This window comes from Burkholderia sp. D-99 (assembly GCF_011605345.1).
Lineage (GTDB): Bacteria > Pseudomonadota > Gammaproteobacteria > Burkholderiales > Burkholderiaceae > Burkholderia.
In genome coordinates, this window is the sequence record NZ_JAAOXM010000004.1 from 114,860 (window position 1) to 172,530 (window position 57,671).

46 protein-coding genes and 1 pseudogene (1 of these 47 cut by a window edge) are annotated in these 57,671 nt (G+C 65.1%); 16 read left to right on the forward strand and 31 right to left on the reverse strand.

Features of this window, described 5'->3' with window-relative positions:
* Nucleotides 1-123, reverse strand: partial view of a hypothetical protein gene (locus HAV18_RS39665; protein WP_208102009.1) — the 5' portion only. The gene continues 42 nt to the left of window position 1, outside the view; only the first 123 of its 165 coding nucleotides appear in the window; its start codon is at nucleotides 121-123; its stop codon lies off the left edge, out of view.
* Between the two features lie 219 nt (nucleotides 124-342).
* Between HAV18_RS39665 and HAV18_RS39960 the strand changes: the two are divergent.
* A pseudogene (locus tag HAV18_RS39960) lies at nucleotides 343-432 on the forward strand (oxidoreductase); the annotation flags it as partial.
* 44 nt (nucleotides 433-476) lie between these two features.
* A complete protein-coding gene (locus HAV18_RS39965; RefSeq protein WP_347814769.1) occupies nucleotides 477-671 on the forward strand; it encodes an aldehyde dehydrogenase family protein in 195 nt (64 codons plus the stop codon).
* Between the two features lie 143 nt (nucleotides 672-814).
* Here HAV18_RS39965 and HAV18_RS17815 read toward each other — a convergent pair whose 3' ends face one another.
* A complete protein-coding gene (locus HAV18_RS17815; RefSeq protein ID WP_166958788.1) occupies nucleotides 815-1,123 on the reverse strand; it encodes an H-NS histone family protein in 309 nt (102 codons plus the stop codon).
* Between the two features lie 106 nt (nucleotides 1,124-1,229).
* Entirely contained in the window at nucleotides 1,230-1,463 is a 234-nt protein-coding gene (locus HAV18_RS17820) for a flagellar transcriptional regulator FlhD (RefSeq protein ID WP_166958080.1), read from the reverse strand.
* A gap of 358 nt (nucleotides 1,464-1,821) precedes the next feature.
* Here HAV18_RS17820 and galU point away from each other — a divergent pair, with 358 nt between their 5' ends.
* From galU to HAV18_RS17840, 4 genes are all read left to right on the forward strand, one after another.
* Entirely contained in the window at nucleotides 1,822-2,706 is an 885-nt protein-coding gene (gene galU, locus HAV18_RS17825) for a UTP--glucose-1-phosphate uridylyltransferase GalU (RefSeq protein WP_166958082.1), read from the forward strand.
* A gap of 25 nt (nucleotides 2,707-2,731) precedes the next feature.
* On the forward strand, nucleotides 2,732-3,319 hold the full coding sequence (locus HAV18_RS17830; RefSeq protein WP_166958084.1) for a phosphatase PAP2 family protein: 588 nt from the start codon (nucleotides 2,732-2,734) through the stop codon (nucleotides 3,317-3,319).
* A gap of 332 nt (nucleotides 3,320-3,651) precedes the next feature.
* Nucleotides 3,652-4,845: a hypothetical protein gene (locus HAV18_RS17835; RefSeq protein WP_166958086.1), complete on the forward strand. Its 1,194-nt coding sequence runs from the start codon at nucleotides 3,652-3,654 to the stop codon at nucleotides 4,843-4,845.
* Nucleotides 4,842-6,044 (forward strand): sialidase family protein, encoded by a 1,203-nt coding sequence (locus HAV18_RS17840; RefSeq protein ID WP_243771687.1) that lies wholly within the window; start codon nucleotides 4,842-4,844, stop codon nucleotides 6,042-6,044. The genes HAV18_RS17835 and HAV18_RS17840 overlap by 4 nt, the downstream gene beginning before the upstream one ends.
* 63 nt (nucleotides 6,045-6,107) lie before the next feature.
* Here HAV18_RS17840 and HAV18_RS17845 read toward each other — a convergent pair whose 3' ends face one another.
* From HAV18_RS17845 to HAV18_RS17910, 14 genes are all read right to left on the reverse strand, one after another.
* Nucleotides 6,108-7,040: an SIS domain-containing protein gene (locus HAV18_RS17845; protein WP_166958088.1), complete on the reverse strand. Its 933-nt coding sequence runs from the start codon at nucleotides 7,038-7,040 to the stop codon at nucleotides 6,108-6,110.
* Nucleotides 7,021-7,836, reverse strand: coding sequence for a 3-deoxy-manno-octulosonate cytidylyltransferase (gene kdsB, locus HAV18_RS17850; protein ID WP_166958090.1), 816 nt, complete (start codon nucleotides 7,834-7,836; stop codon nucleotides 7,021-7,023). The genes HAV18_RS17845 and kdsB overlap by 20 nt, the downstream gene beginning before the upstream one ends.
* Nucleotides 7,820-8,371 carry an HAD family hydrolase gene (locus HAV18_RS17855; protein WP_166958092.1) on the reverse strand — a complete coding sequence of 184 codons (552 nt, stop codon included), beginning with the start codon at nucleotides 8,369-8,371 and terminating at the stop codon, nucleotides 7,820-7,822. Before HAV18_RS17855 ends, kdsB begins: the two co-directional genes overlap by 17 nt.
* Complete coding sequence (kdsA, locus tag HAV18_RS17860; protein ID WP_166958094.1) at nucleotides 8,368-9,213, reverse strand: 3-deoxy-8-phosphooctulonate synthase; 846 nt, start codon at nucleotides 9,211-9,213, stop codon at nucleotides 8,368-8,370. Before kdsA ends, HAV18_RS17855 begins: the two co-directional genes overlap by 4 nt.
* Before the next feature lie 94 nt (nucleotides 9,214-9,307).
* Nucleotides 9,308-10,390, reverse strand: a complete 1,083-nt coding sequence (locus HAV18_RS17865) for a glycosyltransferase (protein WP_166958096.1) — start codon at nucleotides 10,388-10,390, stop codon at nucleotides 9,308-9,310.
* A 54-nt stretch (nucleotides 10,391-10,444) separates the two neighbouring features.
* A complete protein-coding gene (locus HAV18_RS17870) occupies nucleotides 10,445-11,419 on the reverse strand; it encodes a glycosyltransferase (protein ID WP_166958098.1) in 975 nt (324 codons plus the stop codon).
* Nucleotides 11,416-11,946, reverse strand: a complete 531-nt coding sequence (locus HAV18_RS17875) for a serine O-acetyltransferase (protein ID WP_166958100.1) — start codon at nucleotides 11,944-11,946, stop codon at nucleotides 11,416-11,418. Before HAV18_RS17875 ends, HAV18_RS17870 begins: the two co-directional genes overlap by 4 nt.
* A 1-nt stretch (nucleotide 11,947) precedes the next feature.
* Nucleotides 11,948-13,147 (reverse strand): capsular biosynthesis protein, encoded by a 1,200-nt coding sequence (locus HAV18_RS17880; protein ID WP_166958102.1) that lies wholly within the window; start codon nucleotides 13,145-13,147, stop codon nucleotides 11,948-11,950.
* Between the two features lie 28 nt (nucleotides 13,148-13,175).
* Nucleotides 13,176-14,408: an oligosaccharide flippase family protein gene (locus HAV18_RS17885; RefSeq protein ID WP_166958104.1), complete on the reverse strand. Its 1,233-nt coding sequence runs from the start codon at nucleotides 14,406-14,408 to the stop codon at nucleotides 13,176-13,178.
* Nucleotides 14,409-14,471: 63 nt separating this feature from the next.
* Nucleotides 14,472-16,709, reverse strand: a complete 2,238-nt coding sequence (locus tag HAV18_RS17890) for a polysaccharide biosynthesis tyrosine autokinase (RefSeq protein ID WP_166958106.1) — start codon at nucleotides 16,707-16,709, stop codon at nucleotides 14,472-14,474.
* Between the two features lie 53 nt (nucleotides 16,710-16,762).
* Nucleotides 16,763-17,197 (reverse strand): low molecular weight protein-tyrosine-phosphatase, encoded by a 435-nt coding sequence (locus HAV18_RS17895; protein ID WP_166958108.1) that lies wholly within the window; start codon nucleotides 17,195-17,197, stop codon nucleotides 16,763-16,765.
* Nucleotides 17,194-18,369 carry a polysaccharide biosynthesis/export family protein gene (locus HAV18_RS17900; RefSeq protein ID WP_166958110.1) on the reverse strand — a complete coding sequence of 392 codons (1,176 nt, stop codon included), beginning with the start codon at nucleotides 18,367-18,369 and terminating at the stop codon, nucleotides 17,194-17,196. The genes HAV18_RS17895 and HAV18_RS17900 overlap by 4 nt, the downstream gene beginning before the upstream one ends.
* A gap of 170 nt (nucleotides 18,370-18,539) precedes the next feature.
* A complete protein-coding gene (locus tag HAV18_RS17905; RefSeq protein ID WP_166958112.1) occupies nucleotides 18,540-19,616 on the reverse strand; it encodes a sugar transferase in 1,077 nt (358 codons plus the stop codon).
* 828 nt (nucleotides 19,617-20,444) lie between these two features.
* Nucleotides 20,445-21,389 (reverse strand): helix-turn-helix domain-containing protein, encoded by a 945-nt coding sequence (locus tag HAV18_RS17910; protein ID WP_243771688.1) that lies wholly within the window; start codon nucleotides 21,387-21,389, stop codon nucleotides 20,445-20,447.
* A gap of 1,222 nt (nucleotides 21,390-22,611) precedes the next feature.
* On the opposite strand from HAV18_RS17910, the gene HAV18_RS17915 reads away from it, so the two are divergent.
* Nucleotides 22,612-23,361, forward strand: a complete 750-nt coding sequence (locus tag HAV18_RS17915; protein WP_166958116.1) for a hypothetical protein — start codon at nucleotides 22,612-22,614, stop codon at nucleotides 23,359-23,361.
* Nucleotides 23,362-23,581: 220 nt separating this feature from the next.
* On the opposite strand, the gene asd is transcribed toward HAV18_RS17915, so the two are convergent.
* Nucleotides 23,582-24,709 carry an aspartate-semialdehyde dehydrogenase gene (asd, locus tag HAV18_RS17920; RefSeq protein WP_166958118.1) on the reverse strand — a complete coding sequence of 376 codons (1,128 nt, stop codon included), beginning with the start codon at nucleotides 24,707-24,709 and terminating at the stop codon, nucleotides 23,582-23,584.
* A 961-nt stretch (nucleotides 24,710-25,670) separates the two neighbouring features.
* On the opposite strand from asd, the gene HAV18_RS17925 reads away from it, so the two are divergent.
* Entirely contained in the window at nucleotides 25,671-27,815 is a 2,145-nt protein-coding gene (locus tag HAV18_RS17925; protein WP_166958120.1) for an FAD-dependent oxidoreductase, read from the forward strand.
* Between the two features lie 117 nt (nucleotides 27,816-27,932).
* Here HAV18_RS17925 and HAV18_RS39970 read toward each other — a convergent pair whose 3' ends face one another.
* Nucleotides 27,933-28,271 (reverse strand): hypothetical protein, encoded by a 339-nt coding sequence (locus HAV18_RS39970; protein ID WP_243771689.1) that lies wholly within the window; start codon nucleotides 28,269-28,271, stop codon nucleotides 27,933-27,935.
* A gap of 183 nt (nucleotides 28,272-28,454) precedes the next feature.
* On the opposite strand from HAV18_RS39970, the gene HAV18_RS17935 reads away from it, so the two are divergent.
* From HAV18_RS17935 to HAV18_RS17950, 5 genes are all read left to right on the forward strand, one after another.
* Nucleotides 28,455-29,153, forward strand: a complete 699-nt coding sequence (locus tag HAV18_RS17935; RefSeq protein WP_166958122.1) for a hypothetical protein — start codon at nucleotides 28,455-28,457, stop codon at nucleotides 29,151-29,153.
* A 288-nt stretch (nucleotides 29,154-29,441) separates the two neighbouring features.
* Nucleotides 29,442-31,181, forward strand: a complete 1,740-nt coding sequence (locus HAV18_RS17940; RefSeq protein ID WP_243771690.1) for a radical SAM protein — start codon at nucleotides 29,442-29,444, stop codon at nucleotides 31,179-31,181.
* Nucleotides 31,182-31,185: 4 nt separating this feature from the next.
* Nucleotides 31,186-31,467, forward strand: coding sequence for a hypothetical protein (locus tag HAV18_RS39975; protein ID WP_243771691.1), 282 nt, complete (start codon nucleotides 31,186-31,188; stop codon nucleotides 31,465-31,467).
* A 136-nt stretch (nucleotides 31,468-31,603) separates the two neighbouring features.
* Nucleotides 31,604-31,885, forward strand: a complete 282-nt coding sequence (locus HAV18_RS17945; RefSeq protein WP_166958124.1) for a hypothetical protein — start codon at nucleotides 31,604-31,606, stop codon at nucleotides 31,883-31,885.
* 33 nt (nucleotides 31,886-31,918) lie between these two features.
* Complete coding sequence (locus HAV18_RS17950) at nucleotides 31,919-32,458, forward strand: DUF4303 domain-containing protein (RefSeq protein WP_347814772.1); 540 nt, start codon at nucleotides 31,919-31,921, stop codon at nucleotides 32,456-32,458.
* 185 nt (nucleotides 32,459-32,643) lie between these two features.
* Here the strand turns inward: HAV18_RS17950 and HAV18_RS17955 are convergent, their stop codons facing one another.
* From HAV18_RS17955 to HAV18_RS17975, 5 genes are all read right to left on the reverse strand, one after another.
* Nucleotides 32,644-34,974 carry a bifunctional diguanylate cyclase/phosphodiesterase gene (locus HAV18_RS17955; RefSeq protein ID WP_166958127.1) on the reverse strand — a complete coding sequence of 777 codons (2,331 nt, stop codon included), beginning with the start codon at nucleotides 34,972-34,974 and terminating at the stop codon, nucleotides 32,644-32,646.
* Nucleotides 34,975-35,027: 53 nt separating this feature from the next.
* Nucleotides 35,028-37,130, reverse strand: coding sequence for a bifunctional diguanylate cyclase/phosphodiesterase (locus HAV18_RS17960; RefSeq protein ID WP_166958129.1), 2,103 nt, complete (start codon nucleotides 37,128-37,130; stop codon nucleotides 35,028-35,030).
* Nucleotides 37,131-37,175: 45 nt separating this feature from the next.
* Nucleotides 37,176-37,424, reverse strand: a complete 249-nt coding sequence (locus HAV18_RS17965; protein ID WP_166958131.1) for a hypothetical protein — start codon at nucleotides 37,422-37,424, stop codon at nucleotides 37,176-37,178.
* A 362-nt stretch (nucleotides 37,425-37,786) separates the two neighbouring features.
* Entirely contained in the window at nucleotides 37,787-39,484 is a 1,698-nt protein-coding gene (locus HAV18_RS17970; protein WP_166958133.1) for a M4 family metallopeptidase, read from the reverse strand.
* A 649-nt stretch (nucleotides 39,485-40,133) separates the two neighbouring features.
* Nucleotides 40,134-41,354 carry an MFS transporter gene (locus tag HAV18_RS17975; RefSeq protein ID WP_243771692.1) on the reverse strand — a complete coding sequence of 407 codons (1,221 nt, stop codon included), beginning with the start codon at nucleotides 41,352-41,354 and terminating at the stop codon, nucleotides 40,134-40,136.
* A gap of 410 nt (nucleotides 41,355-41,764) precedes the next feature.
* On the opposite strand from HAV18_RS17975, the gene HAV18_RS17980 reads away from it, so the two are divergent.
* On the forward strand, nucleotides 41,765-42,295 hold the full coding sequence (locus tag HAV18_RS17980; RefSeq protein WP_208102012.1) for a toxin: 531 nt from the start codon (nucleotides 41,765-41,767) through the stop codon (nucleotides 42,293-42,295).
* Nucleotides 42,296-42,392: 97 nt separating this feature from the next.
* Here the strand turns inward: HAV18_RS17980 and HAV18_RS17985 are convergent, their stop codons facing one another.
* The 5 genes from HAV18_RS17985 to HAV18_RS18005 form a co-directional block, all read right to left on the reverse strand.
* Entirely contained in the window at nucleotides 42,393-43,142 is a 750-nt protein-coding gene (locus tag HAV18_RS17985; RefSeq protein ID WP_166958137.1) for an SDR family oxidoreductase, read from the reverse strand.
* A gap of 239 nt (nucleotides 43,143-43,381) precedes the next feature.
* Nucleotides 43,382-43,789 carry a VOC family protein gene (locus HAV18_RS17990; protein WP_208102013.1) on the reverse strand — a complete coding sequence of 136 codons (408 nt, stop codon included), beginning with the start codon at nucleotides 43,787-43,789 and terminating at the stop codon, nucleotides 43,382-43,384.
* 209 nt (nucleotides 43,790-43,998) lie between these two features.
* On the reverse strand, nucleotides 43,999-44,520 hold the full coding sequence (locus HAV18_RS17995) for a hypothetical protein (RefSeq protein WP_166958139.1): 522 nt from the start codon (nucleotides 44,518-44,520) through the stop codon (nucleotides 43,999-44,001).
* A 57-nt stretch (nucleotides 44,521-44,577) separates the two neighbouring features.
* Entirely contained in the window at nucleotides 44,578-45,468 is an 891-nt protein-coding gene (locus HAV18_RS18000) for a hypothetical protein (RefSeq protein WP_166958141.1), read from the reverse strand.
* 861 nt (nucleotides 45,469-46,329) lie between these two features.
* Nucleotides 46,330-50,664, reverse strand: a complete 4,335-nt coding sequence (locus HAV18_RS18005; protein WP_166958143.1) for a YadA-like family protein — start codon at nucleotides 50,662-50,664, stop codon at nucleotides 46,330-46,332.
* A 1,140-nt stretch (nucleotides 50,665-51,804) separates the two neighbouring features.
* Between HAV18_RS18005 and HAV18_RS18010 the strand changes: the two genes are divergently transcribed.
* A complete protein-coding gene (locus HAV18_RS18010) occupies nucleotides 51,805-52,611 on the forward strand; it encodes a response regulator (RefSeq protein ID WP_166958145.1) in 807 nt (268 codons plus the stop codon).
* A 22-nt stretch (nucleotides 52,612-52,633) separates the two neighbouring features.
* On the opposite strand, the gene HAV18_RS18015 is transcribed toward HAV18_RS18010, so the two are convergent.
* Complete coding sequence (locus HAV18_RS18015) at nucleotides 52,634-54,826, reverse strand: TonB-dependent siderophore receptor (RefSeq protein WP_166958147.1); 2,193 nt, start codon at nucleotides 54,824-54,826, stop codon at nucleotides 52,634-52,636.
* 472 nt (nucleotides 54,827-55,298) lie between these two features.
* On the opposite strand from HAV18_RS18015, the gene HAV18_RS18020 reads away from it, so the two are divergent.
* Complete coding sequence (locus HAV18_RS18020; protein ID WP_243771693.1) at nucleotides 55,299-56,246, forward strand: mannuronate-specific alginate lyase; 948 nt, start codon at nucleotides 55,299-55,301, stop codon at nucleotides 56,244-56,246.
* 55 nt (nucleotides 56,247-56,301) lie between these two features.
* Here HAV18_RS18020 and HAV18_RS18025 read toward each other — a convergent pair whose 3' ends face one another.
* Nucleotides 56,302-57,327, reverse strand: coding sequence for an AraC family transcriptional regulator (locus tag HAV18_RS18025; RefSeq protein WP_166958151.1), 1,026 nt, complete (start codon nucleotides 57,325-57,327; stop codon nucleotides 56,302-56,304).
* Between the last annotated feature and the right edge of the window lie 344 nt (nucleotides 57,328-57,671).

A 57,671-nucleotide genomic window follows, 5' to 3' on the forward strand; every position in this document is an offset into this window, starting at 1 on the left:
GTCGCCGGCACCCGCGTTGTTCGATACGATCGCCAACGCCCATGCGGCCATTCCGGGTCTCGATGACTTCTTCCATCTCTCGTCATTCATTTTCATCTGCATCATCCCGCTGATCTGGATCACGCTCTTAAGATCGGCACGCGACGCGTTGCGCCTCTGTAGCAGTCGCGAATATCGCCCCCCCTCGACACGCTTCCCGGTAGATCCCCGCACGAACCGGACGCTGCGGATCACGCGATCCCGTCCGGCTTCACGCGATGGCGTGCCAAACAACCGATCGCCACGAGACAGCGAACCCGCGACGGCTCGCTGCCGACAGAATCCACACCACCAGGAGACATCATGCAGATTACGCTGAACGACAAAGTAGCCGTCGTGACCGGCGCCGCGCAGGGCATCGGCCATGCGATCGCGAAGCAGCTCGCGCAGTGCGGCGCCGAGGTCGTCGTGAACGACGTCGACGAGCAACGGATCGCGTGTCCGGCCGCATCGACGCGGGCATGGTGTGGGTCAATACCTACTCGTTCCTGCGCTGGTCGACGCCGTACGGCGGCTTCAAGGCCAGCGGCTGGGGGCGCGAAAACGGAATCGGTGCGCTCGATCCGTATCTGGAAACCCGGACGACGGTGATCAGCACGACGGGGCAGTTCCCGAATCTTTACGGGGATTGAGCGAACTGCGCGCCGCAAGCCGGGCGCGACCATGATCCCTTCACGCTGCGCCCCCCCGGCAACGATCAACGACCGGGGGAGCACCGTCCAGACGATTCATGACTTGCCTTCCTATCGTCGCGCCCCGGGTCGCCACTCCACCCTCAACCGGCGTTGCGCTCGATCAGGAACCGGTCGCGACGGCCGCCTTTGATCCAGCCGGGCTCGCGCCCGCGCCCGCTCCATGTCGCGCCGGTCTTCGGATCGCGATAGCGCGGCGCCGATGCGCTCGTTCGCGACGTCGGTTTCGCCGCGCCGCCGCGGCGGCCGAAGATCTGTCCTGCGGTCAGCCCATATTCGGCGACCCGCGTGCGAATCTCCTGTATGACCGCCTCGAGTTCGGCGAGCCGGGCTTCCTCGACGCGCTTCATCAATTCATCGGCTTGCGCCTTCAATTCGCGATAACCGGACATACAACTCCTCCACATTCTCTTGGTGTAAAAAAACGAACGGCCGAGACGATGCGATCTCGTGAAAAGGCGCAACTGGAACATCCATTCAGGAAAACCGGAAAACGAATCACGCGCGGCCTGGCGCGTTATCGGCACGAAATTCACAAACCAGCTCGCCGCCGTCCGCGAGTTCATCGATCTGATCCAGCGTCAACGCGTCAATCGATGCGGCAACTTCATCCGAGATACCCAATTGCCGCTTGCCCTGTTCGTAATCGATACGCAATATGCGTTGTGCGAGCACGAGATACGCGCGGTTGAATTCCGCGATTGCATCGAAGATATCGCCTTGTCCGGTCATGACCGCTCCTGAGCCGACGGCGATCCTCGCATGCCGCACGCGCGGCACCGTGACCGGCCGTCCAGTAATGGATTCCTGAATCTATGTCAGGTGATCGACGTCATGCCGACAATTCCTAGACCGCATCCGACATATTCGAAATCGGGAATTGCAATTCATCATTCGTCATTCATCCCTGTCGGATTCAGCCTAGATTCGGTCGCTACTCGAAACGGGAACGCCCATACGATTGTCGAACGGCGCGCGGGTCCCGCCGCGCGAGCGATATGGCACCGGCGAACGATGATTGCATGCGCGTATCGTCGCCCTCCCTCGGCATTGTTGATGCCTGATCCTGAACGGATGGAAATCGAAAATCATGTTGAAAGTGACGAAAGCCGTATTTCCCGTTGCCGGTCTCGGCACGCGATTTCTGCCGGCGACCAAAGCCAGCCCGAAAGAAATGCTGCCGGTGGTGGACAAGCCGCTGATCCAGTATGCGGTCGAGGAAGCGATCGACGCGGGCATCACCGAAATGATTTTCGTGACCGGCCGCAGCAAGCGCGCAATCGAAGATCACTTCGACAAATCCTATGAGATCGAGGCCGAGCTCGAAGCGCGCGGCAAGGAAAAGCTGCTGTCGCTGGTTCGCAGCATCAAGCCGAGCCACGTCGACTTTTTCTACGTACGCCAGGCCGAAGCGCTGGGGCTCGGCCATGCCGTGCTGTGCGCGGAGAAGCTGGTCGGCGACGAGCCGTTCGCGGTGATCCTCGCCGACGACCTGCTCGACGGCCCGACGCCCGTGCTGCGCCAGATGATCGACGTGTTCGATCACTATCACGCGTCGGTGATCGGCGTGGAGGAAATCGCGCCCGAGGCATCGAAGTCGTACGGCGTGATCGAAGGCAAGCGTTGGGAAGACAACCTGTTCAAATTGTCCGGCATCGTCGAGAAGCCGGAGCCGGCGAAGGCGCCGTCGAATTTCGGCGTGGTGGGCCGTTACGTGCTGAAGCCGAAAGTGTTCGAGCATCTGCGCGCGCTGCGGCCCGGTGCCGGCGGCGAACTGCAGCTGACGGACGCGATCCAGTCGCTGCTCTCGGATGAACAGGTGCTCGCCCATCGCTACGACGGCACGCGTTTCGATTGCGGCAGCAAGCTCGGGTATCTGAAGGCGACGGTCGAGTTTGCGCTGCGGCACCCTGAAGTGGCCGCGGATTTCGAAAGCTATCTGGCGACGCGCATGTCGGCGCTGCTGGTCGCCTGAGCGGGCGGCCGTCACGAACCCGGTCATGTGGGCCGCCGTCAGCGATCTCGGCGACGCGGCGATGACGCTGCCGCTGGCCGTCGTGTGCATCGCCTGGCTCACGCGCTCGACGGCCGGACGGCGTCACGCGGCCTCATGGGCGCTGATGCTCGCGGCCGGCATGGCGCTCGTTGGCGCCACCAAGATGCTGTACGCCGGCTGCGGGATCCAGATTCGCCCGATCAATTTCCGCGTGATCAGCGGGCACACGATGCTCGCGTCGGCAGTCTGGCCGATGGCATGCATGCTGGTGCTGAGCAGCGGCGTGCAACCGCGGGCGAGTACGTCGCTGTCGCTCGGGCTCGGGCTCGGCGCGCTGATCGGCGTCGCACGCGTGTTCGACGACGCGCACACGCCGTCGGAAGTCGTCGCCGGCTGGCTCGTCGGCTCGGCGGTCGCGCTGGCGTTCGTGTGGCGGCATGGTGCGCCGCGCATCGACGCGCGGTATCGCGCGCTCGTCGCCGGCTCACTGCTGGCCGTGTCGGCGATCGCATATGGCCGTCATGCGCCGATTCAGGCGGCGATCGAGCTGTATTCGCCGTTTTTTTGCGGGCGATTCGCGTTTCAGCCGTGACGGGCGCGGCCGAGCGTCGCAAAGCGGCGCCATGCCGTACCGTGTGGCCGAACCTGACGAGCCGCCCGGTGCATGACCGGCCACGCCGGAAAACGACAGAATCCCGCACGAATCGGACAACGCGCCTCGCCCGTCCGTCCAACCCTCTATGCTTGATCGCCGGAACCGCTTCGTCCCGGACGACGGGCAACGGACGCGTGTTCCGCGTGCGCACTGGCGTGCAAGGCTGCCCTCCCCGACAGGCATCTTGCCGCGCGTCGCACGACATCGCGCCGCGCGGCGCCGGCACCGCCGGCACGCAGCGAATCCGGAGCCTCCGATCGGGCACTTGCATGTCGACCTTGCTCTTTTCAGCCAGCGTACTGTTCTTCTCGCTCAACGCGTTCAGCGTGCGGGCGACCTTCGCCGCGTATGTCCTGCTCTGCGCGCTCGCCTTTCTGCGCGCGCCGACGCTGATGAACCGGCAGCGGCACCTGTTTCCGGTGTGCACGTACTGGCTCATCAGCACCTGCCTCGCGTTCATCCTGTCCGCGTTCGGCGATTTCTACGTGAACTTCTTCATCAAGTTCGTGCTGATCCAGACGTACATCGCGCTGAGCTACTGGATGTTCGCCGGCGGCGTGCTCACGCGGGCATCGCTCGACACCGCGTGCAAGACGCTCATCTACGTGCACGCCGCGTTCTTCACGTTCCAGCTCGTCTTTTACCTCGGAACCGGCACCTTCATCGACTTCGACAGCTATGTGCGCGAAGCCGACTCCGAAGCGCTCTACGCGACCAAGGCGCTGACCGACAGCCTGATTTCGATCCGCGCGCTGGGCCTGTATTCCGAACCGTCGTTCTATGCGATGACGGTCGTCCCAAGCGCGGTGGTCCTGCTGCTGTCGAAGCGACGCATCACGCTCGCGCCCGTCGTCGGGTTCGCAACCGCGCTGCTCAGCTTCTCGGTTGCGTCGATGGCCGTCTGCGCGGCGCTGTGCGGGCTGCACGTGATCACAGGGCACGGGCGGCTGCGCACCCGGATCGCCGTCGTTGTCGTCGCGCTCGCGTGCGTGCCCTGGCTCTATAGCGTGTACGACCAGCGGGTGAACCAGTCGGTCGACTACGATGCGGTCGGCAGCCGGACGCTCGTGCTGACCGAGCTGACCGAGCGCGATGTCGTCGCGGGCGTGTTCGGCGACGGCCTGTTCTGGGACGAGCGCAACAACGTCGGGAAAACGCACCTGCGCGGCTACCAGGTGCGCGACAGCTCGTTCTACATCTACCTCGTGTTCGCCGCGGGCCTCGCCGGCTCCGTCGTGTTCTTCGGTACGCTCGTCATGCTGTTCCGCCGCAAGGGCCGGCGCAAGTACCTGCTCTATCTGCTGCCGATCCTGCTGTTCAAGTACCACGTGCTCTATGGCATGCTCTGGCTCACCATCCTGCTGTTCGTCGTGCTGGCCGACCAGGGCGCGCCGTACCGGCGCGCGGTTGCCCGTCCCATCCCGAACGCGTCCGGCGTCAAGCCGCTCGCGCACCTGACATGAGATCACTTCGACATGCATCGACGTTCCGCGCGCTGAAACGCTCGCTGATCGCGGCGCTGTGCCTGGGCTGCGTGGCGACGGCAGTCTACGCGCAAGCCGTCCCTGCGCCGCCCGGCGAGGTGATCGCGCACAGCCGGGCCGCCACGCGCGTGTATCTCGGCTCGCCGTCGCTGGCCGTGCTGCCGAACGGCGACTATGTCGCGAGCTTCGACACGTTCGGCGCCGCGTCGGCGCAGAACCGGGTGTCCGTGTTCACGTCGCATGACAAGGGCACGACCTGGTCGAGGCTCGGCGACGTGCCGGACCAGTACTGGTCGTCGCTGTTCGTGCTGAACGGGGCGCTGTACCTGATGGGCACCAACCGCTCGATGGGCACGCCGTCGATTCGCCGATCCGACGACGGCGGCGAAACCTGGACCACGCCGGCGGACGCATCCACCGGGCTGCTGCCGTATGCGGGGCGCTTCATCACCGGGCCGGTGCCGGTCCTCGTCGATCGCGGACGCGTATGGCGCGCCTATGAAAGCGTCGAGGACGGCGACCTGCGCGCGCTGGTGCTGTCCGCGCCCGTCGATCGCGACCTGCTCGATGCACGCAACTGGCGCGTGTCCGCGCACCTGCCGTCGGACAAGCGCTGGCTCGACGGCAAGTTCCAGTCGTGGGAAGAAGGCAACGTGGTCGGCCGGCAAGGCGCCGCGCCCGCCGTCATGCTGCGCGTGAACACCGCGAACGGCCCGGAGAAGGCCGCGCTGGTGGCGACGAGCGACGACGGCCGCACGCTGTCGTTCGACCCGGCACGCGATTTCGTCGACCTGCCGGGCGCCGGCAAGAAGTTCACGATTCGCTTCGACCCGCAGTCGAAGCAGTACTGGACGATCGCGAATGCGGTGCCGAAGAGCGCCGGGCGGATGAACCTCGAACGGGTTCGCAACACGCTGGTGTTGCTGTCGTCGCCCGATCTTCGGCAGTGGACCGCGCGGCGCGTCGTGTTGCAGCACGCCGATACGAAACGGCACGGCTTCCAGTACGTCGACTGGCAATTCGACGGTAGCGACCTCGTCGCGGTGCTGCGTGTCGCGTTCGACGACCCGGAAGGCGGCGCACAAAGCCAGCACGACTCGAATTTCATCACGTTCCTGCGCGTGCGCCGCTTCCGCCAGGACGCTGCATCCGGCGCGCTGACGCAAAGCCTGCAATAGCGCACGCCGGTGGGTCGGCACATCTCCCGCGCGTCGCTCGACGCCGCGGGAGAGGCCCATTCGTCATTTCTTGAACACGCCGACGACGTCGCCGCCGTCGACCACCAGCAGCGCGCCGATCCGCTGCTGCTGCATCAGCAGCAACGCATCCTCGACCCGTGTGCCGGGCCGCACCGTCGACGGCTCGATCGACATCATGTCGGCGGCCGTGCGCCGCAGTACGCCGTCGCCATGCCGCTCGATCGCGCGGCGGATGTCGCCGTCGGTCACGATGCCCCAGCCGGCGTCACGCCTCACGATCGCGAGTCCGAGCCGCCCGCGCGTCATCGCGTCCAGCACGTCGAGCGTCGCCGTGTGCTCCGTCACGAACGGCAGGTTGCCGCGCGCCATTTCGTCGTCGACCGTCGACAGCAGCCGGCGGCCGAGCGAGCCGCCCGGATGGAAACGCGCAAAGTGTTCCGGCTGGAAGCCGCGCGCCCGCATCAGCGTGATCGCCAGCGCATCGCCCATCGCGAGCGTCGCCGTCGTCGACGCGGTCGGCGCGAGCTGCAGCGGGCACGCCTCGCGTTCGACGCCGATGTTCAGATGGGCCCGCGCGGCGCTCGCGAGCGTCGACGCCGGATTGCCGGTCAGTGCGATCAGGTCGTTGCCGTTGCCGCGCAGGAACGGAATCAGCTTGATCACCTCGTCCGTTTCTCCCGAATTCGAAATCGCGAGAAACGTGTCGCCCGGCGTCACCATGCCGAGGTCGCCGTGATAGGCCTCGCCCGGATGCATGAAGAAGGCCGGCGTGCCCGTGCTCGAGAGCGTCGCCGCGATTTTCCTGCCGATGATGCCGGACTTGCCCATGCCGCACACGACGACCCGGCCGCTCGACGCCAGGACGATCTCGACCGCATCCTCGAAATTCGCGTCGAGCCGCGCGGCCACGCGGGTCAATGCGCGCGACTCGATCTCGAAGACCTGCCGGGCGGATTCAATATGGTTCTGTCGCATCGTGGGTTTGCCGTTTGAGAAGGGAGACGACACGGGCGACGTCGTCGGGCGTATCGATGCCGGCGGGCGGCGTGTCGGGCCAGCGCATCACGTCGATCGGGATGCCGAGCCACAGCGCCCGCAACTGCTCGAGCCTTTCCAGGTGCTCGAGTTCGCACGGTGCGGCGCTCGCCAACGCCTGCAACGTGGCATTCGCGTAGCCGTAAAGACCGATATGACGCAGGAACACGCCGCCGTTCGAACCATTCGAACCGCCCGCCCCCGCCGGCCGCCCGTCGCGGCAAAACGGGATCGCCGCGCGCGAGAAGTACAGCGCACGGCTGCGGCGGTCGACGACGAGCTTGACGATCGCCGGCTCGTCGAGCAGCGCGGCCTCGCCGACCGGGCAGGCAACCGTCGCGACACCGAGATCCGGTGCCGCACCGCAGAAGCCGGCGAATGCCTTCAGCAGTGCCGTCGGCACAAGCGGTTCGTCACCCTGCACGTTGAGCACCGCATCGGTGTCGGGCCAGCCGGACACACGCGCGACTTCCGCCGCGCGGTCGGTGCCGGACGCATGACCGGTATCGGTCATCGCGAACCGGATGCCGCGCGCATCGAGCACATCGGCGATGCGTGCGTCGTCGATCGCGACGACGATGTCGGTATCGGGTAGCGCGCGGCGCACGCGCGCGTGCACGCGGACGATCATCGGCTCGCCGTCCAGATCGACGAGCGGCTTGCCCGGCAACCGCGCCGAACCGTACCGTGCCGGAATCACGACGCGCACAGGGCGCCTGCTATTGAACGACGTCATGGCCGCTCCATTGTTCGAGCAACGGCCGGTACGCGTCGTCGAGCGACAGCCCGGCCTCCATCAACAGATGCTCGGCCACTTCGCGCGCGACGCCGCGGCCGCCGGCCGTGCGCGCGACATGGTCGACGCGCGCGAGCACGAGCCGATGCGCATCGGCCGGCGCATACGACACGCCGACGCGTTCGATGACCGCGAGATCGTTCACGTCGTCGCCGACATACGCGACCTCGTGATCGTCCACCTTTTGCCGCGCCTTGATGTCCGCATAACCGGCGCCCTTGTCGTCGCAGCCGCTCACGAGCACGTCGACGCCGAGCTGCGCCGCGCGCCACGTCAACGCGCCGCTGTGCTTGCCCGACAGGATGCCGGTGCGGATGCCGTGCGCGCGCAGCAGCGCGACCGCGACGCCGTCGTGCGCGTGAAAGCTCTTCATGCACTCGCCTTCGTGCGTCACGTGCAGCAAGCCGTCGGTCAGCACGCCGTCGACGTCGAACAGCACCAGGCGCACGGGCCCGCGATACGTCGCGCCGCTCACCGGATATCGAGCGGCGGCAGCCGCTTGACCAGGTCGTCCACCGCCTTCACCTGCTGCAGGAACGCGTCGAGCAACGCGAGCGGCAGCGCGCTCGGGCCGTCGCAGCGCGCGCGGTCGGGGTCGGGATGCGCTTCGAGGAACAGCCCGGCCAGCCCGACCGCCATCCCGGCGCGCGCAAGATCGAGCACCTGGCGCCGCCGGCCACCCGATGCGGCGCCGCCCGGATCGCGCATCTGCAGGCTGTGCGTGACGTCGAAGATCACCGGGCAGTCGCCCGTCGCGTCGCGCATCTGGCGGAAGCCGAGCATGTCGACGACGAGATTGTCATAACCGAACGACGAGCCGCGCTCGCACAGGATCACGCGGTCGTTGCCGGCTTCGCGGCACTTCGACACGACGTGCTCGATCTGCGTCGGGCTCATGAACTGCGGCTTCTTGATGTTGAGCGCGTTGCCGGTCTGCGCGATCGCGACCACGAGGTCGGTCTGGCGCGCGAGGAACGCCGGCACCTGCAGCACGTCGACGACCTTCGACACCGGCCCGGCCTGCCACGTTTCATGCACGTCGGTGATCACGGGCACGCCGAACCGGCGCTTGACCTCGTCGAAGATCCGCAGCCCCTCGTCGAATCCGACGCCGCGATACGAGTGAATCGACGAGCGGTTGGCCTTGTCGAACGACGCCTTGAACACCAGCGGAATGCCGAGACGGCGCGTGACCTCGACGAACGTGCCGCAGACGTCGAGCGTGAAGTCCAGGCTTTCGAGCACGTTGAGGCCGCCGAACAGGACGAACGGCAAGTCGTTGCCGACGGTGACGTCCGGGGTGAGGGTTACATTCATACAGTTCTCCACGAAATTGGGGCGGCGTTGGGCGCGTCGCGTCGCGGCGAATGCCGTGCGATTCGCGCCAGTCGGGCGCAGCCGGATGCCGGTGTCAGCGGGCTGCCCATGCAGCATAGAGCGGCGCAAGCTCGCCGAACAGGCGCTCCTCGCCGAAGCGCCGACGCGCCTCGCGGCTCGCCCGCCGGGCCAGTTCCCGGCGCAGCGCGTCGTCGGCGGCGAGGCGCTCAAGCCACGCGACCGCGTCGGCCGCCGTCGCGTAGATCACGCCGGTCTGCAGATGGCGCACGACATCCACATTGCCGGCGCACCCGGACACGACGACGGGCCGCCCGGCCAGCATCGCCTCGATGACCGACACCGGCATGCCTTCCCACGACGACGTCGACAGGTACACGTCAGTGGATGCGAGGCGCCGCGCGACCTCGTCGTGCGGCAACCATCCGGTCACCTCGACGCCCGCCTCGGCCAGCCGCAGCTTCGATGCATCGTCGCCGTCGCCGATCCAGACGAAACGCACGCCGCGCGCACGCAAGCCGTGCGCGATCTGCGCGAACAGCGCCGGATTCTTTTGCGCGCGAATGCCACCGACGGTCACGACGCACAGGGGGCCGTCCGTCGGCCGCCCTTCATCTCCCGCCCGTGCCGAGGACGGCCTCTCGACTACCGCGTTCTCGACCACCACCACCGGCTGGCGAAGCCAGGCGCGGATCGCGCGGCCCTCGCTTTCCGAGCATGCGACGTAAAGGCATTTCCGCACGCACGCGATCCATTCGAGACCGACGAATGCCAGCCGCTTCACGCCGGAGATATCGCGGCGCATGAACGAGATGCAATGCGGGCTGTAGAAGAACGCCGCGTTCGGCAACGCGAACAGCGTCGACAGCCGCCCGAGAAAGCCGGCGAACGACGAATGCAGATGCACGACGTCCGGGCCGATCTCGGTGAGCGTCGCGCGCAGCCGGCTCACGGTCCGCAGCAGGCCCGCGCCTTTCATCTGGACGTGGCGCAGCGACACGCGCGTGTCGAACATCGCGGCAAGACCGGGCGGCGTGTCCGGCCGCACCGAGTAGACGACGTGAACATCGTGGCCTTCGCGAGCCAGGCGGTTCGCGATCAGGCACACCATCGACAACGTGCCCGTGGCGCTGGATTCGACCATGTGGACGATCTTCATCGGAATCCGTTCCATGAGGGATGAGCCGTCGCGCACCGACGGCGAATGACGTCGTCAGACACCGGGACGGCGCCCCGCGACCGCATCGATATACGCGAGCACGCCCGAACGCTCGATCACGCGCCCCCATTCGAGCGACTGCATCGCCGCCGGGTCGGGACGGGTCGCCCGGATCCGCGACAGCGGAAACAGGTCGTCGAAGATCGTCGCACCGGTGACGTGGCACTGGATGCCGAGTTCGTGCGCGGTGCGCACATTCGACGGCGCGTCGTTGCAGATGATTTTCTTGCCGAGCGACGCGTATTCGAGCAGCTTCGTCGGTGTCTGGAAGCAATGCGGCCGGTGATACGGAAAGAAGCACACCGCGTATTCACTGTCGCGGACGATCCGGAGCGCGGCCGGCTGCGGCACGCGGCCGACGAAGCGGATGCCCGGCGTGCCGGCGAACGCCGCGTGGATCTCGGGCTCCGGGTGGCCGACCAGCACGAGCGTGTCCGAATCGTCGCGGCGCGCGTCGCGATAGGCGGCCAGCACCTTGTGAAAACCGCGCTCGCGGCTCATCTCGCCGATGTAGCAGAACCTGCCGGACGGCATCGGCGCGACATGGTCGCTACCCGGCGCGACATGGTCGCTACCCGCGTCGGCCGGATCGAAGATCCAGTCCGGCACGCCCATCGGCAACAGCAACGCGCGCACGCCGTCGCGAAACGCCATCGCGTCGCACATCTGCTCGTTCTGGAAGATCCGCAAGTCGGGCCGGACGTTCAGCATGCGCTTCACGCCGTCCTTGACGGCCGCGAGCCGGCCGACCGACAGCGACCGATAGTCGTGAATCACGAACCGCGCGGGCGGCAGCGCGCGATAGAAACCCATGATGCACCACAGGATGCAGATGTCCCGATCGGGAAAGCGCGCGTACGCATCGAGATCGCCATCGAACACCTCGAACCCGTGCGTCCTCAAACGGCTGCGGTAGGCGGCGATCTCGGGGTAGTTCGCCTTGCCGGGATGCAGTATGAACACTTTCATGTCGGTTCCTGTTCGTTGTCGAGAATGCGCGCGGGAACGCCGACTGCCACGCAGCGGTCGGGCACGTCGCGCAACACCACCGCGCCCGCGCCGATCCGTGCGCCGTCGCCGACCCGCACCACGCCGAGCACGACGCTGTGGGCGCCGAACTCCACGTGATCGCCGATCGTCGGCACGCCGCCGAGCGTGCCGTCCTTCCGGATGGTGTTGCCGATCGTCACGCCGTGCCGCAGCGTGCAGTAGTCGCCGATCACCGCGTAGCCGTTGATCACGAGGCCGGTGCCGTGATAGAGCGCGAGCCCCTTGCCGATCCTCGTCTTCACCGGAATCTCGATGCCCATCAGCCAGTCGCACAGCACGATGTAGAGCAGGATCAGCGGTGCGCCGGCCAGCAGCGTGAACCGGCTCCGGCACGCGAGGTAATGCACGACGCGGTAGAAAATCACCACGCTGCGCGTCTTCACGAACGCATTGCGGCGGCAGTCTTCGGCGATGGCCTCGGCGGTCTGTCTCAACGTGATGCCCATCTCAGTGCCGTCTCGCGAATACGCGCCGGGCCGCATCGGCGGGAATGCGCGCGGCGCCGAAGTAGTCGATACCGTCGACCAGGAACGAATGGATGTACTTCAGCAGCCGCTCGCGATCGAACTCCTTGTAGAAGCAGCGGCCCAGCGACACCACGCGCTTGCCGTACAGCATCGCCTCGAGCCCGACGGTCGAATTGATCGTGACGACCGCATACGCGTGCCGCAGCAGCTCCGTGGTCGGCGACGTGACGATTTCGAAGTGGTACGTCTGCTGCAGGCGCACGATCGCGTCGATCTCGGCCGCATCGGTCTCGGCCGGATGCAGTTTCACGAACAGGTCGGCGCTCTCGTTCGCCGCGAACTCGAACGCATGGCGGATCGCCTCGAGATTGCCGACGTCCGAATGCAGCCTGATCTGCGTGTCGCCGGACACCTGCAGCGGCAGGAACACATAGCGGTTCGTCGCCAGCGTGTCGGCCGACATGTACGTGGCCTGGCGCGGCGCCGGCATCCCGTTGCGCGCCCGCACGCTCGCCAGGCGCCGGCGGCCGACGCCTCGGCTGAGCACCTTCAGCAGGTAGTTGGTCGCCGACATGGCCTTGCGCGCGAACGACGTCCGCGCCTGCGGCAGCGGCATCCGCTTGTAGTGCTCGTAGGCCGACAGCCAGCGCGCATGCGTGTGCTCGTCGGGCAGCGGCAGCCGATCGATGGCCTCGGGGTTGCGGCTGATCGTCGACAGCGCATTGACGCCCAGCGAATCGACGAACAGCTTGCCCGGCAGGTTCGAGATCTCGATGAAGCGGGTCGCGACGCCGTACACCGTGCAGGCCTGCCGCACCGCGCGGCACACCAGTTGCTGCCCGTTCCACATCACGCACAGCTCGATCCGCAGGCCGCGCAGCACTTCCGATGCGATGTGGAAGATCGCGGCCGACTCGCGCTTCGCGCGGGCCTCGGTCATCTGCCCGTTCAGCACCTCGATCGACAGCTGATACGGCGTGCGGTCGGCCGGCTGCCCGTCGGGCGCGTCGATCGGCATCAGGCGGTTCAGGTACACCGAGCGATAGCCGCTCAGCACCAGGCCGAGATGCGCGACCGGTTCGCTCGTCAGGAACGCGAACTCGTATTCGTGCCGCACCGCGCTCACGAGCCGGGTCGCGAAGGTGTAACGCTCGAGGGAATCGATGACGATCAGGATCATGGTGTACTCGTTCGTCGTAGCGGCGATCTCACGCCAGCGCGCGGGATCGGGACAGGTTCGTGTCGAGGACCCGGTACGTGAGCGCGATGCCGGCCGCCATCAGCGCCGCGCCGGTCAGCGAAAAAATCTGCACGCTCGTCGGGGCCGACAGGTTCATCAGCCGTGCGATGCCCAGCGCCCCGGCCAGACACACGCCGCAGGTCAGCTGAAACAGGAAATCGATGCGCTGCGCGCGTGTCGCGAGGAAGATCTGCGACAGCGGCACGTAGACCAGCTGCAGCGCGAACAGCGGCATCAGGCTGTGATAGAACCCGACCGAGCCGCGCCAGCTCGCGCCGAAGAACAGGTTCACGAGCGGCGCGAACAGCAGCAGCCCGCCGGCCATGTACACGACCGCGAGCGCCGTGAGCGCGCGGGCGTAGGTCCGGTACACGCGCGGCACCGTCGTGCCCGCATCCGCGCGTGCCATCGCACCGATCGCGTCGCGGCGGAACACGCCGCCGACGCTTTGCGCGATCAGCGACACCGGAAAGAAGCCGAGCCGGTATGCGGCCGCGAAGTAGCCGGCGCTCTGCGCATCGAACCAGTGCGGAATCGCGATCGACAACGCATAGGTCAGCACCGACGCGCACAGCGTCGACGGCAGGATATACAGCGCGAAACGTCGGTTCCTGACGAAGAAAGCGCGCGATAGCCTGAACGCGTACCCGGCGCGATAGCCGGAGAACAGGATCGCCCCGGCCATCACGACCGACACCGCCGCGCTCACCCACGCGTACAGCGCGAACACGTCGACGCTTGCGCACGCGGGGCATGCGAGCGACAGCACGAGGCCCGCGAGGAACGCGCCGTTGACCACCACGCGCGACAGCGCGATCCAGCCGTAGCGCCTGAGGCTGTTCAGGTAGGATCCGGCGGCCAGCTGCACGAACGTTGCCAGCGCATAGACGGCGACGAGATGGAGATCCCCGCGCCCTGCGAGGGCGATCAGGAGGCCGAACACCGCGATCACGACCAGGCTCAGCGCCGTCACGTTGACGAACGCGTTGAACGACTCGCCCGGCGTGTCGTCGACGCACGCGAGTTCGTAGCGGAACGCGAGCAGCGTGCCGACGAAGGTCGCGAGCGCGAGCAGATAGTTGAAGTGTCCGAGCGACTCGGGCCCGAAGCGCCGCCCGATCACGAAGATGCAGGCGAACAGCGCGATCTGGCCGACCACGACGCCGGCGAGCGATACGATCGAATCGCGAGGATTGATCATTTCGCCTCCGTGCGCGGTACGTGGCCGGATACGCGGGCCGGGCCGCCGGCGGCGCTGCGCGCGTCACGCATCCTGCGCTCCGTATTCGTAGGCGACATAGCGATAACCGCCGTACTTCGACCCGTACCCGTATTGCCCGAGCCGCGGGTTGACGCCGTTGAAGATGACGCCGCTCAGGCGGACGCCGTTCTGCGCGAAACGCTTCGTGGATTCGCCGATCTCGCCGAGCTTCGTCCTGCCCGCCATCGTGACGAGCAGCGCGGTGCCGGCGACCGCGCCGAGAATGCCGGTATCGGGCACGGCTAGCACCGGCGCCGAGTCGATCACGACGATGTCGTAATGCGACGACAGATCGTCGACCAGCGCCGCGAGATTGCGGTTCAGCAGCAGTTCCGCCGGATTCTTCGGCATCGTCCCGGTCGAGATGAAGTCGAGGCCGTCGACCACCTCGCGGTGAATCACGTCCTCCACGCGCGCACTGCCGGCGATCAGCTCCGTGAAGCCGCGGCCGCGCGGGAAGCCGAGATAGTCGTGCAGCCGGCCCTTGCGGATGTCGCCGTCGATCAGCAGCACGCGCTTGCCGGCGCTCGCCATCACGACCGCGAGGTTCGACGACAGGAAGGTCTTGCCGACGCCCGGCGCCGGACCGGCGATCAGCACGATGTTGTTCTTCGCCTCGAGCATCGCGAACTGCAGCGCGGTGCGCAGGCTGCGCAGGCACTCGACGGCCGGTTCGTTCGGGAAGTCGATCGACAGCAGCGACTTGCGGCCGCTCTTGCGCTCGGCGTCCTCGGCCAGCTCGCGCTGATGGTCGCTGATCGGCACCGTCGCGTACACGGCGAGGCCGAGACGGCGCTCGATCTCGTTGTGATCGGAGATGCCGTGGAACAGCATCGAGCGGGCGATCGCGGTGCCGCACCCGGCGAGCAGCCCGAGCAGCAGTGACGCCAGCGCGACAAGCGCCTTCTTCGGCCGCACCGCCACTTCCGGCACCGCCGCCGTATCGACGAGGCGCACGTTGCCGGTCTTGCCGGCCTGCACGAGCTGCAGTTGCTGCATGTTGTTCAGCAACGCCGTGTAGAGGTCGGTGTTGACCCGCACGTCGAGCATCAACCGGACGGTTTCCTGCTGCAGGTCCGGCAAGCGTCGGATCTGCTGCTCGGCCGAGCTGCGGTAACCGCTCAGCGCGGCAATCTGCTCGTCGATCGCGGCCACGCTCGGATGCCGCCCGGTGAAGCGCGACATCAGCTCCTGGCGCTTCTGCTGCAGTTCGAGCAGGCGCGTCTTCGCGTCGGCGGTCTGCGCCAGCGCGAGCTTCGCTTCCTCGGTGAGGTCGACCGTGCCGTGCTCGTTGCGCAGCTTCGTCAGGCGCGCTTCGGAATCGGTCAGCTGCTGCTTGAGCTGCGGCAGTTGCCCGCTCAGGAACTCGAGCGACTGCGCGGCTTCCGCCGACTTCCGCTCGATGTTCTGCCGCACGTACTGACGGCCGATCTCGTTCATCGTGTCGGCGACCCATTTCGGGTCGGTGTCCTGCAGGCTGGCGACGACGACGTCCGATTGCTTCACGCGCTCCTGCACGTTGAGGCGGTCGCGGATGTCCTCGATCGTCTTCAGCCGCGAGTTGCGCACCAGCACGAACGCGGCGCCGGGCTTCGCGGCGATCGACGCGACCCGCAGCGTGATCGGGCCGCGCGGCGAGCTGAAATGCTCGAGCGTGCCGACCGTGCCCTCGACCGGTGCGTCGAGATCGCCACCGTCGAACCGATAGCGCTCGCCGCCGAGGCTCGTCAGCGTGAACGCGTCGCCTTCATTCTTGCGCGGCACGTCGAAACGCGGCACGTCGATGCGTTCGCGGCCCCATGCATAGCCGCCGAAGCCGGCCAGTCCGGGATCGGACAGGCCGTCGGCATGGCGCGCGATCCAGTCGCCGATCAGCGGGAAGCGCTTCGGCTCGGCATCGATGAACAGGTTGAGCTTATCGACCGCGCGTTCGACGACGAGGCGCGACGCGAGGATCTGCTGCTCGGCGGCGGCCGACGACTTGACGTCGAACAGCGCCGACACGTCGCCGAGCAACGACTTGGCGGCTGACGTGTCCGGGCTGTCCTCGACCTGGACCAGGATGTTGGCTTCGAACACCGGCTTGCCGAGAATCGCATACGCGAGGCCGACGGCCAGCAGCACGCACGTGATGGTCGCGATCAGCCAGCGGCTTTCCAGCAGGATGTCGAGCACCGCGACGAAGTCGGTCTCGCTGCCGTCTTCGGCGGGTTGCTGCGGCGGGGCGGAGGGTTGGGTCATGGCAACGATAGGAGGCGTATTGGGTTCCAGTGGGGCGTCGACCAACGGCCGCGTCAGACGATACGCAGGCGCTTCGACCACTCGGACACACCGAGCTCGATCAGTCGCGCGCAGCGTTCGAACACGAATCTGGGCTGGCGGTAAGGGTCGTGCACGTCGAAATCCGTGTACTCGCCGAGACGGAACACGCGCCCTCGCACGAACGGGAACTGGTTCTCGAGCGACGCGCGCTGGCGACGGTCCATCACCAGGATCAGGTCGGCGTCGGTACACAGCGTGCGGCCGATCTGCTGCGCGCGATGCGTCGACACGTCGAAGCCGCGCATCCGCATCACGTCCTGCGTATACGGCGCAGGCGGCATGCCGACCAGCGCGTTCAGGCCCGCTGACGCGATGCGGCGCCCCGGCATCGCGTGACGCAGCATCGCTTCGGCCATCGGGCTGCGGCAGATGTTGCCCTCGCAGACGATCAGGATCGATTCCATCATTTGGTCGCGATCGCTCCGGTCAGGCCGGCGTTGATGGCCGGCAGCAACAGGCTGAGCACGCGGCTGAAGCGAACGAGCCCGTTGCCGTCGACGTACACGACGTCCTTCGGTTTCAGCTGGAACTGATTCGCCAGCACCATCGCGACCGGCGAGCGAGCGTCGAGGTGATAGACCTGCGGCTGCTCGTCCTGCATCCCGCGCACCACGTAGAGCTGTGCCGCATCGGCCGTGTTCGCGTTCAGGCTGCCCGCTTGCGAGATCGCCTCGCTCAGCGTCAGCCGGCCATTGCGCATCGGCAACGCCGTCACCGGCTTGTTGACCTCGCCCATCACGAACACACCGCTCTCGTCGCGCGGCAGCACGCGTACGAGATCGCCGTTGCGCAGCACGATCTTCGACGGGTTGCGCCCCTGCTCGGCCATCTCGGTCAGGTCGATCCGGCGTTCGACGCCGTCACGCACGAGCACGATGCGGCTCTGGTCGGCCGACGCCGCAAAGCCGCCGGCCCGCCCGATCGCGTCGTACAACGTCATCGGGATGTCGTTCACGGGCTGCGAGCCCGGCGTATGCACCTCGCCCTCGATATACACCTGCTTCGCGCGGAACGACGCGATGCGCACCGTGACCTGCGGATCCCTGAACGTCTTGTCGAGACGGCGCGTGAGCTGCGTCTGTACCTGCTCGGCCGTCAGACCGGCCACCGGCAAGCGCCCCGCGAACGGATACTGCAGCGTGCCGTCCTGGTCGACGACGAAGCCCGGCGGCGCATCCGCCGCGCGCGGCGCGGCCTGCGCCGGCGCGCCGAGCGCCGCCGCGAGTTCGGGGTGGTCCCAGACGGTGATCTGCAGCACGTCGCCACGGCCGATGGTGTACGCATCCGGAGACGCGACGATATCGTGCGCTTCGCCGCGCGTACTGCGTTCGGTTTCGCGCATGCGCCGGATCAGCAACAGGTCGATATTCGTGACCGGCACCGGCAGATCGGCGCGCTCGTCCGGCGTGGCGCCGCTTTGCAGCGGAATCGACGCCGGCTGCTGCATGCGCATGCCCGGCGCGATGCCGCACGCGCTCAGCCATGCACACAGCGGCAGGATCATCACGAGCGGCCCGACACGCGATGGTCGACGCGGCGCGATCGCGCGCGCCGACTCCATTTGACGCAACCTCTGCATTACCACCTCGCACTTTTTTAATTTGAAATTGCACCGGTCGCCCCGCGTCTTGTCGAGCGCGAGTACAGCACCCCTGTCGAGACCGGACATGCTTGCTGCCCCTGCACACTGCTGAACACCGCCGTGCATGCTGCCGTCACGCATCCTTCGCGACGTGCACGCGGCAATGGCTAATACGCACCCGAACCGCGCACCACCACGTTGATCGTCCGGAACAGAATGCCGATGTCGCGGCGCAGCGACCATTCGCGCACGTAGGACACGTCGAGCGATACGCGCGTCGAATAGTCGGTGTCGTTGCGGCCGCTGACCTGCCAGAGGCCGGTCATGCCCGGTTTCGCCATCAGGTAGTAGCGCACGTCGGTGCCGTAGCGTTCGAGTTCGGCCTCGACGATCGGGCGTGGCCCGACGAGGCTCATGTCGCCCTTCAGCACGTTCAGCAGCTGCGGCAGTTCGTCGAGACTCGTCTTGCGGAGCAGGCGGCCGATCGGCGTGATGCGGACATCGTTCTTCAGCTTGAATTCGCGATCCCATTCCGCGCGGGCGTCGGCATCGCGCTCGAGCAGCGCCTTGAGCACTGCATCGGCGTTCGTCACCATCGAGCGGAATTTCAGGCACTTGAACCGCCGGCCGTCGCGGCCGACGCGCTCGTGCCCGAAGATCGCCGGGCCGCCGTCGCGTCGCACGGTCCACGCGATACCCAGCAATACCGGCGCCAGCATGAGAAGCAGCAACGACGCGCCGACCAGGTCGAAGCTGCGCTTGACCATCCGCTTCACGCGTCCGACCGTGCGGTGGCCGATCTCGCGCTGGCCGCGCAAGTCAGCGTGCGCGATGGCCGCCGCACGCACCTGATCGCCGGCACGCTCGATCATTCCGAAGATCGCGAGCGTCAGCGCGCGGAACGCGATCAAGCCGATCCCGCTGGCGAGCGTCCAGTACACGAACCACTCGTTCGACAGCACGTGCGCACGATGGAGCACGTACAGCAGCGCGGTGCTCATGCCCTGCACGACGATCCACGCCAGCACGGTACGGCCGAGCACGTGAAGTGCCGAACGCGTGCGTGCCGCCTCGTAGATGCCGCAGGCGGGAAACACCGACAAGGCCAGCGCGGCTGCAAACGCGACGAGTGCACCGTCGAACAGGGTTCCGCGTGCGCCGCCTGTGGCACCGATCAATGCGGGAATGAACGCGCCCAGCACGATCAGCCCGATGTCGGTCGCTCGATTGATCAACGAATTCATCGATATGAACTCCTAATTTGTCATTCAACAACCGTTCGCGCGGCGCATCGGCACGGTACGTCTGCACTTCGTGTCGACCGGGGCTGTCACTCGGCCCTGATGCAGCACGTTGCAGGGGGAGCTTGCCGGTCGGCGTATCCATCCGCTTGCCTGTCGGAACGTCGTCACTACCGTGTTTCCGCAGTGCATCATATTCGCCGGGACTCGCGCCTTTATCGCTTGCGTCCGAATTCGCCTTGTTGATGGCGGATGGAATCAAGGGTGATTTCGTGGCGGAATTATTCGATCTATTTCGCGATTAAACAGGCGACGCCAATTGGCAAATCGACACGCGATTTCGATGGGAATTTATCGAATCCGGATCGCCACGGCGACACGCCATTTCCCGCCAATGCGCGATTCATCTTGCCGGTCTTGTCCGGCACGCCAGGTAGCGATTTCATCGCCGAGTACCGGGTGAAACATGCGAGCGAGCATCGGCCGGGTGCCGTCTGCGCGAGTGCTGGCTCGACGAATAAAAAGGCCTGCGCAGTGCGCTCACGAGACACGGCAGGCAAAATTCCGAGGAGTGCCGGGGTGCCGCCTCCTCGAAAGTCCAGTCGATAACTTAATCGAGTGGATACGCGTTTTGGGCGGCTGCTGTCGGACGGCGCCACGATTGTGGCCGAATCCACCTTCGTCGCGCGTCGATCGGCGGATATTCATATTTCCTGATTTGTAATGCGCATTTCGTCATTCGATCGAAATACGATTTATCCGGATATTTATTACGCTCGGCGCGATGGATTGACGTTCATCGGCTTCGAGTGACGAACGGCGCTCGCGTGCCTACGATGTCGCGCTGTTCATCCAGCCGCTCAGGTCCGACGCATACAGCATCTCTGCCGAAGTGTCGCCGCTTTTTCGCGCGGCGGTCCGGTATTCGGTCGGTGAAGTCTGCAGGTGCTGGCGAAACAACTTGGCCATCCGGTCGCCACTGCCCAGGCCGGTTCGTCTCGCGACCTTGTCGGCGGGAAGATCCGTCTCGATCAGCATGCGGCAGGCCTTTTCGAGGCGGATTCTCAACACGAACTCGGTGGGTGTGACACCGATCTCGTTCTTGAAGCGCCGCAGGAAATTGCGCTCGCTCATCGCGGCGGCCTGCGCCTCGTCTGCGATGGAAATCCGATTCTCGCTGTTGACGCGCAGGTGATGTGCCGCCCGCCGGATCAACGTGCTGGCCCGCGCGACACGTGCGCCGAACAGCACGTCGGTCAGCTTGCGGTTCGCACCGGACACCATGCACGTCACGATTTCCTGCGCGATTTCGTAGCCCATGTCGACGCGCACGATCGACAACGCATCCGAGAACGGCCCGTCGTCCTCGTCGCCGGCACATTCGACGTCGTCACGTCCGGCGTGCGAAGCGCCGCCGCCGTCCACCGCCGGCGACACCTTGTCGACTTCCTTCTGCGCGAGATGAATCTGCGTCAACAGCTTCCGGCCACCACCGCTGCCCCTGACGACACGCGCGCGCTGGTGGGCGTGCCTGAGCCACGCGATGAGTTGCTCGTCGAGCGCATCGATCCCGCCATGACCGCTCAGAACGAACATTGCGTGAACCGTGCTTGCCTCGAGCATGCGGATTGCGTCCGTCCAGATCCCGACACCAGACGACGAACGAACCGGGCCGCCGTGGATCGAATAAAGCCGCAATTCGTAGCGATCGACGAATGCGCCGTCGGCTCGGCCGAGCTGATTGGCGAGTTCGAAAACCGCGGCCAGCTTGCCCATCTGCATAATCGAAAAATCCTCGAGCAACAGTACGATTACACTTGCCCGTTGATGCCCGTTTCCGGGACCTCTACCACGATTCACGCTGAACCCCGCCGGCGAAAGATTCGACACTGTTTGCATCTTGCGGACCTTTAACAATTGCTTACATTTCTCGAATTCTGCGCCGCATCATATGCGGCGGTCCTTGTCCGCCGATTTATCAATGTCTGTTTCCGCCGTGGTGTTGTCGGAATGAATCAAGCCAGTGATGCGCCCCTATTTATTGACAATGGCCAGATCCGATGTGAATTCATTCGCAAAATTCGATAAAAAATTGACGTAAATCATTGATGGGGGATATCGATCGGGATAGCGGAAAACCTTTCCCGTTCTGGATAATTGCGATGGCATTCGGGCCGTTCAATGTGCAACACATCCCGGCCGGTGCCGCATGGATGAACGGCAGAGGTGTCGCGGCGACCATGCCCGGACAGCGTGGATCCCGCTTCAGCCGCGGGTCTTCAGGTGCCGCCTGCGGTCGAATTGAACTCGTGCAAACTGACAGAGCCGCGATACACGCGTGCTGACATGCGCAAATCCGAACCGCTACTCCGATTATTGGTGCACGCCGGCAATGCGTTCAAATCGACGTCGAGCGCACTGGCCTGAAACGTAATGCAGGCGGCAATCGACGTAATCGCGTGAGCCCTGACGGGCAATCGCCGAACACGAATCGACGGCGCGGGGTGCGATTCATATTCGCGTCGGTGTCGCGCAAACGTTCACCGCGAAAATATTCGTCGGATGTCATTCGAGATTCATGCAGTCACTTGCCCTGTATCGACGATCGAATATCGGTGTAGTCGCTGAAGATTTCGATACAGTGCCACGCAAACGTTTCCGCTGGATCTGGATGCTTCCAGTGCCGCAATGTCGCGCCGACGCCATATTCGACATATTGACGTCGCAGTAGAAAGGTAACGTGTGCCGGTTTGCGCCCGGGTTCGTTTCGGCGGTAACGGTCGAGCACGCGGCGGCCATCGACCCGCAGTCATTGGCCACGCCGGTGTGTGGCCCGCATACTGACGGGATGGCCGCGCGCTTTGTGAAGACGATGAAACGCGACGACGTCGCTGTGATGCCGAGAACCTGTCCGCATTTTTGCGGGCGAGGCGGTTGGTTGGTTCGTTATCCGCGCGCCTGCGCAACCCGCTCACCGAACAGATAAGCAAACTGGTTCATGGTTGATTTCCGGTCGAAAGCGGCCGCGAGGCTCGCCCAACTTCCGTTACGCGAAGTTCGTCGCACGCAAAAAACTGCTGATCGTTCCAGGATTTCTCATGGCTACGTTCACCGCCGTGTGGTTCGTGCACCTTCACCGGATGTGAGCGTTCCGTTGCTCCTGGCGCCGTTGATCGTACGCGGCTTCCTGTTGATGTTCATCGCCCTGCCTAACGGAAACGTGGCGTTCCAGATCTTCCCGGATCACGAGTTTACGCATGGCTACCGGTTGAAGACCATCGTCAAGCAACTCGCCTACTCGCTCTCGACCGCGTCCATCATCATCCTGGATCAACACCGCGTCGCACGCCGTCAAACCCGGCTGGCCGAGTGTGCGCCCCCTTGCAACCCGATCTTCGAGCGCGCGCTGCAGTCGACGGCTCGCGGATTCGTCGAACAGGGCATGAGTACCGCACCGGCCGAAGGTGCTGCCCTCGGAGAATTCGCCCGAATGGCGGCACACCCAGCGAGCTTCATGAGCGTGCTGGGTTGTTTCTATGTGATTGTGATCCTTTCCGTTTCCGGTGCAACAATCGCGCTCGCTCGGAAACGGGTGGGCGGCAAGTTTGCCCATCCGATCTCCAATCGGAGGTGGCCTCCGTCCAGCTCGGTTCGAGCAACGCAATACGGGCTAGTGAATCTGCATGAGAGAACGAGGCAGGCCAATCGGGAACGAGAACGGATTGCAGGTGATCCGCCATCAACCTGAACCAACCCGCCTTCATGATTCACGGGATGGTTCAATCTGGTTTATCGCGCTGCGAGAAACCGTTCTCGAATTCGCGTCACCATGTAACGGCCACCTGCGCCGGACGATTGCGTGGCGCCGCGTTCGAACCAGACTTATCTCATCCCGGCTGCGTCGCGATGCATGTCATCCGACGGCCGTTGCGAACGCGAAGTGGCCTTCCCGGTTCGTCCGGGAACGGTCACCCCAACCAGGTACGCGCGTCGAGAATGATGTTCAGTGCACGCCGCAGCGGTTCGGCCGCCCCCCATAGCAGTTGATCGCCCGTGGTCAACACGCTGTATACCTGCGGCTCGACGTTGAGGCGGCGCAGTCGGCCCACACCGATCTTCAGCGACCCGCTGACGGCGGCCGGCGACAGTCGGTGGATTGTCTCCTGCTTGTTGCCCGGCACGAAGTCGACCCACTCATGCGCGTCGCGGATCAGTTTTTCAAGGCGGTCGAGTTCGCAGTTCTCCTTCAGCTTCAGCGTGATCGCAGCCGAGTGGCTTTGCAGCGCGGCGACGCGCACGCAGAGTCCGTCGACACGGATCGTGCCCGGCGGCAACCCGAGGATCTTGTTTGTCTCGACCTCGCCCTTCCATTCTTCACGGCTCACGCCGTTGCCGAGGTCGCTGTCGATCCATGGAATGATGCTGCCCGCGAGGGGCACGCCAAACGCCTCGGTCGGGTAATCGCTCGCACGCGTAGCCGCATGCGCCTTCGTCAGCACATCGAGCACCGGCGTATTCGGATCAGCGAGGCTATCGTCGACACACTTCGCGACGGCCGACATCTGGCCGAGCAATTCCTTCACGTGACGTGCGCCGGCGCCCGACGCAGCCTGGTAGGTCATCATGGTCATCCAGTCGACCAGCCCGGCGCGAAACAGTCCCGCCAGACCGATCAGCGTGAGCGTAATCGAGCAGTTTCCCCCGATGTAGTTGCGCACGCCTGACGCGATACCGGCTTCGATCTGTGCGCGGTTGACCGGATCGAGCACGATGATCGAATCGTCGTCCATTCGTTTCGCAGACGCCGCATCGATCCAGAAACCGCCCCAGCCCGAGGCGCGCAGCGCCGGATAAACGGCCTTCGTGTAGTCGCCGCCCTGGCAGGTGATGACGATGTCCATCTCGCCGAGTTGCTCGACCGAGTTCGCATCGAGCAGACGGTGCTCGACGCCGAGCGGATCGCGATACGTGCGCCCCGCCGCCGACGTGCTGAAATACGCCGGCGAGATTTTCGAAAAGTCGCCCTCATCCCGCATCCGCTTCAGCAGCATGGAACCCACCATGCCACGCCAACCTACTAGTCCAACCTTTGCCATTGTCTCTCTACCTTGTTGAAAAGCTGTCGCGAGGCTTTCGAGCCACGCTCATGATTTCAGGCGCCCACGCAGTGCGCCGAATACCACGTCACGCCGAGAATCAGCGTGCTGCCGGCTCCGAACGTCAAGTCGTCCGGCTGGTCGTGCGCAATCGCAGCAATGACGGCGAGACTGATCGGCGAGCCCGCCATCCCCGGCGGTTGAATCGCTCCCCGAGAAGCACGGATGCCAGCAGTGCCATCAGAATCGGCAATGTATCGACGATGAAACTGGCCGCGCACGGTGCCACGGTTTGCTTGCCGGCGTTGAGTAGCGTGATGTCAAACGCAATGTGTCGCGCCAAGGGAGCCATGCGATCACCCGCACAGCAGCAGTGACGAAACGTGCCGCTGCGAGGTGGACCGGCGGCAAGCCCTGCAAGCCGATCCGGATGAACGCGAAGGCCGACGACCACGAGCGCGTCGTGAAGGCAACTGCGCCTGATATGAGCAATGGTGCCGTGTCGCGAGATGCCAAGCTAGCGCATAGGTGACTATCGTGATGTGACAACTGCTCACATCTCCTCCAACCGGGTGCTGCTCGTCAGCCCGACCTGAGTCACCGCGTTGAATATCGACTCATGCGCTGCGAGCGATCCATTCACCATTCCCTCGCAATTTCCACGAGAAGATTTTATTTATTCACTTACTTTTCAATCGTGGGCCATCCACGCACCGCACACGGCAATTTTCGCCCCAATAAAATCGAGCCCTCTCAAACCCATCTCCTTTCCATCATTTTGCTCATTCACCTCAATCGTTTCTCAAACAAAAATTGATTGATTTGGCGAAACCGCATTCGCATACTGCGCAAGCTCCGTTCGCAGTGCGTTGTCGTTGTCCTGGATCGATCCTGACGCGCTGTGCCAGTAGCAAGCGGGATCGATATCGCGCGGTTTCCACTCTCTCGATGGAGAAACGTCATGGGCGTTACCGTCATCCCCCGGCTGCTCGGCCTGAAGAACGAGAAGAAGATTGCCACCACCGTTGGTGAAGCCCGGTTGAGCGGGATCAACTACCGGCATCCCGATTCCGCGCTGGTGTCCTATCCGGTCGCCGCTGCCGGGCCGTTGGGTACGCTGCCCGCCGGGAACTACAAGATCGCCATCGTCGGCGGCGGAGCCGGCGGCATCGCCGCGCTCTACGAACTGGGCCGACTCGCGGCGACGCTGCCGGCAGGCAGCGGCATCAACGTGCAGGTCTACGAAGCGGATCCCGATTCGTTCCTGCATGACCGTCCGGGAATCAAGGCGATCAAGGTACGCGGCCTCAAGGCGGGAAGAGTGTCGGCGGCGCTCGTCCATAACGGCGATCCCTCCAGCGGTGACACCATTTACGAAGTGGGCGCGATGCGCTTTCCGGAAATCGCCGGATTGACCTGGCATTACGCGTCCGCCGCATTCGGGGACGCGGCGCCGATCAAGGTCTTTCCGAATCCCGGCAAAGTGCCGACCGAATTCGTGTTCGGCAATCGGGTCGATCGCTATGTCGGGGGCGATCCGAAAGACTGGGAAGATCCGAACTCGCCGACGTTGAAGGTGCTGGGTGTCGTTGCCGGCGGGCTGGCGGGCAACCCGCAAGGCCCGGATGTCGCCATGTATCCGATCGGAAATATGGATCCGGCCAAGATCGCGATGACCCTGAATGCGGCTACGCCGCCGACCGATGTCCTCGAGCGAATTCAGAAAGTATTCTGGCCCGAGTTCATCGCGAATTACGATGGCCTGACGCTCGGTGCGGCCGTCCGCGAGATCGTGACGGTTGCGTTCGAGAAGGGAACGCTGCCGCCGGTTGACGGTGCGCTCGACGTGGATGAATCGATCAGCTACTACGTCGAACTGTTCGGCCGCTTCGGCTTCGGCACCGGCGGCTTCAAGCCGCTGTACAACATCTCGCTGGTCGAGATGATGCGGCTGATTCTCTGGGACTATTCGAACGAATACACGCTGCCGGTCACCGAAAACGTCGAGTTCATCCAGAAACTTTACCGCAAGGCCCAGGACGTCGGCGCCGGCAAGCTCACCGTTCAGGTTCGTCAGGAACGCGTCGCGAACGCCTGTCATGCCGGTGCCGCGTTATCGCGCGCACAACTGCTGTCATACGACAGCCGGAACGCCGTCCACACCGAAGCGTACGATCTCGTGATTCTCGCCGTCCCGCACGAACAGTTGACGCCGATCGTCAGCCGCAGCGGCTTTGAACTTGCCGCCACCCAGAATCTGGGTGACGCCGGCCTGGGCCTCGAAACGCGTACGTACAGTCAGGTCTATCCGCCGCTGCTGCTCAGCAATAGCAGCCCCGTCGCGAACGCCCGTATCGTCACGGCCATCGGCCAGCTTCACATGGCGCGCTCGTCGAAGGTGTTCGCCACCGTCAAGACCGACGCGCTCAACCAGCCGTGGGTCCCGCAATGGCGCGGCGAACCGATCAAGGCCGTCATCTCCGATAGCGGCCTCGCGGCGAGCTATGTGGTACCGAGTCCCATCGCCGAAGACGGTCAGGCGCCCGAGTATTCGAGCCTGCTGGCCAGCTACACGTGGGAGGACGATTCGACCCGGCTTCAGCACGATTTCGGGTTGTATCCGCAAAACCCGGCAACCGAGGCCGGCACGGCGGACGGGATGTACCGGACCATGGTGAATCGCGCCTATCGGTACGTGAAATATGCGGGCTCGCCGAACGCGCAACCGTGGTGGTTCTACAGGCTGCTCGCGGAAGCACGCACGGCGGACCGCTTTGTGTTCGACTGGACGACCAACAAGACGGCCGGCGGCTTCAAGCTCGACATGACGGGCGACCATTACCAGAGCAACCTGTGCTTCCGGTATCACACGCATGCGCGCTCCGCGTCGCTCGACAACCGCTTCTTCATTGCCAGCGACAGCTACAGCCATCTCGGCGGCTGGCTCGAAGGCGCGTTCATGAGTGCACTGAATGCCGTGGCGGGACTGATCGTGCGCGCCAATCGCGGCAACGTCAACGCGCTGTCCAGCGCCGCGCGCCCGCTCGTGACCGGTTTGCGGCCCGTCGTGAAGGTAACCGCCGCGGAAGTGACCACCAGCGAGTAATTCGCCAGCGAAGAGACGCGCGCGTCGCGCGTCAGCATGCGCCCGCCGCCCGGCGGGCGCGTTTCATCGGGATCGAAACAGGGAACGCGGCCGGACGGCGAGATCGGTGTAACCGGGTTATCGCTCGCTGACCTTCACGCGCGGCAGCCATTCCGCCTCGGCACCCTGCGTGCCTTTCAGTTGGGCGGGAATCGCGTCTTGCACCTGCGCGTCGAAGCGGCGTACCGCCTCGGTGTCGAGATGCCGGCCGTCGAACGTCGACTGGCGACGGGTAATCATGTTGATGCGAAAGCGTTTGGCCGCCATGGTCGGTCTTCCTTGAAAAATCGGCACCCCGCCGACTGGCGAAGTGCAATAGATGTACGTGAGAAAGATGTCGCTTCGATGACGCGATGTGCAACGCACATTCTCACCATCGTACGGCGGCGGCGCATGCACCGCAATGACCTCGAGCAAGCATCGCAGCCCACGCCTTTGCGATCCGCTTGCCGCCCGAAACGGGATCGGACAGAATCGCGACGATCGAATCGGACTGGACGTCCGCTTTGCGCGGCGCGGCGATTCTCAATTGGGTGCGCAATGCCTCCTGCAATCGAAGCCATCCTTGGCTGGACTACCGTCGTGCTTGGCGCACTCGGTATGCTCGCCACGATAACCAGCGTGTTGACCCCGGACCGGTGGATGTTCGACGCCGGCTATGCATGCATTCCCGACGGCCGGGATCTGATCCTGTCGCCGCGCCGCGTGCGCATCAACCGCTTCGTCTGGTGGTTGCTCGGCTTCGGCTTCGGCACCTTGGGGCTGGCCTGTTTGATCGGCGCACCCGCGTTCGTCGGGCTCCTCACCGGAGACGAGCTGCATGCCTGGTATGAATGGCTCGCCCTTGCCGCTACGGTTGTACTCGTCGTCGGCTTGGGCGTGCTGATGCTCTGGATCGGCTTCAAGCTGATGCGCGCGCGATGGTTCGGCGGCCCGCTGCGTGACACCCGCTTCTGCTGGCGAGACGGGGAGCGCTGGATCGATGTCACCACGACGCGGCTGCTGCATAGGCCGGTGCGGAATACCTACGCGTGCCGCGATCTCGAGCATCTGCTGATCGGCGCTCGCCGGAGCCTGGACGGCGCGGTCGTGGGTGGCTCGCTGACGACACTCCAGCAAGACCTGGCACAACTGATCCTCGTTTTTCACGCCCATCCACCGGTGGACCTGATGGGCCGGTTCAAGGATGGCGCCGGGGCGCACCGCATGATCGACATGATCGGCACCTGGTGCGGCGTCGAAGTACAACGGGTCGAAGGCTTGCCGGACGTGACGCCGTTCAACTTCGACCGGATCTGACCTGGCCGACCAAATCCTGATCGGGCCGCCGTTATAATCGTCGCGACGCTACAGCGGCCGCGCTTGTCGGCTGCCGGTTGCGCCGGGATGATTTCCGTTTCGGGCGCGACGCGCTCGAGAATCCGTTTCTTCCCGGCTTGAAGCGCCTTACGCGATTCTCCGCGCCACGCAATTCATGGTCATCCACGTGACGGGGGATGGTGGCGCGAGTGACTTCAAATACAACGAGTTCCCATCGCATCACCGGGTTCATGGGAATCCTGGACAAAAAAACAGAGAGCCTCGCCGATGCCGGATTCCACTGGTTTTGATCGCAACGCATTCAGGGCGTATCCGCTGGATGGCGCGCTGCTGCGCTTTCACCCCGCGACAGGAACGCACGTCCGGATCGAGAACGCAGCGACCCGCCACTTGCGGCGCCGCGCACCCCGAGTCGTAATGTTCGGGATAACGAACAAGTGCAATCTGTCTTGCGATTTCTGCTCGCGTGACGTGCGGCGCGATAGCGCCTGGTCTGTCCAGTCGGCCGCCGACGTGCTTCGCGGCCTCGCCGCGGCAGGAACGCTGGAAGTCGCCTTTGGCGGCGGAGAGCCGTTCGCGTTCCGTGGATTCTCCGAGTTGATCGACATCCTCCATGACACCACGCCGCTTGCACTGAACGTCACGACCAATGGAACGCTGATCCGGCAAGACACGTTTGCGCGCTACGCCGGCCGCTTCGGCCAGGTCCGCGTCTCCCTCTACGACGACGTACGCTGGCGCGACGCGGCCATGGTCTTGTCGAACTACGGGCAACGGTGGGGAGCAAACCTGATCGTCGATGACGCCGTGCTGCCGGGCCTTCCCGCACTGCTGGCCGAACTGGCCACGCTGGGTTGTCAGGATGTCTCGTTGCTGTCTTACATCGGCCCCGATTTGCGCAGGCACCTTTCGCCACGGGGGCGAGCGCGGCTTGCGGCTATCGTGCAGGATTCGCCGATCGCATGCCGCCTGTCGGTGTGCTTTGGCGACGCTGTTCCCGTATCCAGATTGTTCGATGGCGCCGATGGAAGCGGCGACTGCGGCGCAGGTCTGGACTTTGTCTCCATCACGCCCGATCAGCGCATGCAGGGCTGCTCGTTCCAGGACGGCGGCCTGCCCGCCGCCAGTGCAGAGGACATCCTGCATGGGTGGCGGAACGAGCGTGCGCGTCTCGAGCAGCCAAGCGCGCGGCGCGGTTGCGCACGGCGCGGCGCAGACGCCCGTCGAATCCGTTCCACGCCATCGGTCAGCGTGTGGCAGGCATTCTCCGGCAACAACAGCGGTGAATGCGTGATGGTTGCGAAGTTCGAGACCATCGCGGATGCGGATGCCTACCTCGCACAACTGCTGCCGTCATGGGCGCCCGATGCCGAGTATTCGTCCGGGTGGAAGCGCCTGTTCGAGGAAGAAGCGGTGGCGGGGCCGGGCTTGTCGGGCGGAGGCTCGCCTCGCGAGCTGGCGGCGATCGGCCGCTCGGTGATCGCGACGGGATACGACGCAGACGACCTGTTTCCGGAATTGCGTGCGCTCGCCTGGAAGAAAGGCGCATACGTGGTGCCTGGCGGAATCCACGCCCACGACGTGTTCCTGCTGGCAGCGGTGCGTGCGTCAAGCGCGGATGACGCACGCAATCTGGCCGCCCGGAAGCCCCATCCAGCCGCCAGGATCTGGCTGCATGGCGATGTCATTCTCGTCACGCTCGAATTGCAGGGTGATGGCGCGCCAGGTGAACTCAGCGAGATTCGGCAATGGCTCACCGCCTATTCGGCCGGCCGCCCGCTCGCCGCAGAGCTCGTATTCGACGACTTCGACGACGCTGCCATGCTGTCGGTCATGAAGCGGCTCGGTGCGGAAATCGGCAGCCTGCCGAGGCTTGCCTTGCAATTCGGATGGCGTGAGGAATCCGGCCAGAAAGCGGTTCGCCGTGCTGGCCTATCGGCAGGGGGCGCATGTCAGCGCCATAGACGGCTCGGAAGTGCGTGTCAGCGCCTATTTTGTCGTGCCTGATGCCATGCCTCAGAAGGGCAGGCGCGCAGAACCCGGCGAGATTGATATCGACCGGGTTCGCGAAGCGCTACAACAACGGTTTCCGAGTAGCGTACGCATCGAGGTCAGGGCGGGATATCGTCGAAGCATGGCCTTCGTGAACGTCGTCACCTCAGACCCTGGATACGCGTTCACTCAACTCGAACAGCTTGCGGCATTATTCGATGCCAGACTCACCATCGGCGTGCACGAAGTCGATCCGCTGGCGTTTGCCGTTCGACGCGTGATCGCGGACGTGCATTCCTGAGCTGCCGCGCAACCCGCCGGGCGCATGCGATCGCCATCCTGACACTCGCGTATTCGGGAAGGGTTTGATGGCGTCCTGGCACCGCCGCCCCGAAATCCAGGCGACGCCCACTCGATATCGTTGACAGGATGGTGATATGCATCAGCTTGAACAGTATTATCCCGGCGACGCGAGTTGGCAGCGGTTCGTCGCCGTATTCAGCCAATCAAGATCCAGGCAGGAAGTCGTGGATCTCGCCCGATCACTCGATGGCGACGTCGACCTCGCGACGGTAGTCTACGAAGTGGTCGGCGCAGGCTACGACAAGTGGATCCGCGAAAAGGTGCCTGCGATGGACGATCTCGCACCGATCGACTGCGTCCGCTCCCCCGCGCTGATGAAACGGCTTCGCACCGCCTTGATGCGTTTCCCCAGCTAAACCCGATCACGATATGGCGAGGTCAATTTGAGCGTGCATCCTAATTTCGCGACCGAGATTGCCGACGCGGCGAGAGTGACGTATCGAGCCCTTCTTGCGGCACACCCCCAGGATCATTTTTACGCGTTCGCCCTCTACACCGACAGTGGCGCCATGACCGTCGTGCCGGCCGCCAATTCCGACGAAGGGTTGAAGCGGGTCCGCGAACAAATGGCGGTCGGCGACGACGAGAAGGCGCCGGAGTTCACCTGGGCAACCGGCGAATGGGCATATGAATCCGCCGAGGCGGATTCGTTCAATCCGCTCTGCAAACGGTTGGCCGATACGGTACTCGGTCCGAACCTGCCCGAAGCGAAGTTCGACGCGTTTTTCAAGGAACTCCAACGCGACATGATCGAGGCACTCAGGCAGCTCGATCGAGAAGGGTTGTTCGGAACCGGTGCGGAGCGCGAGAAGATCACGCTGTTCGTCACGATCAGTGATGACAACGGGGCCGAGGCACTGGAAAACCAATCCGCCCAAATCCTGAACCCGCCCGCCGTCTTTGATCGCTTTATCAAGCGCTACGACTAGCAGCAAGTCCTTTTGACTTTTCGATGCGCACCCGCTTGACCCGACGCCCCTGCATCCGAATCAGCATCGCGTTCATCCGGCTCACGCAGTGACCGCATCAGGACAACGCAAGGCAATACATCGGTTCCCGTGCGCGACAACGGATGTCGGATCCTCGGCGACCGAACCCGTCGCTGCATTGTCGCTCACGCCCGCCTGCTCGTAGCCTGCGCAGCCAGTGCGGCCCGCTCGATCCAGCGGATGGCCGGCGCATCGTGCTCGCCCGGCGCGGGCTTGCCGATCAGGAAGCCCTGCACCTCGCGGCAGCCGGCATCCGTGATGCACGCCAGTTGCGCCTCCGTCTCGACGCCTTCCGCGACGGTCGTCACGCCGAGACGCTTGCCGAGATCGGCCACCGCGCGCACGACGGCCGCGCAGTCCGGGCGCGTGACCGCATCGCGCACGAAGCTGCCGTCGATCTTGATCTTGTCGAACGGGAACGCGCGCAGATGTGCGAGCGACGAGAAGCCCGTGCCGAAGTCGTCGAGCGCGACGCGCACGCCCATCGAGCGCAGCGCGCGCAGGTCCGCGACGGCCTTGCCCTCGTCATGCAGCAGCGCGGTTTCCGTCACCTCGATTTCCAGCCGGTCGGGTGCGAGGCCCGCGCCGGCCAGCGCCGCCGCGAAGGCCGGCACGACCGTGCCGTGGCCGAGCTGCGCCGCCGACACGTTGACGGCGACGCGCGCACCGTCCGGCCAGCGCGCCGCCTCCCGGCATGCGCGGTCGAGCACGAAGCGGCCGAGCCGGTCGATCAGGCCGCCGCGCTCGGCCACCGGAATGAAGCGCCCCGGCGAAATCCAGCCGGAGCGCGGGTGATGCCAGCGCAGCAGCGCCTCGCGCGTCGTGATCTGGCGGGTCCCGACGTCGACGATCGGCTGGTAGAACACGTACAGCCCCTGGTTCTCGTCCAGCGCGACGCGCAGCTTCGATTCGAGCGCGACCCGCTCCTGCGCGCTCGTTTCCATGTCCGGCGAGAACATCCGGTACGTGCCCTTCCCGGCTTTCTTGGCCGCATAGAGCGCCATGTCCGCGCGCGACAGCAGCACACCGGCGTCGTTGCCGTGATGCGGCGCCAGCACGCAGCCGATCGACGCCCCGATGCGGAACTGCCGGTCGGGCGACGGCGCATAGGGGGCGACAAGCGTGTCGACGAGCCGCGCGGCCGCGCCCATCGCACCATCCGCGTCGGTATCGCGCAGCAGCACCGCGAACTCGTCGCCGCCGATGCGCCCGAGCATCATCCCCGGCTCGGGGCACTGCCCGCGAAGGCGTTCCGCGACCTGGCGCAGCACCTCGTCGCCCGCCGAATGCCCGCACGCGTCGTTGATCTGGTTGAAGCTGTCGAGGTCGATGAAGAGCAGCCCGAGCACCTTGTCCGAGCGGCGCAGGCTCGCGTCGAATTCGGCCAGGAAGGTCGCGCGGTTCGGCAGGCCGGTGAGCGAGTCGTGATGCGCGAGCTGGTGGATGCGCGCCTCCGCCTCGGCCTGCTGCGTGACGATCGACCACGACAGCATCGGGCCGATGTAGCGCCCCTCGGCATCGCGCACCGCCGAGACCTGGATGTCGAGCACTTCCGGCCCGAGCCGGATGCGCGCGCGATGCGGCAGGTTTGCCGGATCGGCAAGCAGGCGGCGCTGGTGCTGCGGGTGCGGGTGGAAGAAGTCGATCGGTGCGCCGAGCGCATCGTCCGCGCGGATCGGCAGCAGGTGCTCGATCGTGCGCAGCAGATTGCGCGACGTCGCGTTCAGGTAGTTGATGCGGAACGTCTCCGGGTCGGCCGTCATCACGGCCACCGGCATGTCGTCGATCATCCGCATCAGCCGCGTCTGCGCCTGCTCGCGCAGCCGCGATTCGGCCTGCGCATCGACGGTGCGCAGGAAGCCCCGGTAGTTGACCGAGATGACGGCGATCAGCGCCGCCGACACGAAGGCCATGTTGACCGCGGTGGCGACGAGCGTCGGCTGGCCCGTCGAGAGGAAGAACGCGATGAACGCGACGTTGACGATCACGGCCACGATCAGCGCGGCCGTGCGCAGGTACATCAGGCTGAAGATGCAGCCGATCACCGTGATCGCCAGGTAGAACGCGACCTGGGCCTTTTGCCATGCGTCGCCGTACGGGAACAGCAGCAGCGCCCAGGTGGTGAACGTCATCGCGACCGGGATCACCAGCCAGTTCGTCATCGTGAGCGCGCGCAGCACGGTGTCCGGCGTCCGCTCCAGCAGCCGGGTGCGATGCCAGTGCAGCAGCCGCGCGAGCGCCGCGAGCGTCATGGCGGCCGGCATCGCGACCGACAGCCACCACGGCGTGCTGCCCAGGTGCGTGATGGCGAGGCTCCAGGTGCTCGAGATGAGGATCAGGTACGACACCGGGATCTGGCCGGCGAATACCCGGTACTGCGCCGCGAGCAGGTCCGGGTTCCGGGCCGGTGCCGCGATGCTCGCCAGTCTTGCCATCCGTGCGTAGGGGATTTTCATGTGAGCCTGCCTGCTGCAACCCGGGTTCGGGTTGCCGTGTCCGGCGTCATCGGTTACCCGCGCGGGCCCGGTTCCATCTCGACCTTGACGGCCGATCCGGACGCGGGAGCCAGCGCGCTGGCGCGGTTGCTGCCGGTCAGCGCGATCTGTCCGCTGCCGACAATCTCGTTGAGGGGTGCGGGCCGGCCGAGCAGGAAGCCCTGCGCTTCGTCGCAGCCTTCGTCGGCCAGCAGCGCAAGCTGCTCGCGCGTCTCGATGCCTTCGGCCAGGATCGGAATGCCCAGGCTCTTGCCGAGCGCGAGCACGGCGCGGATGATCGCGCGATCCTGCGGTTTCGCTTCCGCGTCCGCGACGAACGACTGGTCGAGCTTGATGCGGTCGAACGGAAACGAGCGCAGCGTGTCGAGCGACGAATAGCCGGTACCGAAATCGTCGAGCGCGATGCTCACGCCCAGCGCCTTGATCTGCCGCAGCGTCTCCAGCGCGCGCTCGCGGCCGGCGAAGATCGTCGATTCGGTCAGTTCCAGCTGCAGGCGCGACGCCGGCAGGCGGGTTGCCTCGAGCACGTCCGCCACGAGCGCGGTCAGGTCCGCGTGCATGAACTGCACGGCCGATACGTTCACCGCGACGGCATAGGGCGGCTCCCACGTGGCCGCCCGCGCACATGCCTCGCGCAGCACCCATGCGCCGATGTCCAGGATCACGCCGTTTTCCTCGGCGAGCGGAATGAACTCGGCGGGCGGAATCGTGCCGAGCGTTGCATGCTGCCAGCGCAGCAGCGCCTCGTAGCCGCGAATCTCGCCGGTCGCGAGCGAAGTCTGCACCTGGTAATGGACGCTCAGCTGGTTGTCGGCCACCGCGCGGCGCAGGTCGGCCGCGAGGCTGCGGCGCGCGCGGACGATCAGGTCCATCGCCGGCTCGTAGAAGCAGATCGTTTGCGCGATGCTGCCCTTGGCGCGGTACATCGCGAGGTCCGCGTTGTTGATGAGGATGGCCTTGGTGGTCGCGTCGTCCGGGTAGATGGCGACACCGAAGCTCGCGCCCGGCACGACCTCGTAGTCGTCCAGCCTGACCGGCTTGTAGAGCGCCGGTTCGAGCCGCTCGAGCAGATTCATCACGCGGGTGTCGTCATTCATCCGGCAAAGTGCCGCGAATTCGTCACCGCCGATGCGGGCGACGAATTCGCCCTCACGCAGCAGGTTCGTCATGCGGCGTGCAAGGATGCGCAGCACCTCGTCACCGGCGTGGTGACCGCGCAGGTCGTTGATTTCCTTGAAGCGGTTCAGGTCGATGCCGATCAGCGCGAGCTTCGTGCCCTGCCCTTGCGCAAGCGCGATCTCGAGGTCCAGCCGCTCGTTGAAGCTGGCCCGGTTCGGCAGGCCGGTCAGCATGTCGCTCAGCGCCAGCCGGCGCAGGTGCTCGAGCGATTCGGCCCGCACGTTGCTGTCGATCACGTAGCTCACGAGCCCCGTGCAGACGATCACGAGCGACGTGCCCGCAACCGCCAGCGCCAGCGGGCGCAGTTCGCTCACGTCGGTCCATGTGCCGTCGAGTGTCAGCGGCGTGATGCGCAGCGCGGACATCCCGGTGAAATGCAATGCGAGGATCGCGAGCGACAGCACGCCGGCCATCTGGTTGACCGCGTGCGGCGACGGCCGCAGCGCGAGGTGCAGCGCGAGCGCCGCGAGGGTCATCGCCAGCAGCACCGACGCGATCAGGTAGCCGACGTCCCACGACACGATCCCCTCGACCCGCCACGCGAGCATGCCGGTGTAGTGCATCAGCACGATCGCCAGACCGACGATCGCGCCACCGAGCGCGGGCGCGACCTTGACGATGCGGCAGGTGGTCAGCGCGAAGCCGATCGTGCTGCCGCCGACCGCGATGACCAGCGACACGAGCGTGAGCGGCAGGTTGAAATGCACGGGCGCGCCAGCGTCGAAGCCGAGCATCGCGATGAAGTGCGTGCACCAGATCGCGACGCCGGCCGAAATGGCCGTCAGCACGTGCCAGCCGAGCCGCTGCGTGCCGGTGGTGTTCACCGTGCGCTGGAACAGGCGCGCGGTGACCCACGAGCCGGCCCCGCACAACAGTGCGGCAAGCAATACCAGCCAGTGATTGTGCCGTTGAACGATGCACCCTAAAACTGTCAGCAAAACCTTCCTTCCCCTATCCGTCGCATGGGCTGATGCCGTTCCGGATCAAAGCGGCGGGAGCGATGCCGCTTCGATCAGGAGCGCCTTCAAGATATCGGCATGCGATGAATAAACTGAACGCCGCGCGGCCATGCGCAAACGATTGCACGGCAGATATTTTTTCTGGAAAAAGTGCCGGAACGAGGCGGGGTGCGGTAGCGGAGGGTCGGCCGATGACGGGTCGATCGACCGGGTGGTGCAGACGATTGATGAGGTGGCTGGATTGCGCTGCGGGTCGCCGTCAGGTTTTTCCAAAGTTCATCGCGCATTGCAGGGGAACGCAGCGCGACGCTGGAGGAGGATGGTTTCGTCGTCGCGGTACGCGCGCCCCTCTCCTTCCGCTTCGCTTCCGGCCGTCCACGCCGAGTGACGACAAACCTCGGCACGTGGATGGCTGCCGGCGCGATCCTGCCGGCGCGCGACGCCGTTGCACGGGATACGTGGTGGACGCGATGAAAGCCGGGGGCCAAAGCGCAACCGCCTGCAATCGCAGGCGGTTGCGCTCCATCCGTGCATCAATTGCCCGCGTGTCGCGTGGCCTCGATCGGCCCCCCTTCCTCCGACTCGACATACCGCCACGCGATCTTCGGGCGCTCAACGCACTCGCTCAGGCGCCGTCAATTCACCCCGACCGCACTCCACGCGCGAGCGACCGTCGCGCTTTCAGCCGAGTTCGTGCCGTACAGGTCGTTCGCCGCCTGGATCGATGCACGTCGCGCATTCGGGTAGCTGGAGTTGGCATTCAGATACACGGTCAGCGTCCGGTACCAGATCTTGCCGGCCTTCTCGCGGCCCAGCCCGCTGAAGGTCGTGTCGCCGTTGCAGACCAGTTGCGACTTCGACAGACCGGTATCGGTCGACGGCACCGTCGGGCCTTCGGCCAGCAGGTAGAACAGACGGTTGCCGACACCCGACGTGAAATGCGGATCATGGCGCGGATTCGACCACGAGAACCCGCCGGACGGGTAGCAGCTGAACGACCGGCCATCGAGATCCTGCTTGTACATCTTGCGCAGGCCGCCGCTCACCACGCGCGCACCGATCACGTAGTTGCCGGGATCGTTCGGGTTGTTCGCGTAGTACTTGACGAGCGTGCCGAAAATGTCGGACGTCGACTCGTTCAGCCCGCCCGCATCGCCCGAATAGTTCAGGTTGGCCGTGGCTTCGGTCACGCCGTGGCTCATCTCGTGACCGGCCACGTCGACCGACACGACGGGCTTCGGCAGGCTCGTGCCCGGCTGGCCGTCGCCGTACACCATGATGTGCGACGGCATCCATGCCGCGTTCGCGCCGGTCGTGCCGCTGCCGGTGTCGAACACCACGTGCGCGAAGCTCTTCACGCCGCGCCCGTCGTTGAAGATGCCGTTGCGGTTGTGCGTCGTCTTGTAGTAGTCCCAAGTTAACGCCAGACCGTAATCGATGTCGGCGGCGACGGTCTGCCGATCGGTGGTCGTATTGTTGCCCCACGTGTTCGTGCTGCTCGTGAAGATCTGCAGGTCGGTCGCTTGCTCGACGTCCTCCGCGATCAGTCCGCGGCCGTCGTACACGGAGCCGCTGCCACGGTTCGGATCGAGCATCCGGTACGCGTTCGTGCCCGTCTGGTCGGTGGTGAGCGTCAGGTTGCCGTAGTACAACGAGCGTCCGGTGCCGGTTGCGGCGGCGGTCTTGATCAGGTCCTGTGCGTCGAGCACGGCACCCGTACGCGCATCGACGTAGTACAGCACCGCATCGCCGTGCGCGTCGGTCGACTTGCCGTAGACGCGCACCGCGTAAGCCAGCGTCGGCGTGACGTCACGTGCGAACACGACGAGTTCCGCGTCATCGACGCGGCGCACGTCCGAGTTGAAACGTGCGGCCGCGATGCGCTTGACCCTGGCGTTGCCGATGTCGGGTGCGTTGCGTACCACGGCGCGGTTTCCGACCTTGCCGATCGTGCCGGCGAGACTGATCGGCGCGAGCTGGGTCACGCTCGCCTGCTTCAACTGCCCCTTGCTCGAATGGACGACAACGTCACCGCCGATCACGGGCAGGCCCGCGTAGAAGCGGTCGAAACGCACGTGCTCGGTGCCGTCGGGATCGACGATCACGTCGCGTACCTCGAATTGATCGCTGTCCGTCGGCGCACTCGCCTGCGGCCCTGCGAACTTCAACGTGCGTGCTGTGCCGCCAGCGGCGAGACTGAAGGCGGACGGGTTCTGCTGGATCAGTTGCAGTGCCTTGTCGACCGTGGCCGACGGGTCGCCGGCCTGGGCAAAAGCACTGAGACTCGCGACGGTAATCGCGGTGATAGACAGCAGGCGAGACAGTTTCTTCATGTAATCCCCCGTGTTATGAATGGGTGATGTTCGAGGAATGCATCGAGTACAGACGTTGATCCAAGACATGTCACGAACTGCAGAGGGATGCTAGAAGGTCATTTTTATAATTACAAGATATTTTCTGACAGATTAATGTTTTCTGTCATCGAAGTTAATCGAGTCATGATTTGGTGAGAAATTTGAAATGATCTCGTCGGCCGCGCTGGCGATATCGACACCGTTGCATCGGCGGGACGTGCCCGGCGAGCCGGGTGCTACTCGGGCAAGGCAGTGCGTGGCGTGGATCAAGCGGGACGGACGGGCGACGTGAAGGCCCGGGTATGGCGGCCGGCACTATTTGCTTTATTAAATATTTATTTTGATTGTTGCCATCCCGGGCGCGCCGATGCGATTTTTAATGCCTCTCCCATTCTCGCCTTTGATGACGATGCCTTTTAATTCGTAGTGAAAGCCTGAAGAACGGCGTACGGGAAACTGTTTTCTACGAATCTTTCGTTCGAGCGGCGTGGCGCAGCCGACAGCATGGGCGCGTCACGCTTTCTCCTGCATCGGAATGCCGCGCATTGTGAAACGGGCGTGCCGTGGCACGCCGCTGTTTTCCTGGGAGACGCACGCGGCCGATGAACCCTCCGTTGGCGTCGGCCGCCTATCTGCCCTTCACCTTCACCTTCACCTGCACCACCAGCCATGTCAGCGTCCCCAGCACGAACACGGCGAGCGTCCACGTACCGCCATGGTGCTGCAGCACCGCCGCTGTTGCGGCGATGCCCGCCAGTCCTTGCTGCAGGAAGCCGCACAAGGCCATCGCGTGCGCGCCATGTTCGTGCGCATCGCTGACGGCGGTCGCCATGCTGTTCGGAAACAGCACCGCCTGGCCGAAAATCGCGAGGCAATACAGCGCGATGAAGATCCACAGGCCGGTGAAATGGGTCAGCAGGCCGCCCAGCCACGACGCCAGCATCAACGTGGTTGCCAGCGCAAGCAACGCGGCGCCGGCCTGCATCAGCCGGACCCCGCCGAGCCGTCTCACGAGGCGATTGACCAGCATCGCCCCGCTGAAATAGGCGATGCCGAGCAGCAGGCCGATACTGCCGAAGCTCGTCACGGCCAACTTGAAATGCTCCTGGAACACGAACGGACTCACTTCCTGCAAGGTGACGGTGGTCGCGAACCCCAACCCGCCCGCGCACGCCGGCCACAGGAAGCCCGGGCGCCGCAGCAGGATCCAGTAAATGCCGGCCATGCCCGACGTGTTGGCCGTACGGCTTCCCGCCTTCAACGGCAACGCGTACGACAGGCCGATCGCCAGCGCGGCGATGACGGCCATCAGCACGAAACCCGTTTGCCAATGACTGTATCGGCCGATCAGCCCGCCGACGAACTGGCCGCCGCCCAGGGCCGTGATGAAGGCGATCGACAACACGGAAAGGCGTCGCGCCAGTTCGTCACCGCGCCAGTTGTCGCGGACGATGATTCTGGCGATGATCGCCGCGCCGCCCCCGCCGATGCCCTGGATGGCGCGCAATACGAGCAGCGCCGGTGCGACCGTGCAGCTGGCGAGCAGCAGGCTGCTGGCAGCGAACAGCAGCAGCGAAATCAGCAGCGGGCCACGCCTGCCCCAGCGTTCCGCGGCAGCGCCCCAGAACGGCACCGGCAAAGCCGCGCCGATCACATAGGCGGAGATGGAGAACTCGGCGCCGCCTTGCGTCATCTTCAATTCGCGCATGACGACCGGCAGCGACGGCAGGTACACCGTCGTCGCCATTTGCGCCATGAATACGACCAGGCATGCCAGCGCCATCAGGGAAACAGCCGACGCGGCAGGTTCACACGGCGCGCCGGCGGCAAGAACGGGTTTGTCGCTCATGCCAGCCCCCGATCGGTTCGCGACGCGCGCCCGGTCGTTACCCGTCCGTGCCCACATGACGGGCTCCCGTCTCGGGCGCTATCCGCATGCATGCTCTCCTGCAATCCGGGTTCGGTCGCCATCGTTTCTCTCACTTGATCTTGTCGGGGTTTGCCGCGGCAGTGTGCGGCAAGACTGTAGCGGGTGATTGTACAAAGGCGCGGGCAGCGAAGGGTCGACGTTACTGCCAAATTCAAATGCCCGTTGCGGAGCGGCGAGGATACCCGGCGCGGCTCGCCCCGCCAATGCAAAGAGTCTGGCGGAGCAAGCCGGGGCATGGCCGATGTTCGATGTCGAATCGCGGCAGTCGAGCGGCCGCTTCGTGCATGAGGCACAATACGCGGCTTCAACATTCAACCGCGGTCAAACCCATGCGCTTCGTCGTCGTTGGAACCAGTGGAGCGGGGAAATCCACGTTTTCCAGCGCACTGGCGGCAGCAGCAGGCTGCCCTTACGTCGAACTGGATCGACTCTACTGGGGCCCCGACTGGACAGCCGTGCCGCCGGAACAGTTCGAGCGCGACGTGCTGGCCGCGACGGCCGGCGACCGCTGGGTCGCCGACGGGAACTACAGCGCCGTGCGCGACGTGCTCTGGTCGAGAGCCACGCACGTGATCTGGCTCAACTTCGGGCGGCGGACGGTATTCTCCCGGGTGCTCTGGCGCACGTTGAGCCGCGGGCTCATGCGCACCGAGCTTTCTCACGGAAACCGTGAGTCGCTGCGGATGGCATTCTCCCGGGAGTCGGTGCTGCTGTGGTCATACACCACGTTCGCCAGGAATCGGGTCAAGTTCACCGGCCTGCGTGACGACCCGAAATACGCGCATCTGCACTGGACGGAAATCACCCGGCCTTCGCGCACCCGCGCGGTCATCGAGATGCTGGCTCGCGCCGGCGCTTGAGCGCGGCGCGCGCGCTCGTGCACTCGTGCACTCGTGCACTTGGGCACTTGGGCACTTGGGCACTTGGGCACTTGGGCACTTGAGCGCCGGCGGGACATCACTTCACGGCCGCATTGCCGCCGTCGGCGAACAGGGCCGAGCCGGTCACGAAACTGGCCATCGGGCTCGCCAGGAACAGCGCCGCGGATGCGATCTCGTCGGGGTGGGCAATACGCTTCATCGCGTGGAGCCCGGCCGCCCATTCCTTCTGCTCACGGTCTCCGCCCATCGCGGTATCCACCCCGCCCGGCAACAGCGCGTTGGCCCGAATCCCCCGTGCCGCGTAGTCCGCGGTGATGCCCTTCACCAATCCCATCAAGCCGGCCTTGGACGCGCCATACGCGGACATGCCGGGAAGCCCGACGCTGGTTCCGACGAAGCTGGACGTGAAGACGATCGAACCGCCGCCGCGTTCGAGCATCGCGGGAATCTGGTTGCTTGCGCCCAGGAATGCCGCCGTCAGATTGGTGGACAGCGTTTGCTGCCACTCGTCGAGCGAGATGTCGGCGAGCGGCTTGAGCGGCCCGACCGTTCCCGCGTTGTTGATCGCGATGTCGAGACCGCCGAACTCGCGCAGGGCCGCCGCGACGAGCCTTCGATGCGTGTCGACGTGACCGACGTCGCCGGCGCACGCGTACGCCCGCCCGCCCTGACGACGGATCTCGTCGGCCACCTGGTTCAGCGTGGCTTCGTTTCGCGCGCCCAATACGATTGACGCGCCGTGCGCCGCGAACATCAACGCGATCGCACGGCCGATTCCGGCAGAGGCACCGGTGACAATGGCGACTTTCCCTTCGAGTACGGTCATCTTCTTCACATCCCGTGAGTTAGGTTAGTCACGGCAATGTAGGTGACCGTACGCAGGCAGACACTCCGTTTCTTGCTTTTGAAGTCCGGTGCGACGGCATCGCGGGTGGTGCGGCGTGGTCATGTCGCGCGCTGCAGCGATCTGCACGGGATGGAGCCCACCCGGCCTTCGCACACTCGCGCGGTCATTGAAATGCCGGCCCGCGCCAGCACTCGAGCGCGGCAGGACGCTTGCCTGCGTCAGTCGTCGAACGTGCCTTGATATTCCGGCGCGGCATCCGCGCGCGTGTTCAGCTCGAACATCACGCCGCCCGGCGCGCGGCAGAAGAAACGCGAACCGCGCCCGTTGTTGAAGACGTCCGTCACCATCTCGACGCCCTCTTCCCCGAAGCGTTCAAATAACGCGCGAACGGCATCGAGGCTCGGCAGTTCGAACCCGACGTGGAAATTCGTCGGCCATGCGGTCACTTCGTCGCTGACATGGTCGATCACCACGTCGAAGCCCGGGCGCTTGAGGATCCAGGATTTTTCCCAGCTTCCCGCGATCGTGAAGCCGAGGTGCCGCTCGAAGAATCGGGCGGTCGCGAGTGTGTCGGCCGAGGGGAAGCTCAGGTGATTGAGCTTCATGGTTTGCGTAATGGCAGTCATTGCGAGTCCCTGTCATGCGTTGATCGACGGAGGCCCCATGCCGTTCCGCCTGACGCATTCAGAATACGAGCCGGTGCTCACATTCGACAACTCGCATTGGACGCACGGTTCGACCGCGCGCGAACCCGCGTGATACGGCGGGTTGGAGCGCGGCCGTGAGCGCCACGGATCGCGCTACTCGCATTCGGCCGGCATGTGCGTGGACGGCATCACTTCCGGCACCCACCCACCTCCACTTTCGTGATGATGTCGGCATGATTCGTCTTGATGGTGATCATGCAGACGGAGTCGAGCACGGTTTCGTGGCCGTAATAGCCCGTGGCTTGATAGTCGTCCTGGTAGATCGGGGTCTCCGCCACCCCGTTTCCTGCCGGATTCACCCCGGCCACATGGCTGCCGACGTACCGGCTGCCGGTCTGGATGAACGTCTGGTTCGGGCTCACATGAACCCGTGAGCTGTCCCAGAAGTAATTCCCGGTGTAGCTCACCGACTCCGGCGATTGCGATTGCGGCGGCTGATTGACGAGCGGCCGGCCGAACGCCTTGAACGCCACGGATATCGGCTGCCCGACCATGGCTTTGGCCGCCTTCTGAATCGGACTGGGATACATGGTCGCGCATACCGGGCTGGAATCCAGCACGGAGCACACATTGGCGCAACCGGCGATGAACGGTATCGCCGCGCACGCCAGCACCATCGACATGCGGTTTCTCAAGACAGGCATCGTCATTCGATCCTCCTTCCGGACAGGTGGAACCCTCGTTGAAAGCGACATGCGCATGCCGCCCTACGTCTTCGCCGCTTCGTAAACCTTCGTCTTCGGATTGAACCGGTATTCGACGACATCCGCGGCGCCGTAGGTCTTTTTCTGACCGGCGTTGTCGATGCCCGTCCCCTTCATCGCCACGCGAAGACGCGGCCAATCGCGGCCCTCGGCCGGCAGGAAAGTCAGCGTCGACGCGCCGGCCACGCACGGTATGCGGTTGCCGGTACCGGCGGCATCGCATGCCGCGCCGTTGTCGTTGCCGCGAAACACGTTGCCGGCATAGGTCCAGTCGGTATCGTCAGGATTGCTTGACGCATTGGTGCGCTGGTAGACGAACATGCCGAACGACTTGATCCGGGTGCCGGAAGCCAGGTACCAGGTCGGGACCGCCAGCACGATCCGCCCGTCCGGCGTGGTCGTGCTCACGGCGGGTTCCTTGTCGTCGATCGTGTCGGCCTTCTCATAGCCGCCAAACTCGCCGATCGAGCGTTCCGACTCGACCATGTTCCAGCCGGCCACCCCGCCGTCCGTGGTCCATTCGAAGGTGGCTTCGGTAAGGGTCACCCGGGCCTCTGGCGCCGGCGCGGCGGTTTTCTCCTGTTCGGCGTACTTGTTCGGCGTGTCGTAGGCAAAGCCGGTGAAGTAGTGGCCACCGTTCAGGTCGAACGCGTGGCCGTACCAGTACGTGGCCTGGCTTCCATTGGCGATCTCCATCGTGTCCTCGCCATGCGCGTCCTTCTGGTAAATGCCCTCGAGCACCTGGCCGGGCCTGGGCGGCACGGGTGCCGGGCGTGTCTCGCTACCCTCGCGCTGCGCGGCAACGGCCTGCGTCGCCGAAGCGGCCGCCGGCTGCGCATTCGATGCAGGATCGGCGTGCCCGGATCGATCCCCGCATGCCGCGACCAGAAGCAAAACGACGGACAGCCACGCAAACTTCCCGATCATGTGCGTTTACCCCTGTGTGCAGTTCCGTGATGCGTCGCCATGTGACCCGATGCATGCTCACCGAGTGCACCGACGGATATCGCCGGTCGATACCGATTGCCCGGCCGATCGATTCGAGCGCGGGTTCTCGTGTTGACCAAATGGTGCGGATTGTCCGGGCGCTCAGCGGTAGCAACTGCCGTAACCGGCCGGAAAAGCCGATGGCATGGCGGCGCTCGCCGGGAAGGCAGGCAGCCGGATTTGACGCGGCAACGCGAGGCGCTGCGCGGAAAGCATCCTGTTCTCAGGTTTCATCGTTTTCATTTGTCGTTGTGGGCGCCAATACGGGCTTGGAAGACGTGCTCGGACACGCTCAATGCAGCGTTGCATTGCACCAGCGCCGATTATCTACACAATCGGCAAATAAATCATCCATCGACGGCATGGACACACGTTGTTTCTCGCGGAGAAATGTCGACGGCATTAGGCCGCAACGCGTGAAATTCGCCGGCGCCTGGCGCGGATCAAGCGCTTTCTTTCATGCGGATGACACATTCCACCGGGGCACAAGTCGCGCTTGCCGGTCCGGCATGGCCGGTTGCCCGCAGCGATGCCGGCGCCCTGCCAAATCCATTACGCCGGTGTTTGCCGTGCGAGACTCGAACATACGACCTGCGGCATCGACTGCCGGACAGGCCCTGCGTAGCCGTATCGATCTTCGCGGCGGACGCATCAAACGACAATGGCCCGGGGTCGACAGACACACCCCGGGCCACGGATTGCCAGCCGGTGCCGGGCATGACAACCACTGCCCGACACCGCCGTTCAATCGATACTGCGATTACGACATCAGAACTGGTAACCCGCGCCCACCACCGCGCCGAAGTCCGAACGCGTGTTGCCCGTTACCGACGCCTTGACGACCCAGCGGTTGCTTTCCGTCACGTACGAGTACCCGGCGGCGAAACCCTGCTGGCCGTGATAGTTCGACGTCGCCGCCGATACCATCGAGCGACCCGCGCCCGTCGGTTGCGGCAGGCCGGCCACGGCCATTGCCGATGCCACGCCGCCGTACATGTCCTTCTTCAGGTCGTTGAACGAGTTGTACACCTGGCCGATGCGCTGGTCGGTGTAGCCCTTCGCCTGCGTCGTTGCGGTCGACAGGTTGTCGTTCAGCTGCTGCACGTTCACCGCGTCGGTCGGCGCCGTGCCGGCCGCGACGTTCGTGACCTGGCGCTCGCTGCCCTTCGCACCGACCGAGAACGAATTGTCGCGATCGGCGACGGAGCCCTGGCCGACCGCCACCGCGTTCTTGCCGGTTGCGGTTGCCGTCGTCCCGATCGAGCCCGCATCGGCACGCGCGATCCACGTCGTGTTCGCATCGGTCGCCGCCGCGCGGATCTGGTCGTTGGCCGCCGCGTTCTTCAACGCGTTGTTGAACTGGCCCATGTTGACCGCGTCGTTGTTGTTCACGCCCGCCGCGACACCGGTCAGCACGCGGTCGCCCGCCGTGCCGGAGAAGTTCACGCTGGTGCCGCCGCTGTCCTTCCCGACCGTGATCGCGCCGTTCGGATCCTGCTGCTGCACGAGGCCGGCCTTGCCGTTCGCGATGTTGGTCACGTTCCCCTGCAGGTTCGTGATGTCGGTCGTGTTCTTCGCGACCTGCTGGTTGGTCGCGTAGAGCTGCGAGCCGTTCACCGCATCCGTGCTGGTTGCGCTGAGCGTGCCGGCCTGCACGTTGGTGATGCGCGTGCCACCGGCGCCGCCGAGGGTGATCGAACTCTTCGAGGCATCGTCGTACTGCACCGCGAGCGCACCCAGCTGGTTGAGGCTCGACTGCACACCCTTCAGCTGCTGTACGTTCACCGCGTCCGTATCGGCGGTGCCCGCGGCGACGTTCTTCAGCACGACGGCCGCATTCGTGTCACCGCCGACGAGCGATACCGAATTCATCCGGTTGCCGTTCGCGTCGACGTCGTACTTGACGACGTTCTTCACGGCCTCGCCCGCCTGGTTGGACACCTGCGTGATCTGCTGTTCGAGCGACGTTTTCACGCCAGACAACTGGCCGCCGTTCACGGCGTCCGTGCTGCCCGCGGCGACGTTGCCGTCGGCCACGTTCGTCAGCTTCGTCGGTGCCCCGCCGCGTGCCGCGTTGTAGGCGCCGAGCGTCGGGTCGAACTGCAGCGCGTCCTGCTGCAGCCCGGCGATCGCGGCCGTGTTGCCGGCAATGTTCGTTTCCGCATTGCCGATGCGCGTTTCGTGATTCTCGAGCGTCGTCGTGTTGCCGATGACGCGGCCGTCGAGATTCGTGAGCGCGTCGCCGACATTGTTGAACGAGCCGCCACCGACTTTATAGGCCGGCGCGCTGATCGAGCCGTCCGGATTCGCCGTCGCGCCGCCGCCCAGCGCGGCTGCCGTACCGTCGATCGCACGGCGCAGTTGCGCACCGTTCACCGCGTCGGTGCTGCCGGCCGCGACGTTGCCTTCCGCGACGTTGGTCAGGTGCACCGGGCTCCCGCCGTTGCCCGCGCCGAGCGAAACCTGCTTCTTGCTCGCGTCGTCGTACTTCACGGCGAGCGCATCGAGCTGGCTCGTGCCGTCCTGGATCGCCGCGTTCAACTGGTCGACGTTGACCGCGTCCGTTCCGTTCTTGCCGGTCGCGACGTTGCCGATACGTTGCGGGCCGTTGCCGCCGTGGCTCGCATCGTAGGTGCCGAGGTTCGCGTTCCACTGGAGCGCATCTTGCTGGAGCGCCGCGATGTTGCCCGTGTTCGTCGTCACCTGGTTGCCGAGCGTCGTCACGTTGTTGCTGACGGTCGTAATCGACTGGTTCAGCGTGTCGGTTGCCTTGCCGAGCTGGCCGACGTTCACCGCGTCGCTCGCGGCAATGCCGTCCGCCACGTTGTGCAGGCCGACCGGCGACGGTGCGCCCTTGCCGCCGAGCGTCACACCGCTGTGCGCGTCGTCGTCGTACTGCACGGCGTTTTTCGTCGCGTTGCCGATCTGGTTGTTGATCGACGTGCTCAGGTTGCCCAGCGTCGTGCTGATGTTGTTCGTCACGCTCGTGCTGAGCGACGACAGGCCGCCGTTCAGTTGGCCGACGTTCACCGCATCGGTATTCGCGACACCGGCCGCGACATTGTGCAGCGTCGTGCCGTTCGTGCCGGCGAACGTCACCGAGTCGAACCCGCTCTGGCCGTCGTACTTCACGTTGCGTGTGTCGGCTGCCTGCAGGTTGCTGATGTTGGTGGTCGCGGTGCTCAGCGACGTGTTGATGCCGGTGACGCTGGTCTGCAGGTTCGTGATGTTCGACGCCGCCGTCGAGATCGACGATTGCAGCGGCGCGATGCTGCCGTTCAGCTGACCGACGTTCACCGCGTCGGTGTTGGCGACGCCGGCCGCGACGTTGCCGATGCGTTGCGGGCCGTTGCCGCCGTGGCTCGCATCGTACGCACCGAGGTTCGTGTTCCACAGAAGCGCGTCCTGCTGGAGCGCCGCGATGTTGCCCGTGTTCGTCGTCACCTGGTTGCCGACATTCGTAATCGACTGGTTCAGCGTGTCGGTTGCCTTGCCGAGCTGGCCGACGTTCACCGCGTCGCTCGCGGCAATGCCGTCCGCCACGTTGTGCAGGCCGATCGGCGACGGCGCACCCTTGCCGCCGAGCGTCACACCGCTGTGTGCGTCGTCGTCATACTGCACCGCGTTCTTCGTCGCGTCGCCGATCTGGTTGGTGATCGACGTGCTCAGGTTGCCGAGCGTCGTGCTGATGTTGTTCGTCACGCTCGTGCTGAGCGACGACAGGCCGCCGTTCAGCTGGCCGACGTTCACCGCATCGGTATTCGCGACACCGGCCGCGACATTGTGCAGCGTCGTGCCGTTCGTGCCGGCGAACGTCACCGAGTCGAACCCGCTCTGGCCATCGTACTTCACGTTGCGTGTGTCGGCTGCCTGCAGGTTGCTGATATTGGTGGTCGCGGTGCTCAGCGACGTGTTGATGCCGGTGACGCTGGTCTGCAGGTTCGTGATGTTCGACGCTGCCGTCGAGATGGACGTCTGCAACGGTGCAATGCTGCCCTTCAGCTGACCGACGTTCACCGCATCGGTATTCGCGACGCCGGCCGCGACGCCGCCGATCGTGGTGCCGTTGCTGCCGTCAAGCGTGATTGCCGCATGCGAATCGTCGGTGTACTTCACGACGTTCTTCGTCGCCGTCACGATGCTGGTGCTGAGGCTGTTGCCCACGTTGGTCACGCGCTGGTCGACGTTCGAGATCGTGGTCGACAGCGAGTTGCCGACCGACGTCACGCGCGCGTCGACGTTGGCGATGCTCGTGCTGAGCGTGCCGTTCACGTTCTTCAGCTGCTGGACGTTGACGGCGTCCGTATCGGCCGCGCCTGCCGCGACGTTCTTGAGCTGGCGCTCGTTGCCGACCGCGCCGAACGACACCGCGCCGCCGACCGGTGCGGCCGTACCGCCGAACACCGGCGTGCCGCCGTTGTTCGCGCCGACGCTGCCCGAGCCGATGGCCACCTGGTTGTTGTCGTTCGTCTGCGCGCCCGCACCGATCGCCACGGATTGCGTGCCGCCGGCCCGCGTCTGCGTCGCCGCGTCGTACGATGCACCGGCCGACACGCCGTCGCTCGACGTCGGGTTCGCGCCGCCGATCGCCACCGAACGATCGCCGCTTGCCAGCGCCGAGTGGCCGAGTGCGATCGAGCTGGTGCCGCGCGCGTCCGCGACGTTACCGACCGCCATCGAGAAGTCACCGACTGCGGCCGACTGGCGACCGACGGCGAGCGACGTGTTGCCTTGCGCGACGGCGACCGTGCCGATGGCCGTGGCCGAGTTCGCCAGCGCCTGCGAGCCGACGCCGATCGCAATCGCACCGCCGCTGCTGGTGCCGCCCTTGCTGCTGGCATTCGACTGGTCACCGATCGCGATCCCGCTGGTGCCGGCCCGCGCATTCGTACCCATCGTGACATTTGCCGTGCTCACCGCCACGTAACTCCCGCTTTTGGTCGACACGCACAGCGGGTTCGTCCCGTCGATGCACTGGCCGTTCAGCGCGTTGTCCGGGTTGCCGCGGTCGACGAAATTGTCCGCATGCGCGGCACCCGCGATCAGGACACCTGCGCCTGTGAACATGGCGGCGGCAAGCGCCGAAATCTGCTTCCTCTTCATGGTCTTCTGCTCCGTTTTGTAGCGTTAGGTTTGAATACGGACTACTTATCTTTATTGAAGGCTTCAGCTGCGATTGCGATTACGATTGCGACTTCAGTGCGGAACCCGATGCCAATGCCCGGCCTGAGCGTGCCGAAGGCGACACGCAGCGTCCGCCCGTAACAACGGGACGTTCGAAAGCCCGGGCACGCCGTTCGTGTTACGGCCCGTTCCGTTAATTCGAGTAATGCATTAGGAATGCATATCGTTTGATATGGGCGAACTCGCCCATCGACTGAATCCGGAGATTCAGCTCGCCGTTATGGTCACCCCTGATTTGATGTCGCGCAGACCGCGACCAACCCCGCTTCTTTTATTTCATCCACGGCAACCGGATTTTCGCGTGAGCGATACGGGCATGCGTCCGGATGCGCATCAACTGATGCGCCGGATCCGAATCGCACAACGTCCGTCACAACCCGCCGTGCCTTGTGTTGCTCTGTGTAACCCTGCACTCAAAGTTCGGACGAATTATGAGACACGATCTAAAATTATTGAAGGTGACATTCTTTATAGATTGTAAAATCCATTACATTCAACGGGTTACGTTAAAAACGCGCATCTCGCAAACGATTTCGCGCCGCCGAAATTAATCCAGATGTTTTGTCGGGCGGACAAATTCTTTGCCGTGGCGGATTAAAGATAAATACCGGCAAACGATTTCGGCAGAAAAATCGCCGAGCCGCACGATCGCACGCGGCGGTACAAATGAAAATGGCGGAAATGGACAGGCACCAGGGTGCCACACCGCAAATGCAAATCACAATACACGATGAAGAGTCCGAAAAGCGGAATGACGCGAATAGTGCTAATGCGTCTGGCAAGAATCGAAATATGCCCCTACAATTCGGCTCGCATCGATACCGGCAGCCGTACACTTTTCAGCGGGCAACGACGGCAATGCGCCGCGTCTTTACCGGATCGGTGATCAAAACAGGCAGTGCCGGGTATTACGCCGACCGGTTGTCTGTCGCGTAGTTTGGTGAAATCCGAATATCGACGCGCTTGTGCGTCGCCATAGCGCGGCTTCCGACGATTATTCCGTACCGGGCCGGCCACCCGCAGGAACGCAGCCAGCAGCCATTCCAGAACAGGTGCACGATGTCTCCATCGATCTCCGCATTGGGCGACGCCCATATCCTGATCGTCGACGATCAACCCGACCAGCTTCGCTTGCTGATCGACATCCTGCGCAGCACCGGGTGCCGGATCAGCATTGCGTCCGACGGACAGCAAGCGTGCCAGCGCGCGCAGGCGCTCATGCCCGACCTGATCCTGATGGATGTCCGGATGCCGCGCATGGACGGCTTCACCGCGTGCCGGCTGCTTGCCGCCGATCCGCTGACGTGCGCGATCCCGGTCATCTTCCTGACCGTGGCCGGCGCGTTGCACGAACGGCTCGAGGGGTTCGATATCGGTTGCGTCGACTATGTGGTGAAGCCGTTCGAGCCGGCCGAAGTGCTCGCGCGGATCCGGGTGCAGCTCAGGCGGGCGAAGCGCGATCGGCCCGTCGACACGGAAAGCCCGTTCGTGGCCGGCAAGGACGACGACATCATCGTGCGTGCGGCCATCCGCCACCTGGCACGGACGCTGAACGATCCGCCGACGGTGGAACAACTGGCACGCGCGGTCGGCACGCATGAAAAGCGGCTGTCACGTGCGTTTCGCGACAATCTCGGCCAGACGGTGTTCGAGTATCTGCGGCACGAGCGACTGCGGATCGCGCAGGATCTGCTGGATTCGACGTCGCTCAGCATTGCAAGCATCGCTAAGGAAATCGGTTTTTCCACGCCGGCGAATTTCGCGACCGCATTCCGCGAACGTTTCGGCCTCACGCCGACCGAGTGGCGGCGTCAGCGCCACGCCGGCGAACGTGCCGCACGTCGGGAGCCGCAGCGCGGCGCGTAACGCGCGTTCCGCGCATTCGCGATCACCAGTTGTATTTCGCGCTGGCCAGCACGGTCCGCTCGTTGCCGAACACGCACACGGTGTACGACTGGCAGCCGCTGACATAACGCCGGTCGAACAGGTTCGCGACGTTCAGCGCGAACCGCCAGTGCGGCATCTCGTAGTGCAGCGCGACGTCGACCAGCGTCACGCTCGGCACGGTCAGCGAGTTGTCGGGTGCGCCGGCCGACGCGCTCTGGTAGCGCACGCCGCCGCCGAACCCGAGACCCGACAGCGCGCCCGTGCGCCAGGTCCAGTCGGCCCACATCGACGCCATCTGCCGCGGCAGCGGCACGGCCACCGGCCAGTTGTTCAGCGACGCGTCGTTCGCCTGCACGTTCTTGACGTCCTGATAGACATACGACGCGACGACCGACAACTCGCGCGTGACCTTGCCGACCGCGCTCAGCTCGATCCCGCGCGAGCGCACCTTGCCGGTCTGCACGGACGTCGTGCCGGTCGAATCGAGATTGACCGGCGTCGGCGTGACGACGTTGGTCTGGTCGATCTGGTAGACGGCCGCACTCAGCATGAGGTTCCTGCCGGGCGGCTGCCAGCGCAACCCGGCTTCCGTCTGCGTGCCGCGGGTCGGCTTCGGCAGGCCGCCGCCATACAGGCGCACGCCGATGACGGGGTCGAACGACGTCGAATAGCTGACGTACGGCGACAGCCCGGCGTCGCCCTGATAGGTGAGCCCGACCCGCCCGGAGAAGGCACTGACGTCCTGCTGCGCCTGCGTGCCGGCCGTCCGGTCGTCGAACCGCGCATTGACGAAATCCTCGCGGCCGCCGAGCGTCAGCGTCCAGCGCTGCCAGCGGATCTGGTCCTGCGCGTACACGCCGAACGTGTTCATCGCCGTGTACTGGTCGACGTGGCCGAGCGACGTCGGGCCGGAGAAAATCGCGTCCGTGACGGGCCGGTACACGGGGTGATACAGGTTGAGCGACGGCGCCAGCGCGAGCCATACGCTGTTGGTCGTCGTCTGCCGGTCGTATTGCACGCCGAGCAGCAGCGTATGGTCGAGCGGCCCCGTGCCGAAGCGCGCCTGCGCGTGGTTGTCGATATCGAGCCGGCTGTAGTTGAGCTGGAACAGCCCCGCGAATCGCATCATGTTGGTGGTGCTGCGAGGCGTGAAGCCGTTGCCGAACACCGTCGCGTCGTCGAGCGACAGGTGCGACCAGCGCACGTCCTGGTGCAGCGACCAGATCGCATTCACGCGGTGCTCCAGCGCGTAACCGAGCGACCACTGCTTCTTCCGGTAGTCGTTGAACCCGGGGTCACCCATGTAGAGATCCTGCGACAGGCGCCCGTTCGGGTTCGGCAACACCGTGCCCGACGCGGGCAGGAAGTTCGACGAGATATCGCCGCTGTCCTGCAGGAACGTCGCCGAGAGCGTCAGCGACGTGTCGGCGTTCGGCCGCCAGCGGAACGACGGCGCCAGCGCGACACGCCGGTCGCCGTTCGGGCCGGTGACCGCGTTGCCGTCGCGCGCCACACCGACGAAGCGATACGCATAGCGGCCGTCCGGGTCGAGCGCATCGCCGACATCGACCATGAATTGCTTGCGCGCGTCATTGCCGATCTCCACGCCGGCTTCACGGACGCGCTCGCCGTCGGCGAGCTTCGTGTGCGCGTCGACGATCGCGCCGGGCTCGCCCGCGCCGTACAGCACCGACGTCGGCCCGCGCAGCACCGCGATCGAATCGATCGTGTACGGGTCGACGCGCCAGTTCGCGATGACGGCCGTATTCGGCGCGGCCACGCCGTCGACATACAGCGTCGGCGTGAAGCCGCGCAGCGCCGCATACCAGTCGGTGCGGCTGTCGGCACCGAACGTCGCGAATCCCGGCACGTAGCGCAGCGCCTGATTCAGATCGGTCGCGCCGGTCATCTCGATCTGCTGCGCAGTCACGAGATTGATCGTTTGCGGAACTTCGGCCACCGGTGTGTCGGTCTTCGTGCCGGCCGTCGTGCGCAACCCGACGAGCCCGCTCGACAAGCCGTCGGCCTTCCCCGTCACGTCGATTGCCGGCAGCACGGCCGCCGCCGCGCCGGCCAGCGGCGCCGCTGCCGCACCCGATGCCTGCGCGTGCGCGCCGCCCGCTGCCGCCACGTACAACGCGCTGCCGGCTGCGATCGCCATTGCGCGTCGCGCCGCACCTGTCTCCGTTACCATCGTTCCATGCTCCGTCGTGCTGGCGGCCGATTCGGCCCGATCGCGGCGCGACGCACCGCCGGCGTCCGCCCTGTGTTGTCATGCTTGCGATGCTGGTTGCGCGCGAGTCGGCATGCTCTGGCCAATGGCGTCGTTCGCGAGCGCAGCGATCATACCGGGCGAACGGAACGCAGTCTTTAAAAAAGTGCGCCGGCGCTCGGCGCATGGAAGGCGGGGCCGGCCCGGGATCGATCCGTGCCGTTGCCGCTGGGAAAGGCAGGTGAAAGACGGGGGCGCTAGACTGCGTGCGCCCCGCGAGCGACCGTGTACTGCCTGGCCCTGCGCGCATCACCAGGCTTCGCCAGGCATTGCCTCGCTTTGCCGAGTTTTACCAAGCACGCACGTCCAGAGTCGCGATGTTGTCGGCCCCGGGGTCGGCTTCCGTGTTTGCCACGCCATCGTCACCGTCACCACCGAGGACCGTATGCGCCGCATGTCGACTCGATCGCTGTTCATCACGCTGCTCGCCGCGGGCGCACTCTTCGGCGCCGTGCCGCCGGCTCGCGCCTGCGACATACCGGCGGCCGTCACGACGATCGATCCGCCCGGCTACTATGACGACGCCGCCGGCTATGCGCGCGGCGTGAAGCCGATGCGCGATTTCATCGCCCGCCTCAATGCGTCGGCGGACCACGGCGACTGGTCGTGCGTGGCGAGCCTGCTGGAAAGCTGGGCGCGCGCCGATGCGCTGATGGGCCGGATCTCCGGTTATCAGGGGTACTACGAGCGTTCGTGGGCCGGTACCGACTTCGCGATGGTGATCCTGCGCATGCCGCGCGACGTGCGCGAAACGAACCGCGCGCGGTTCGACGCGATCGATCCGTGGCTCGAACGCATCGCGATCGCCACCCGCGATGCGGAGGCGATCAACCATTTGCACAACAACCTCGTGTACTGGGCCGGGCTCGACCTGATCGCCATCGGCACCGTGACCGGCAACACGAGCCTCGTCGACTCGGGGCTGCTGCGGGTTCGCGAAGGCATCCGCGACATCGGCCCCGACGGTTCGCTCGCACGCGAAGTCAGGCGCGGCAACCGCGCGCTGCACTATCACACGTTCGCGCTGCTCCCGCTCGTGTTCGCGGCGGAACTCGTGCAGCGGCGCCATATCGATCTCTATCGTGAAAACGACGGCGCGATCGGCCGCCTGGCGAACCTCGTCATCGATGCCGTCGACCATCCCGCGAGCTTCACGGCCATCACGCCGGTCAAGCAGGACCTGTTTCCGTGGACGTTGCGCGATGAACTGAGCTGGGTCGAGCCGTACTACGCGCGCTTTCATGACGCTCGCCTGCCCGCGATCATCGCGCCGCGCCGCCCGTTTACCGAATGGCGGCTCGGCGGGAATGTGACGGCAGCCTGGGGCGTGCCGCTGCCGTAGACGCCCTTCGGGCGTCGCGTCCCGCCACGCGGCAAGCAGGCTGACGCCTGCAGCACTAAGCCCGCACGCGCCGCATCCGGAGCGTCGCCGACGGCGACTCGCCGAACGCCCGCTTGTACTCGATCGCGAACCGCCCCAAGTGCGCGAAGCCCCATTTCAGCGCGATGTCCGTCACCGATGCGAACCCCGGTGTATCGTCGGCCAGCAGTTCCTCGCGCACATGCTGCAGCCGCAACTGCCGCACGAAGCCCATCGGCGTGATCCCGTGGCGCTGGCGAAAACCGGCGAACAGCGTGCTCGGGCTGACGCCGGCGAGTTCGGCGAGCCGCTCGATCGTCAGCGGCTCGTCGAGATGGGCGCGGATGTAGTCCTCGACGCGCCGCACATAGAACGGCGCGAGCGCCACCGGCAGGTGCCGCGTGCCGTTGCGCGCGCTGTTCGGGTGGCCGTGCAGCAGCAGATTGAGCAGCGTCGATTCGAGTTGCTCGAAGGCGAGCGGATGACGCAGCGGATGCGCGTCCGTCGCAATCGCGCCGGCGAGGATCGGCAGCATCTGCGCGAGACACGTCCCCTGCTGCGACGACAGGCTGAATTCCGGCTCGAATTCGACCGGTGCGCGCCGGTCGTCGCCGAAATGCCGCTGCGCGTGGCGCTCCATCACTTCGCGCTCGATGCGCAGGATGACTTGCGGGCACGCATCGCCCCACCGCATCTTCAGCGACAGCGTCGGCGAGATCAACGACGCGGTGCCTGGCGACGACACGAAACGCGCCGACCCGCACTCGATCTCCGCGTCGCCGCGCAGCGGGATCTGCAACAGGAAGAAGTGCTCGAGCGGCCCGGGCTCGATGCTGACCCCGCCGCCATAATCGAGCAGGTTCAAGGACAGGTTGCCCCAGCGCGCATGATGCATGCAGCTGTGCAGCGCGCGCGATTCGCCGGTCGGCGTGAGCCGGTGCGGCTTGAATACGTCGGCGACACGTGCGCGAACCTCGTCGACATCGTTCGACTGCAGCAGCAGGTTGTCGTGATTGAAACAGGCGGTGTCGGCCAGCCAGCCCGTTCCGGAAAATTGCGCCATCGATGTTCTCCCGTCATGCTCGATTGCACTCGCGCCGTGCATGCGTTCCCGGTATGGGGGCATCCGCCGCACGATCCGGATAGCGCCCGGAGTATCCGGACAGTCCGGCCGCCAAAGCACGCAAGTCCCGCGCAAACGACGCAAGAAGCGGACCGTTCGCGCATCGTAGAAAACTGTGCGGGCATTCCGCATCCGCACATACCCGCAGTCAGCCGTGCGCCTGCCCACGCGCGGCGGCCGGTGCAACAGGTTTCCGGAATTCGCGGATACCGGCCGAAGAAAGCGGATAGAAGCACGCATTTCGTCCGCCAATACTGGGCTCGTCGCAGCAATGAATTCAATGG

Excerpts from the sequence above, each read along its gene's own strand:
- HAV18_RS17835 (WP_166958086.1), top strand. The coding sequence starts at position 3,652 with ATGTCGACCTTGCTCTTTTCAGCCAGCGTACTGTTCTTCTCGCTCAAC.
- HAV18_RS17980 (WP_208102012.1), top strand. The coding sequence starts at position 41,765 with ATGCGCTTCGTCGTCGTTGGAACCAGTGGAGCGGGGAAATCCACGTTT.
- HAV18_RS17865 (WP_166958096.1), bottom strand. The coding sequence starts at position 10,390 with ATGAAGATCGTCCACATGGTCGAATCCAGCGCCACGGGCACGTTGTCG.
- HAV18_RS17845 (WP_166958088.1), bottom strand. The coding sequence starts at position 7,040 with ATGCGACAGAACCATATTGAATCCGCCCGGCAGGTCTTCGAGATCGAG.
- HAV18_RS17945 (WP_166958124.1), top strand. The coding sequence starts at position 31,604 with ATGCATCAGCTTGAACAGTATTATCCCGGCGACGCGAGTTGGCAGCGG.
- HAV18_RS17815 (WP_166958788.1), bottom strand. The coding sequence starts at position 1,123 with ATGTCCGGTTATCGCGAATTGAAGGCGCAAGCCGATGAATTGATGAAG.
- HAV18_RS18020 (WP_243771693.1), top strand. The coding sequence starts at position 55,299 with ATGTCGACTCGATCGCTGTTCATCACGCTGCTCGCCGCGGGCGCACTC.
- HAV18_RS17955 (WP_166958127.1), bottom strand. The coding sequence starts at position 34,974 with ATGAAAATCCCCTACGCACGGATGGCAAGACTGGCGAGCATCGCGGCA.
- kdsA (WP_166958094.1), bottom strand. The coding sequence starts at position 9,213 with ATGAATGTAACCCTCACCCCGGACGTCACCGTCGGCAACGACTTGCCG.
- HAV18_RS17990 (WP_208102013.1), bottom strand. The coding sequence starts at position 43,789 with ATGACTGCCATTACGCAAACCATGAAGCTCAATCACCTGAGCTTCCCC.
- HAV18_RS17985 (WP_166958137.1), bottom strand. The coding sequence starts at position 43,142 with ATGACCGTACTCGAAGGGAAAGTCGCCATTGTCACCGGTGCCTCTGCC.
- HAV18_RS17890 (WP_166958106.1), bottom strand. The coding sequence starts at position 16,709 with ATGACCCAACCCTCCGCCCCGCCGCAGCAACCCGCCGAAGACGGCAGC.
- galU (WP_166958082.1), top strand. The coding sequence starts at position 1,822 with ATGTTGAAAGTGACGAAAGCCGTATTTCCCGTTGCCGGTCTCGGCACG.
- HAV18_RS17925 (WP_166958120.1), top strand. The coding sequence starts at position 25,671 with ATGGGCGTTACCGTCATCCCCCGGCTGCTCGGCCTGAAGAACGAGAAG.
- HAV18_RS18025 (WP_166958151.1), bottom strand. The coding sequence starts at position 57,327 with ATGGCGCAATTTTCCGGAACGGGCTGGCTGGCCGACACCGCCTGTTTC.
- HAV18_RS17905 (WP_166958112.1), bottom strand. The coding sequence starts at position 19,616 with ATGAATTCGTTGATCAATCGAGCGACCGACATCGGGCTGATCGTGCTG.
- HAV18_RS17880 (WP_166958102.1), bottom strand. The coding sequence starts at position 13,147 with ATGATCCTGATCGTCATCGATTCCCTCGAGCGTTACACCTTCGCGACC.
- HAV18_RS18015 (WP_166958147.1), bottom strand. The coding sequence starts at position 54,826 with ATGGTAACGGAGACAGGTGCGGCGCGACGCGCAATGGCGATCGCAGCC.
- HAV18_RS17870 (WP_166958098.1), bottom strand. The coding sequence starts at position 11,419 with ATGAAAGTGTTCATACTGCATCCCGGCAAGGCGAACTACCCCGAGATC.
- HAV18_RS17975 (WP_243771692.1), bottom strand. The coding sequence starts at position 41,354 with ATGAGCGACAAACCCGTTCTTGCCGCCGGCGCGCCGTGTGAACCTGCC.
- HAV18_RS17900 (WP_166958110.1), bottom strand. The coding sequence starts at position 18,369 with ATGCAGAGGTTGCGTCAAATGGAGTCGGCGCGCGCGATCGCGCCGCGT.
- HAV18_RS17940 (WP_243771690.1), top strand. The coding sequence starts at position 29,442 with ATGCCGGATTCCACTGGTTTTGATCGCAACGCATTCAGGGCGTATCCG.
- HAV18_RS17915 (WP_166958116.1), top strand. The coding sequence starts at position 22,612 with ATGGTTGATTTCCGGTCGAAAGCGGCCGCGAGGCTCGCCCAACTTCCG.
- HAV18_RS17875 (WP_166958100.1), bottom strand. The coding sequence starts at position 11,946 with ATGGGCATCACGTTGAGACAGACCGCCGAGGCCATCGCCGAAGACTGC.
- HAV18_RS17885 (WP_166958104.1), bottom strand. The coding sequence starts at position 14,408 with ATGATCAATCCTCGCGATTCGATCGTATCGCTCGCCGGCGTCGTGGTC.
- HAV18_RS17970 (WP_166958133.1), bottom strand. The coding sequence starts at position 39,484 with ATGAAGAAACTGTCTCGCCTGCTGTCTATCACCGCGATTACCGTCGCG.
- asd (WP_166958118.1), bottom strand. The coding sequence starts at position 24,709 with ATGGCAAAGGTTGGACTAGTAGGTTGGCGTGGCATGGTGGGTTCCATG.
- HAV18_RS18005 (WP_166958143.1), bottom strand. The coding sequence starts at position 50,664 with ATGAAGAGGAAGCAGATTTCGGCGCTTGCCGCCGCCATGTTCACAGGC.
- HAV18_RS17910 (WP_243771688.1), bottom strand. The coding sequence starts at position 21,389 with ATGGGCAAGCTGGCCGCGGTTTTCGAACTCGCCAATCAGCTCGGCCGA.
- HAV18_RS17995 (WP_166958139.1), bottom strand. The coding sequence starts at position 44,520 with ATGACGATGCCTGTCTTGAGAAACCGCATGTCGATGGTGCTGGCGTGC.
- HAV18_RS39975 (WP_243771691.1), top strand. The coding sequence starts at position 31,186 with ATGCCTCAGAAGGGCAGGCGCGCAGAACCCGGCGAGATTGATATCGAC.
- HAV18_RS17820 (WP_166958080.1), bottom strand. The coding sequence starts at position 1,463 with ATGACCGGACAAGGCGATATCTTCGATGCAATCGCGGAATTCAACCGC.
- HAV18_RS17830 (WP_166958084.1), top strand. The coding sequence starts at position 2,732 with ATGTGGGCCGCCGTCAGCGATCTCGGCGACGCGGCGATGACGCTGCCG.
- HAV18_RS18010 (WP_166958145.1), top strand. The coding sequence starts at position 51,805 with ATGTCTCCATCGATCTCCGCATTGGGCGACGCCCATATCCTGATCGTC.
- HAV18_RS17935 (WP_166958122.1), top strand. The coding sequence starts at position 28,455 with ATGCTCGCCACGATAACCAGCGTGTTGACCCCGGACCGGTGGATGTTC.
- HAV18_RS17895 (WP_166958108.1), bottom strand. The coding sequence starts at position 17,197 with ATGATGGAATCGATCCTGATCGTCTGCGAGGGCAACATCTGCCGCAGC.
- kdsB (WP_166958090.1), bottom strand. The coding sequence starts at position 7,836 with ATGACGTCGTTCAATAGCAGGCGCCCTGTGCGCGTCGTGATTCCGGCA.
- HAV18_RS17840 (WP_243771687.1), top strand. The coding sequence starts at position 4,842 with ATGAGATCACTTCGACATGCATCGACGTTCCGCGCGCTGAAACGCTCG.